Origin of the sequence: Limisphaera sp. VF-2, assembly GCF_049537125.1 — a bacterium.
Taxonomy (GTDB): domain Bacteria; phylum Verrucomicrobiota; class Verrucomicrobiia; order Limisphaerales; family Limisphaeraceae; genus Limisphaera.
This window is the reverse complement of record NZ_JBMVQY010000004.1, coordinates 288,358-346,028: the sequence shown is the minus strand read 5'-3', so window position 1 is coordinate 346,028 and position 57,671 is coordinate 288,358. Positions and strand designations below refer to the sequence as shown.

Genomic DNA, 57,671 nt, shown 5'->3' with positions numbered 1-57,671 from the left:
TATGAAGCAGGCTTTGACGCATTTTGGGAACTCGATCTGTGGGGCCGGGTGCGGCGATCTGTCGAAGCGGCCCGGGCTGAAGTGGCCGCCGTGGAGGCGGGCCGCCGCGAGGTGTTGTTGAGCCTGCTGGCCGAGGTGGCACGGAATTACTGCGAGCTCCGCGGCCTCCAGGTCCAGCTGAGCGTCGCCCAACAAAACGCACGACTGCAATCGGAGAGTCTGGAGATCGTCCGGGCCAAACTCGAGGCCGGACGCGCCACCGAATTGGATCTCTCCCGGGCCCGTGCCCAATACGAGGCCACCCTGGCGGCAATTCCGACGCTGGAAACCGCCGTGCACCGGACGCTGTACCGCTTGAGCGTTTTGACCGGCCAACCTCCGGAGGCATTGGAACCCGATCTCGCTTCCCCGGGCCCGCTACTCGAGGTGCCCCCGTTGGTCCACATCGGTAACCCGGCCGAGCTGTTGCGGCGTCGCCCCGATATTCAGGCCGCCGAGCGGTCCCTGGCCGCGGCCACCGCCCGCATCGGCGTTGCCACGGCAGACCTTTTTCCTCGGGTGACCTTTGTGGGCAGCCTCGGCTGGCAGGCCGGTGCGCTCTCCGGGCTCGGTGAGGCCGGCTCGGACACGTACGGCTTCGGTCCCCGCCTCACCTGGGCCGCTCTCGATCTGGGTCGGGTACGCGCCCGTCTGGAAGCCGCACGCGCACGTGCCGACGCTCAACTGGCCCTCTACGAACGCACGGTCCTGCAGGCCCTGGAAGAAACCGAAGGCGCCCTGCTCGAACTGGGACGGGCCCGGGTCCGCCGTGACCATCTTCGCGCAGCCGCGGCAGCCGCCCGCCAGGCCGCCGAACTGGCGGGGCAACGCTATCGGGCCGGCGTCGTGGAGTATCTTGCCGTGTTGGACGCACAGCGCACGCGGCTCGATTTCGAGGAACAACTGGCTCGGGCCGAAACCCGTCTCGCGACCGCCTGTGTGGCCTTGTACAAAGCGCTGGGCGGCGGCTGGGAGTGGGAAGGCCTGCCCATGCCCTCATCCGAGAATCTCTCCCACGCGGATTCCAATCGCTGACCGCTTCACGGGACCCGGGCCGGCCGCGCGCCGGGGCGCCCTCCCGGACGGCGCCACTGGACTCAGGCCCGGCTGAATCTGCCGCGGCAGGATCCCTTGTCATGGCCGCGGGCTGGCCGGGCGGCTCCTAGCCAGCCGTCCCGGGTCCTGCCCGGAGTCAAGCGGTTCCAGCCGGAACCGATATGTCTGCGCCCGGCATGGAATCAGGAACGGCGGATGCGGCCATGCGCCCCAGCTGTCATCGCCCCCCACGCCCTGCTGTTTCCAGTCCAGGTTCAGCACCACGAAGTCCCGCCGCGGGAGCTGGAACGGATGCGTAACCGACTGCAGGTCGTCCGTCGTGTGGTGCATGGCGTTGACGCTCAGCCACGGATCGCCGGTGACCAACAACCCGCGGCCGCGGCGGTCGGTTAACGCCACCCAGCGGACCTCCACCTTGTTCCCGCTTTCCCCCGGCTCGGTGTAATCATAACAAAACTGCGCCCGCACCGTGCCGCGATACCGGCCGACACGCGCGTCCTTGCGATCGCAATAGGTTTCGTGCGGACCGGGGCCTAGCCATTCGATGCGATCATAACCCATGGGCAGGACCATTTGCATCCCCAACCGTGGCAGCGGCGGCAGGTTGGTGCGCGAGGGCTGGAATGAGGCTTCAACCTCCACGGCTCCGTCGGCGTGAATGGTGTACCTCGTTGCCCACGTGGCCTCCACGGCGGGCAAAAACCAACGGGCCTGCAGCACCCCCGTTCGTCCATCCCCGGCCAGGTCCGCCGTGACGGCCAGGACCCGGGGATTCTCGTGAGCCCGTCGCCAGATGCCCTGGGACTCTTCCATGTTCCGACCCCGGTCATTGTCCGTGGGCGCCCGCCAGAAATCGGGCCGCAACGGTGACTCCACCAGCTCACGCCCCCGGTATTGCCAGGATGTCAGCGCGCCGTCGCTCCGCCGGAAGTTCAGGACAAAGTCCCGACCTGCAAATTGAATGTGGGCCTCGTTGGTGTGCCAGTCCAATACGCCCCGCCCCTGCGGCCGGCGCACCTCGGCCGGGGCGCTGTCCGGGAGGAGGAATTGGTCCCAGGCCACTTCATGTCCCGCGGGGGCCCAACTCGTCTTGCGCGCCAGAGTCCAGCGGATCTCCAGGAAATACTCCACGCCCGGCTCCGGGCCGAATGGGGCCACGGGAACCTCCCACTCCAGCCGTTCGCCCGGCGCTATCTCCAAGGGCGGAATGATCCCCGACTGCAGCACCGCACCGTCCCCGCTCAATCGCCACCGGCCCTGCAAAACTTCTCCCAACCGCAAGAAGTTATAACCGTTGGATATCTCGATCCGGCGCTTCTTGCCGTCCACCAAGCGCACCCGCACCGGTTGATACACGTGTTTGACCTCGTACAAGCCCGGATGGGGCACGCGGTCCGGACTCACCAGCCCGTTGCAACAAAAGTTCTGATCGGACGGGGTTCCGGGCGGGCCAAAGTCCCCGCCATAAGCCCAAAAGGTGGGATGCCCTTTCCGCACCGGTTGGAACACCGGCTTGGGCAGCGGGCCCTGTTCCTGCCGGAGCCCCTGATCCACCCAGTCCCAGATGAATCCCCCCTGCAAATGCGGCCGATGGTAAATCAGATCCCAATACAGCCACAGGTTCCCACTGCTGTTCCCCATCGCATGGGAATACTCGCACATGATCAAGGGCCGTTGCTGTGGCTCCGAAGAGTAGGCTGCAAGCTCCCGCGGCGGCGGGTACATCGGACACACGATGTCGGTGTGGGGACGACGTCCCGCCTGCTCATAGTGGACCGGCCGGGTGGGATCCCGCCGTTTGATCCAGGCCGAGGTCGCTTCGAAGTTCGGCCCGTCTCCCGCCTCGTTTCCCAGGGACCAAATGATCACCGAGGGATGGTTTTTGTCGCGTTCCACCATCCGACGGGTGCGATCCAGATGGGCTTCGCGCCATTCCGGAGGGCGGGCCAATGAACGCTCTCCATAACCCATCCCGTGGCTTTCGATGTTGGCCTCGTCGATTACATACAGGCCGTAACGGTCGCAAAGGTCGTACCAGGCCGGTTGATTGGGATAATGGCTGGTGCGCACGGCGTTGATGTTGAACTGCTTCATGAGCCGGATGTCCCGCTCCATGCTCTCCACCGTGATGGCCTGGCCCCGGTCCGGGTCGTGCTCGTGACGGTTGACCCCTTTGATCCAGACGCGTCGCCCGTTGACCAGCAGATTGCCGTCCCGAATCTCCACCCTGCGGAATCCCACGTTCGCGGGAATCACCTCCATCACCCGGCCACTTTCGTCTTTTAGCGTGAGAAGCAGTTTGTAGAGATGAGGCGTCTCCGCACTCCAAGGTTGGACATGCGGAACGGAGTGCGCCGCAAACGCCTGTTGACTGCGACCGTCCGGAGGGACCCGCAGCCGGGCCTGCACCCGGGCCACGGTGCGTCCCGAGGCGTCCAACAATTCCGCCTCCACCCACGGCTCGGCCGTCCGGCCCGTGAGATTCTCCACCTCCACCGAGATGCTCAGAATCCCACCTTGAAACGACGCGTCCAGATCCGCCCGCACTTCAAAGTCCCGCACATGGAGAGGCGGCGGCGACCAGAGATACACGTCCCGGAAGATGCCGCTCAGCCGCCAGAAATCCTGGTCTTCCAACCAGGAACCGTCGCACCACCGGTAATTCTCCACGGCCAGGAGGTTCCGGCCGGGCCGCACGTACGGGGTGATGTCAAATTCCACCGGCGTCCGACTGTCCTTCCCCAATCCCACCCAATGCCCGTTGACCCACACTTGGAATCCGCTGTTGACCCCGTCGAAGGTCAGGAGCACCCGCCGCCCCGACCACGAGGCGGGCAAGGTGAATGTGCGCCGGTACTGATTGACGGTGTTGTTGGGATCATCCCGCGGAACCTTGGGGGGCTGCCAGGGCCCGGGCCAGGGATACTGAATGTTCACATAGATGGGGATGCCGTAGCCATGCATCTCCACGTTGGACGGCACGGGGATGGTGGCCCAGGTCGAATCCTCGAAGTCGGTCCGCCAAAACCCGGGAATCCGCGCCAGGTAATTCGATGCGTAATGATACTTCCACCGGCCGTTCAACGAACGGTACCACGGGGATTTGATCCTTTCGGCATTGGAGACCGGGCCGATCCGCAGCGCCGTGGCCCGGTCCGGACAGATCACCATCGTCGCCCGCGGAGCTAAATGGTTGCGCCCCGTCACCCGGGGATTCTCAAAATCCGCCCAGCGGTCCTCCTCGGCGGGGATTCCGGGACTTGCGCCAAGCTGGACAACCGCCAGGCTCAGGCCCAGCCAACGCGTCATGGAATGCTTCCTCATACCCCGCCCTCCTGCACCCCGGATGCAGTGCGCGTTTCCAGATGCTGTCCCGGCACCACAGCGCTCGCGGCAGCCTTTCGGAGCTTGTAATGGATTTCCGGCACGGCCCGCAACCGGGCTGCGGCCTGTTCCGGTGTCAGGTCGCGTTGCGGCTCCGCCAACATTTCATACCCCACCATGAATTTCCTGATCGTTGCCGAGCGCAATAGTGGGGGATAAAAATGCGCATGCAATTGCCAGTGCGGCTGGGGTTGCCCCCACAACGTCCCCGTGGGCGCCCCGTGCCAGCCCATGGAGTAGGGAAAGGAAACCTCGAAAAGGTTGTCGTAGCGGGTGAGAATGAGGCGCAGCACCTCGGCCAACGAGGTCCGTTCCGCGGGATCCAGATCCGGCAACCGCTGCACCGGGCGCAACGGCAGCAACAGCAGTTCAAACGGCCAGACGGCCCACCACGGCACCACGGCCACCCAATGCGCGTTGGCCGCCACGACCCGCTGCCCCAGGGCAACCTCCCTCCGGGCGTAAGCCAGTAACAAGGGCTCGCCGTGCCGCTCCCACCAGAGGCGCTGCTGACGGTCCTCCCGGGCCGGCTCGTTCGGCAGGAAATCCCCCGCCCAAATCTGCCCGTGGGGATGAGGATTGGAACAACCCATCAGCGCGCCCTTGTTCTCGAAAACCTGCACCCAGGTATAACGCGGCCCCAGGTCGGAAACCTGTTCCGCCCACAAATCCACCACCGCCCGGATCCCTTCCAGGGACATCTCGGCCAGCGTCAAATCGTGTCGGGGTGAAAAGCAAAGCACTCGACATTCGCCACGGACGGGTTGACAGGCGAGCAGCGGATCGGGGGCATCCTCGGCGCCCGGCACCTGGGGCAAGAGCGCGGAAAAGTCGTTGGTGAACACAAACGTCCCGCGGTACTGCGGATTGACCTGGCCGCCGGCCCGGCGATTGCCGGGACATAGGTAGCAACCCGGGTCATAAGCGGGCCGCTGCTCCTCCGCCGGTCGCTCGGTTTGCCCCAGCCAAGGCCGCTTGGTCCGGTGCGGCGACACGAGAACCCAGCGGTCCAGCAATGGATCGTACCGTCGATGCGGGTGATCGTCCGCGCGAAACTGTCCTGCGTTCATCGCCTTGCGTGCTGTCCGGTCCACACCCCGGGGATTCCCTCAGCCCCGGATCACCCACGCACCTCGACCGGGCCGGGTCACGAACAGAGCCGGCCGAATCCCGGTCTGACGCTGGTATTCGGCTTCCAAGCGCGCCTGGACTGCGGGCACCGCCTCCGTGCGAACCAGCGCCACGGCACAGCCCCCGAATCCGCCGCCGGTCATGCGACAGCCGAAAACGCCCCCCTCCACCCCGATCGCACGGGCGGCTTCCACGACCACGTCCAGCTCCCGGCAACTGACCTCGTAATCGTCCCGCAGCGACGCGTGGCTGGCATACATCAACTGACCCGCCCGTTCCCAGTCGCCCTGGCGCATCGCCTCGGCCGCCTGCAACGTGCGCTCGATTTCTCCCACCACGTGCCGGGCCCGGCGATACACCACCGGGTCCAGCCGGTCCCGGGCCAGGGTCAGTTGCGCCGGAGTGACATCCCGCAGCGCGGGCACGCCCAGCGCCGCCGCCGCCGATTCGCATTGCCGGCGACGCGTCGGATACTCGCTTCCGGTAAGTGCATGCTTCACCTGCGTGTTGATGATGAGCACCGAAACCCCTGGATCCCGCATGGGAACCTGCTCGTAGGAACGGGATCGACAGTCGAGCAACAACGCATGGTCCCGCTGGGCCAACACGGCGATGAACTGGTCCATGATGCCGCACGGCATCCCCGCATACGCGTGCTCCGCCCGCTGACACAAAAGCGCCTTTTCGACAGGATCCAGCGGCACACCGCACGCCGCCTCTAGGAGCGTGGCGATGGCCACCTCCAGGGCCGCACTGCTGGAAAGGCCGCCGCCCAGGGGCACGCTGGAATGCACAAGGACATCCATTCCCGGCACCGGCAGGGCTCGCTCGCGAAAGCCCGCCACAACACCCAGTGGGTAGTTCCCCCAGGAACCCCGTGGCAGAGGCTGGAACCGCTGGTTCAGGCGGACCTCCACCGGCTCCTTCTGCTCCTCGCTTTCGCAATGAAAGACTTCATCGGATCGGGGCGCGGCAGCAGCCATCGTGTACCGCTCCAGCGCCATGGGGAACACGTAGCCGTCGTTGTAATCCGTATGTTCGCCGATGAGATTGACCCGACCCGGCGCCGCGGCCATCCACTTCGGCGCCCGACCGTATCGCCGGGCAAAGGCCGTTTGAGTCTGTTCGATCAATGCGTCCAATTCCATGCGCGACTCTCTCCGTGTGTTTCTCCTTTCTCCCGGGTGATCCGCCCCGACCGGATCACGCCGGCGGTTGCCGGGACGGTCCGGGAGTTACAATGCCAAAAAGCGATAGACCGTCGTCTGCCGGTACGTCTGACCCGGCCGCAGAATCGTGCTTGGGAAATGGGGAAGGTTCACGGAGTTCGGAAAATGCTGCGTCTCCAAACACAGTCCGGCGTGCCGTTCATAGCGCCAGCCCTGCTTGCCCACCAGAGTACCGTCGAGCCAGTTCCCCGTGTACAACTGCACCCCGGGCTCCGTCGTCCAGACCTCCAACACGCGCCCGCACCGCGGCTCCACCAGCCGCGCACAAAAGGCAGGTCGATCGGGGCGCCCGCCCCAAACCTCGCCATGGTTCCATCCCGCCGGATCCCCGCGCAGCACAAAGTTGTGATCGTAGCCGGGCGGGTTCTCCCCGATCTCGTCAAAACGGGCACCTACGGGTGTCAGCTTGCGAAAGTCAAAAGGCGTGCCCGCCACGGAGCGGATTTCGCCCGTGGGAACGTTGTCCGGTCCCTTCGGCGTGTAAAAATCGGCGGCAATCTGAAGGCGATGCCCGCGAATGTCCCCCGCTCCGGCCAAATTGAAGTACGTGTGATTGGTCAGGTTGATGGCCGTCGGCGCATTGGTCCGCGCCACATACTCGAGCCGGAGCTCGTTGTCCGCGGTCAGGCTCAGGGTCAGCGCCACGCGCAACCGCCCGGGGAACCCCTGGTCTCCGTCCTCGCTGACGTGGACGAACCGGACCGCCGCCGGTCCCACCACACGCGCACGCCACAGGGCCTTGTCAAAACCCTGCCGGCCCCCATGCAGACAATTCGATCCCTCGGTCCGGGGCAACTGATAAACCCGGCCGTCCAGAGCGAACCGGGCCCCGGCAATGCGATTCGTATAGCGGCCGACCGTACAGCCAAAATAAGGGTGCCTTTTCAGATAGGGCTCCAACCGATCGAACCCCAACACCACATCGGACAAACGCCCGCGGCGATCCGGGACATGGATTTCCGTGATGATGGTGCCGTAATCGATCACCCGCACCCGCATACCGTGGCGGTTCTCCAGCGTAAACCGGCGAACGCTCCGGCCATCCGACAGCCGTCCGAAGTGCTCCACCCTGACGAATTCACTCACCGGGCACAACCTCCTTGGTCGCAATGCGTCTCCCTCCCGGCGGCAACCCGGGAGGAGCCGCCCCTTGCATTTCCTTCCCGCAAGGTCGCACCTCCCTCACCGCGCCAAGCCCCAGGGGCTGAAGATCACATAGAGCGACAGCGTGAGCAGGATCACGATCGCCCCGGCCACTTTCGCACCCTGGGAGCTCTCGAGCGCGAGAGTCGATTGGCGCCGGAATTCCACCGGCTGGGCCAAGGGCCGCCGCAGTGTGATCACGCTCATCACCACCAAACACAGCGCAAAGCAAACCGCCATGCGGTTCAGGAACTGCAATTGGGGAACCAGCAACTTCAGCAACCCGTAGGCCGCGATGTTCGTCAACAGCCCGGCCACGCCGCAGACCGGAGGCGCCCGCCGAACCACCAACCCAAACGCGAACACGGCCAGGATCCCGGGCGAAATGAACCCCTGCCCCTCCTGAATGATCGTGAAAATGCTGTTGCTGATCTTCGGATTCCCCAGTTGCGGCGCCAGCAACACCGCAATCACGGTGAATACAACCACCGACACGCGGCCCACCCACACCACGCGCTCCTGGCTGGCCGCCGGTGCGAGAAACTTCTTGAACACGTCCATGGCAAAAATGGTCGACGCCGCATTCAACATCGCCGCCAGCGAGCTCACCACCGCGCCCAGCAGCGCCGCCATCACAAATCCCACCAGGCCCACCCCCTGGGGAAGCACGTGCCCCAGCAGCTGAGCCAGCGCCGTGTCGTACTTGAACGCGATGAGTTTCTCGACCGTCACCGCCCGACCCGCGCCCCGGGCCGCTTCCTGCACGCGCGCGTTGTACGCGTCCAGTTCCTGTGCCAGCCCCTCATGAACCGCACGCCACGAATGATCCTCCGTCGTGAACACCTGAAACGCGTCCGGCTGGATCCGATCGAAATCCTGACGGGCCACGGGCAGCACGTATGGATTCTGGACGCGCACGCGGCGCAGACTCTCCGCGTCCGGATAGATCGCCAGCAGGTACCGCCCGGCGGGCCAGGCCGCGATTTCAGCCTCCGAGGGCGCCTCGGCCGTCCGGACATACTGGGTCTGGGGATTGGCCTTGATGTACTTGGTGAGGCTGGTCGCCGTGTCCCGCGCCGCCTCCAGACGCATCTGGGTACTGTAGAGGTTGAACGCAATGATACCCGGTATCACGATTACAAACGGAATGAGCAACTTCATGAACGCAGCAAACACGATCCCTTTCTGCCCCTGCGCCAGGGAGGCCGAGCCCAGGGTGCGCTGCGTGATGTACTGGTTCAACCCCCAGTAGTAGAAATTGGGAATCCACAACCCCAACAGCAGCGCCGTCCAGGGCAACACGGTGTCCGTGGCCGGAAGGAACATGTTCAGGCGCGGCCGGTTCAACTCCAGGAACCGCTCCAAGGGCCCCGCATCCGGTGCCAGAGCCACCATGGTCACGGCACCCGTCTCCGGGCTGACCACCGTGGCGGCCTCTTGGGCCATCCCCAACTTCTGAAAGGCAAAGAACATGATCACGCCCCCTCCCAGGATCAGTGCGCTCCCCTGAATCAAATCGGCCCACGCGCATGCCTTGAGCCCCCCCGCCGTGACATACAGCATCGCGATCAACCCGATGATCAGCGATCCGGTGGCCAGCGTCAGAGACTGGCCCGCCTGGCCCGCCAACGTGCTGATCGTCAGGGCCCCCGAGTACGTCACAGCCCCCAGCAGGAGCATGTAGATGAAAATCGTGGCCACGGCCATGATCGTGCGCGCAGTCGCGTTATAGCGGTACTCGAGAAACTCCGGCATGGTGTAAATCCCGGCCCGGAGGAAATAGGGGAGGAACGCAAACGCCACCACCACGAGCGTGATGGCGGCCATCCACTCGTAACTGGCAATGGCCATGCCCACGTGGCTGGCGGCATTGCCACTCATCCCCACAAACTGCTCGGTCGAAATGTTGGCTGCGATCAGGGAGAAACCGATCAACCACCAGCGAAGACCGCGACCGGCCAAGAAGTAATCCTCGCTCCCCTTCTCGTGGCGGCTTTTCCACAGGCCGACGCCGACCACGGCCACCACAAACAGCAGAAAAATGGCGATATCCACCCAGGTCAGTTGGAAGGCCCCGTTCATAGGCGATTCCTCGCTGTCAATGTTTCTCCGGTCCCATGTCCTGCGTGGGCACGGGGCGAGGCAATCCGGCGCGTTTTCCGGGTCTCGCCCGCGCCCTCCTCTCCGCCTTGAAGAAAGCGGGGGCGCCCGAAGGGGTGGGCGCCCCCGCCGAACCAGTTAGTCCTCAACCATACCTCCTTGGCAAAGCCGCTGGAGCCTGCCCGGCTTGGTCCGGGCCACCCCGCTGCGCGCCCGGACTGCAGACCGGCACCCCAGCCCCGGCGGTCGGGCTTGACCGGCCGTACAGCCCGTTTGCTCCCCACAACCGGCCCACATTCTAGGGGGGCGACAGCGCGGGGCAAGGGAATGTTTATGTCTTTTTTTGAAGAAATCCGGTCATCCCCACTCGGCGGGGTGGCCTCGCCTACCCTGCACCCATTCGGCAACGCTCTGGCCGCCGTTCAAACTGTGACAAGCGCTCGGCAACGTGTCCGTCCGTCGTGGATCTGGCCCAAGATGCCGCTCCCCACCACGCGGTCTACGCGGACGCGGGACCTTCGCCGGGTTCCCTCCGGGCCGGGTTCTCGGGGGAAGCGGAAGCGAGCAGCCGCAGCCAACACCCATGCCATTGAAGCGGGCTCGCTGGACCCAAGTGTTCCCACGGCGCCGAGCCCACAAGCCGGCGCGACTCGCCGTGCGGCACGCTGGCCCAGTGCGCCCGGTGCCTGCCGTCCAACCGCAGCAAGCGGGTGACCTTCTCCGCGCCCAAGGTTGGAACGCGGCCTTCACGAGATGCTTAACAGCGCGAATGCAAGGAGCAGTTTCGCGAGACCACCACCGAGCCAATGACCCGCCGGCGTGCGTTGCCGGGCATCCGCTGCGACCGCCCGGAGCAACGCGGAACCCGTGTCTGGCCCCCGGGAGAGACCGACGAGAATCCGCGCGCCGACCCGGACGGCCCGGCCAGCGAGAAGCGGGCCTTGATCGGGAGCAGCCGATCAGGCTTTCCGCTGGCACACCGTGTACTGGACTTCTTCTCTGGGGTGCCCTCCTGGCCGGGATCCTCCAGAGTCCGTCTCGTCAAAAGCTTTTCGCAGCTCGGCCCCGGATTTTGATTTGCTGGTCGGTCGTCAAGCTCTTACCGTTGAAGCCCGATTGTCCGGCTCCATCTGGTAACTGGAGATCTTGAAACCGCTCACGATGCGCATGGAACCGAAGCAACCGTTGGGACCAGAAGCCGTGGCCGAGCTGGCCACCGGCTTGAACCGCCTGGCCTACAACCTCTGGTGGACCTGGGACCAGGCCGCCCAGGATGTCTTTGCCCAGTTGACCCCTCGCGGGTGGCAAAACCTCTTCCACAACGCCGTGGCGGTCTTGCGCGAGGTTTCCGACTACGAACTGCGCGTCCGGCTCCAAGATCCCGAATTCGCCGCTCAGGTCCGCGCGGTCTTGCAGGCCTTCGACGCGTACATGAACCAAAAGAACACCTGGGCCGCCAAGCATGCCCCGCAGTTCGCGCAGCGTCCCATCGCTTACTTTTGCGCCGAGTTCGGCTTACACGAGACCCTGCCCATCGCCGCAGGAGGACTCGGGGTCTTGGCCGGCGATCATCTGAAGTCCGCTAGCGATCTCGGCCTGGGCCTGGTGGGGGTCAGCCTCTTCTACCGCGAAGGCTATTTCCAGCAGGCCATCGACGCCAACAACTGGCAGACCGAGTACTACTCCCTGCTCAACCCCCGGCACCTGCCCATCGAACCCGTGTTGGATCCGAAGGGCGAACCGGTGATCGTCACCGTGCGGATTGCCATGTCCCTGGCCCGGGTCCGTGCCTGGCGGGTCAACGTGGGACGCGTCCGGCTTTACCTCCTCGACACCGATCTGCCGGAGAACGAGACGTTCATCCGCGATCTGACGCGCCGCGTTTATGGGGGCGACAGCTCGGTGCGCATCATGCAGGAGATCCTGCTGGGTGTCGGCGGCGTTCGGATGCTTCGGGCCCTGGGCATCCAACCCTCCGTCTTTCACATGAACGAGGGCCACGCCGCTTTCCTGACTCTCGAACTGGTGCGGGAAAAGCTGGCAGCCGGCCAGACCTTCGACGCCGCCCTCGAGGCCACCCGACAGGAATGCGTCTTCACCACTCACACCCCGGTCGAAGCCGGACACGACCGCTTTTCCAGGGATCTGCTGTGCTACGCGGGTCGCCTCTTCCTGGATGAGCTGCGCCTCGAGCCCGAGCGCCTCATGGCCCTCGGCCGGGTGCACCCCGATGACCCCAACGAGCCCTTCTGCATGACCGTCCTGGCCCTCCGGCTCTCCCGGGCCGCCAACGCCGTCAGCGAACTCCACGGCCGGGTCAGCCGACACATGTGGCATGCCCTCTACCCCGACCGGCCCGTGGATCAGGTCCCCATCGGCCACATCACCAACGGCATCCACCTCATGGGTTGGATGAAAGGGACCCTCCGCACCTATTGGCGCCGCAGACTGGCCGAACACCACCACCACTGGGAAGCCTACATCAACTCGGCTGAATTCTGGAATCGCCTCCTGGACCCCAACTTCATCTCCGACGAAGAGCTCTGGGCCCTCCGCTACAAACTCCGACGTGAACTCATCGAGTTCACCCGACGCCGCCTCCTGCTCCAACAGCATCACGTCACCCAAACCGACTTCATCACCTTCGACCACCTCCTGAACCCGGACGCCCTGACGATTGGCTTCGCCCGTCGCTTCGCCACCTACAAACGCGCACCCCTGGTTTTCCAACGCTTCCATGACATCGTTCAACTCGTCAAAGACCCGGCCCGACCCGTCCAATTCATCTTCGCCGGCAAGGCCCACCCCCGGGATGACGAGGGCAAACGCTTCATCCAGCACATCATCCACCTGAGCAAGTACAGTGAACTCAAGGGCCACCTCGTCTTCATCGAAAACTATGACATCCACGTGGCCCGCCAGATGGTTTCCGGTTGCGACGTCTGGCTCAACACCCCGCGACGGCCGCTCGAAGCCAGCGGCACCAGCGGGATGAAAGCCCTCTGTCACGGATGCCTCAACCTCAGCATCATGGACGGCTGGTGGCGCGAAGCCTACGACGGCACCAACGGATTCGCCATCGGCCCCGACGCCCACCCCTCCTCGGTCGAAGAGCAGGACCGCGTCGACGCCGAGAACCTGTACCGGGTGCTCTCCGAGGAAGTCATCCCGCTCTTCTATCAACGCGATGCCCAGGGCATCCCCCGGCAGTGGATCCAACGGATCCGACGTTCCATGGCCACGCTGGTGCCCCGCTTCACCACCGATCGCATGGTCAAGGAGTACGTGGAGAAGTATTACCTCCGGCCGTCCGACCGTCCCCACCCCCGAACTTCTCCTGCGCCCGCGACCGCATCCGGCCAGGCTTGAGTCCCCTGCTTTACGGCAGCCGCACCACCCGGTAAAACCGGCCGACATCGGTCATCTCCACCGGGGATTCCATCCACCCCGGGCCGGCTGCCCATAACTCCTCCCAAGAAGTCCACCGCTCCAGATCCGTGGAGACCTCCAGGCGATACCGCTGTCCCGCCCCGCTCCACCACCGCAACCAACTTTTCCCCCCGCGGACATCCCACGTCAGACGCGGCGGCAGGAACGGATTGGCAAAGACCGTCCATACCGGCAGATGATCCGACGCCAGCGCCGAGTCGCCCAGCTCGACCCCCACCGGCCGCGGCCACTCGCGATCCGACCGAAAAACGCCACTTGCCACCACGTTCGACACCAGCAACCCGCTCGGTAAGACATAATCAAATCGGTAGCTCAGTGACGCCTGCCGACTCGACCACGTCCGGTCATCCCCGGTCACCGGTTGCACCGGTGTCAGTAACCGAAGCCCCGTTCCCTCCCCCACCAGGATTCGCACCGCGCCCCGTTCCCCCGGCCTGGGTCGGTTCACGTCCTCATTGCAATCGCCCGCCAGCAGGTATGCCCGCCCCCGTCTTCGGGTTGGCCATTCCCCGGCAAAGAAATTCGAGATTGCCAGTGCCTCCGCCGCGCGCCGCGCCGCGCTTTCCCCATCGGTCCCCGCCTTTAAATGCACCGTAAAAACATGCACCGGCTCCCCATGGCCGGGTACCACCACTTCCGCTTCCAACAGCTCCCGCGTGAACACCCCCACATGGCCCCAGGCATCCAGGGGAGCACGGCGCAGCCACGAACGCACCGCTCGCACCGGCAAGCCGCTCGCCACGGCCAGCCGCAACGCACCATCTGTGCGCGCCCCGACCACCACGGTCGCTTCCGGCCACCAACTCTTCACCCAGTTGGTCATGGCGGTTTCCCATCCCTCCGGCACCTCCTGAAAACTCACCACGGTCGGCTTCAGATGACGCAACACGCGCACCACCGCTTCCAGCTGCGCATGCGTCGGCGTCCAGTTGGTCATGCCGAATCCCGACAGGTTCCAGGTCAGCACGCCCCATTGCGCCAACGTGGGGATTCCCCACACCCGCACCGAATCCATCGCCACCCAACCGTTCGGGTCATACGCGTGCTGCGAGCTGGCCCCCACGTACGCCGCCGCTCCCCGTCCCGTCGCGGTCGCTTCGAATTCACTCACCAACCGCAACGCCAACCAGGGATTGTCCGCCGTCCTTGGCATTCCCCGCAAATCCACCCGCACCCCCTGAAGCCAGGCCCCCGCAGCGGCGACCACCACGGGCCCGTCCACCCAGGATCGGCCATCGATGGAATACTGCACGCGCCAATACCGACTCGCCCCGGCCGAAACATGGAAATCCCACTCCAACCGCACCGGTTGCCACCCCGTGGCATTCAAGCGCAGTTCGATCCCATGCTGCTTGTTCCCCGCGCCTTGCGACGGCCAGTTCCCCAACCGCCAGGCACTGTCGTCGGCTGTCGCCGGGTCCGCGGAACCCTGCCCGGACCCGAACCAGCCCCACACCCCGCCCACCTGCGCCACCTGTCCCCAGCCCTTCGCAGGCGCCACCGTGCCCGTCGCTTCGTTCCCGTCCGGCAGCTCACTGTTGAAGTCCCAGGCGACCATTTCCATCTCCGGACCCTGCGCCGACAGCAGCCCCGGGCTGATCCCAGGGACGATCCACGCCCCGGCCAGCCACAGCCCGACTCGAAATCCGCTTCGAAATGCCCGCGATTCACGCATCGCTGTTCGGTCTCTCCGTTCTCGTCCGCCTGAAAGCAGACAACGACTAAATCCACTGGCTGCCCTCTGCAACTCCGCCGCAGCCCACATCTCCACTGGGGCTTGTCCCGCTCCACCTGCCCCGGCCCCGCGCCTGCGATCCCCCGCGGGCGTGACGCCTCGCCCGACGCTCACCTTTCGCGCCCCCCTTCTCTCGCTTCGCCCGCGCCCTTGTGGAAGCCCTTCGACCTTCCCCACGGGTCCGCTCTTCCTCCCACCAACACCGGCTCGTCCTCCCACTGCGGGCCCGATGACAACGCAAAACAGTCCACTGCTGCATTGACTCTTCCCCATCCTCTGATACGCTCCGGCACGTTTCTTGCGGAGGTGTCCTGACGCAAGCAAAACTTGATCAACGAACATTGAGGATTGGGAACGATTTATGGCTAAAGCACCGAAGTACGTGTACCTGTTCGGCAACGGCAAGGCAGACGGCGACGGCTCGATGAAGGCGCTGCTCGGCGGCAAGGGCGCCAACCTCGCCGAGATGGCCCGCATCGGATTGCCCGTGCCCCCCGGCTTCACCATCACCACCGAGGTCTGCACCTACTACTACGCCCACAAGAAAACCTATCCCAAAGACCTGGAACCCCAGGTCCGAGCCGGCATGGCCCACATTGAAAAGATCATGGGCACCAAGTTCGGCGACACCAAAGCGCTGCCGCTGCTGGTGAGCGTCCGCTCCGGGGCCCGCGACTCCATGCCCGGCATGATGGACACGATTCTGAACCTCGGCCTCAATGACCAGACCGTCCACGCGCTGGCCCGCGCCACGAACAATGAGCGGTTCGCCTGGGACTGCTACCGCCGTTTTGTTCAAATGTATGGCGACGTCGTCATGGGCGTGCAAAAGCGCTCCGGCGAAGACCACGAGCCCTTTGAAAGCGTCTTGCACCAGCTCAAGCACGAACGCTACGGCGCCGACATCGAAGATACCAAACTCACGGTCGACGACCTGAAGGAACTGGTCAACCGGTTCAAGGCCCTCATCAAAGAGCGCACCGGGGGCAAGGAGTTCCCACAGGATCCCTGGAAACAACTTTGGGGCGCCATTGGAGCCGTCTTCGGTTCCTGGATGAACGATCGCGCCATCGTCTACCGCCGCAAATACAACATCCCCCACGACTGGGGCACGGCGGTCAACGTGCAAGCCATGGTCTACGGCAACACCGGCGAACGCTCCGGCTCCGGCGTCGCCTTCACGCGGAACCCCGCCAACGGCGAAAAGGAATTCTACGGCGAGTTTCTCATCAACGCCCAGGGCGAAGACGTCGTCGCCGGCATCCGCACCCCGGAACCGGTCGTCGAACTCAAGAAACACCTGCCCGAAGCCTACAAGGAGCTGGAACGCATCCGCACCATCCTCGAAAAGCATTTCAAGGACGTGCAGGACTTCGAGTTCACCATCCAGGACGGCAAGGTCTTCATGCTTCAGACCCGCAATGGCAAGCGGACCGCCCTGGCCGCCCTCAAGTTCTCCATCGACATGGTCAAAGAGAAACTGATCGACTGGAAGACGGCCATCCGTCGCAACCCTGCCGATCAGTTCGATCAGCTCCTGGCCCCGATTTTCGATGCCAACGCCGAAAAGGCCGCGGAGGTCATCGCCACCGGCCTGCCCGCCGGCCCCGGGGCCGCTTCCGGCAAGATGTATCTCAGCTGGGAACGCGCCGTGGCCGCTGCCCAAAAAGGGGAAAAAGTGCTCTTGGTCCGCAACGAAACCACCCCGGAGGACCTGCGCGGGATGATCGCCGCCGAGGGCATCCTCACCGCCAAGGGCGGCGTCAGTTCGCATGCCGCCCTGGTGGCCCGACAAATGGGGAAGGTCTGTGTTTGCGGCGCCAGCGCGCTCCAACTGGACTATGAAGCCCGCACGCTTACCGTCAACGGCCGGGTCTTCAAGGAGGGCGACTGGCTCTCCATCAACGGAACCCTCGGCAACGTCTATGCCGGTCAAATCCCCACCGCGCCCTCGGAGATCGTCCAGGTCCTCATCAACAAAACCCTCGATCCCAAGGCCAGCAAGACCTATCAAATGTTCAAAACCCTCATGGATTGGTGCAGCAAGGTCACACGCCTGGAGGTGCGCACCAACGCCGATACGCCCGAGCAAACCGAAAATGCCCTGGCCTTCGGCGCCACCGGCATCGGCCTCTGCCGCACCGAACACATGTTCTTCGAGGGCAACCGCATCGACGCCATGCGCGAAATGATCCTCGCCGACAACGTCGAGGACCGCAAAAAGGCGCTGGCCAAGCTCCTGCCCTATCAAAAACAGGACTTCATCGGCATCTTCAAGGCCCTCAAGGGCTATCCGGCAACCATCCGGTTCCTGGACCCGCCGCTGCATGAGTTCCTGCCGCACGAGGAAGCCGCCCAGGAGGACCTCGCCAAAAAGATGGGCGTGCCGGTCGAAAAAATCCGCCAGCGCGTCAAGGAACTCCACGAGTTCAATCCCATGCTCGGCTTCCGCGGTTGTCGCCTCGGGATCGTCTATCCGGAGATCTCCGAAATGCAGGCCCGCGCCGTCTTCGAAGCCGCGGCCGAGGTGCAGAAACAGGGCATCAAGGTCCGACCCGAGATCATGATCCCCTTGGTCGGTTTCAAGAAGGAACTCGACCTGCAGGTGGACGTCGTCCACCGCGTGGCCCAGGAGGTCATGAAGGAGCAGAAGGTCAAGATCAACTACCTGGTGGGCACCATGATCGAAGTGCCCCGCGGCGCACTGACCGCGGACGAAATCGCGCAAACCGCGCAATTCTTCAGCTTCGGCACCAACGACCTCACCCAGACCTGCCTGGGCATGAGCCGCGACGATTCCGCCTCGTTCCTGCCCACCTACACCGAGCTGGAGATCTGCCGAAAGAATCCCTTCGCCACGATCGACCAGAACGGTGTGGGTCAGCTCATGAAGATCGCCGTCGAAAAAGGCCGTGCCACCCGGCCGGACATCAAACTGGGCATCTGTGGCGAGCACGGCGGCGACCCCGATTCGGTGAAGTTCTGTCACCGCATCGGCCTGACCTACGTCAGTTGCTCGCCCTTCCGCGTGCCCGTGGCGCGCCTGGCCGCCGCCCAGGCCGCCCTGGAAGAAGAAGCGGAGCAGGCCGCCACCAAGAAAGCCGCACGCAAGAAATAGCCACAGCCTCAGGGGGCCGTCTCCACACGGCCTCCTAACGATCTACGACGAGCCGCTCCGGCCTGCACCGGAGCGGCTCCTTCATTTCGAGCGCAGCCCCTGCACGGCCAGGTCGGAGCCCACACCACAATGAGTGGGGCCCGCTTGGGACGTCCCGAACTCCCCCGGGCACACCCCGGGCGGGGCCAATGCCCTGCGCCATGCAGAGCCCCTGCCCGCCACGGGCTTGACCGCTCAAGCGTTCGTGCCCCACCGCAGAATCCCCCTCACCTCCGCACACTCCACATCCTCAGCGGGGCGCTCCCGAAACCCAGGGCACCGATGGTCCCCAAGTACGTCCGTACAGACACACCCGACTCCAAGCCGGCCGGAGAACCGAAGCACGCTGCCATCCGCACGCACCATGAGCAAAGGTCCGCCCCCCGGAGAGGCAGACCCGTACCTCTCGACGTGCCGGGCCGGTTGCCTTCTGCGCACGCTCCCGGATTGCACCCGGCACGGCGACACCCTAAACCCGTGCGCGCTTGCGCAAAAACCTTGTCGGTTCCGATGCCCCGGGACAAATTCCACCCCGGCGGCGCGGGGGCACCGCCCTGGGCGGGTCGCCCGAGGTCCCGGTTGGAAACCCACGCGGCCAGGCCCACGGGAGGCCCGGCCGGCCCGCGCCATGCGCAAAAACGCTCATTGGGAAGACCAAACCATGAAACGAGTCGGTGTGTTTGTCGATGTTCAAAACGTGTATCTTACCACGCAGGCGCTCTACGGACAGGGCCGAATCAACTTCGCCACGCTGCGCGACTACCTGCTCCGGAGCACCGACGGCGTCGTTACTTTGACGGCCTTCACCTGCTTCGACCCCGAAAGCGACGGGCAACGCTCGTTTCGCAATGCCCTCGGCCTCATGGGCTATCGCGTGATTTCCAAGCCGCTGCGTCGCCTCCCCGACGGCACCATCAAGGCCAACATGGACCTGGACATGGCGGTCGAAATCCTCACGCAGGCTGACTACCTCGACGAAGTGGTGCTGATCACGGGAGATGGCGATTTCAAAGCCATCGTGGATGCCCTTTGCCTCAAGGGGAAAATCGTCAAGATCATCGGACCCGACCGCATGACCTCCCCGGAGCTGATCCAGGCATCCCATCAGTACCTGAACCTGCATCGCATCGAAGGCATCCTCCAGACCGACACCAACCACGCGAGCCGGTCCGCCCCGGCGGAGAGCGAAGCGTCAAAGTCAGAGTAACCTGGCCGACGCGCCCGGTCCGCCATGCGAGCCTCGACATTCACCGGGTTGAAGGCGGGAACCGAGGAGGTGTCTCTCCCCCTGCGCCGCCCACCCCGTCCTCGAGCCCGACGTCGCTCCATGAGGGCGCATTTCCGTTTTTCAGCCCGGATCCAGAATCCCGGAGAATGGCTCGGTTCCGGCGGCTTACCCTTGCCAAGGACACCCAGAATCCCGCCAGGCTTTCAGGAGTATGGAAAACCTGAAACTCGCGGAACAGCGGGCCCATGGCGCCGGGGCCTGCCTGGGCCAACGTTCCCAAAGACGATGGCTCAAATCAGTCCCTGCAGCTTCATTCCCTCCGAACGCATCAAGCTCGGGGAGGTTTCACAGCCCCGGCGCAGGGGGTGCTTGCCCCAACGGGCCCCGAATTGCATGAGCCCAAGGCAGCGCCCTGGGTAACCAGATTGCCTCGATCCCGGGGGAAGGATTGCGCCTCCAGCACGCTGTACAGCTGCCCCATGGGTACCAAGCCCAGGGCACACCCTGGGTACCCGGATTACCGCCATTTCCCCGCCCACGAAGGGCGGCCTTCGTCGTGGCCCGCCCGGGCCTCGCGGTGAGGTCAACGGTTGCGCCCTATCAAGCCGCAGTGGACTTACAAGAGAGAATTCCCTGGGCGTCACCCGGGCGGGTGAGTGGGAGCCGCCTTCAGCGCGGGACTGGGCCCGTGCGATCCGTGGGCCGCGGAGGCGTTCCAGTGTTCAAGCCCCGGGACCGCGGATCCCGGGGAAGTCCGCTTGTCTGCCGCCCTTCCCGTGCCGAGGTGTCGCGAACTTACGCCGGGCGTTCGGGAGTACCCAAAAACCGGAGAAGTGCGCCCGTTTCACCGGCCACAGCGGCTGCCGCTTCACCTCATCGGGGACCGGCGGGCAGGACCGCAGGCCGCCAACCGTCCGGCCCTGCCAACACTCGTTCCGGCGTCAACAACGTCGCTTCGTCCCCGCCCAATTCCCGCGCCCACGGCACCCGCCCGGAACGATCCGCTCCCGGCCCGCGATTCCCATACTCCGCGTAGCGCGCGGTCGCTTCCCGCGATGGATCCCCCCAATTGTGCCATCCTTCGGGCCGAACCACCGCACTCAGATCACAGTGCAGAAACACCGTCATGGCATGGGGACGCCAGGGCCGTCCCAGGTAGGTCTTCACGCCCGGTTCCCCCGTAACCCGACAGCGACGGAAAATCAGCCCGTGGGTTTGCCACGGCGGAGTGGAGGCGGCCGTGATGTACCCATCCCGCAGGCAATGAATGTGACAGTTTTCGAAATAAGCGGTCGCCCCGCCGAAAATGAAGTCCACATGCCCTTCAATGTAACAATCTTCGAAGTAATGCCGGCCGCGATTCAGCAGGATCGTATCCTGCCAACCGAGGAATCGACACCGCCGGAACCGGACCCGGTCACCATCCACCCGCAGTGCCAGCGCCTGCCCCACGGGCCCGGCCGTGTTCGCGATGGTCAGGTTCTCCACCTCGAACCCATCGCCATCCACGTGGAGCGTGGCTGTCCGAAATGTCCCCAGGCGCCGCCCGTCCACATCCGGCATGTTGGCGTGCAGTCCCGCACTGAGAACGGTTGTCGCGGCGTCCTCGCCAACCAATCGGAGGTAACCCCGTTCCCGTTGTACATAAACCCGTTCCCTGTAAGTCCCCGGCTTGACCAGAATCACCCACCGACGGTCCGGCCCGCGATAGGGCGCCGCATAAATGGCTTCCTCGATGCTGCGGTAATCCCCGCTGCCATCCAACGCCACCACGGCATCCGGACGCAAGTTGTCCCTCCCGGGTTCGCCCGCTTCACCCTCAGACGGCCGCGTCAAACCCACAATGGCCAGAACCGTCCAAACCACCTGCCTCATAAGGACCTCGGCGCACCAGCGCGCAAAAACTTTTCCGGACTCCGATATTCCGATTCGCTCACAACGCACCCGTGTCTGTGGCCCAAGCCCACCCCCTTGTGCTGTCCGCGCATCGGGCCCTTGCCGGCGAAGCATCCTTCGGAAACCGCGTGGCATTGGAAGAAGGGTGCCCCGCGAACCTGGGGGAGATACCGGACTCAACGAGCGGAAACCGATGCTCCCGACACAGTCGAACCCGTCAAGCGCGCGCCGGGAATCTTGAAGGTGTAGGCATACCGGCAGGGCGCCTCTTCCGGGCCCAGTGGGGGCGTCTCAATGATCAGATGGTTCCCCTCCCGCAGGCTCTTCAGGACCCCGGGGACTCCCAACATCGTGACCTCTGTCTGTGCCGGCACGTCAACGTCCCGTAACACCAGGCGGCGGCCCGGCCAGCCGGCCGTAATCGCATACAACGTGTCGCCTTTCCGGGTGAAAAACACCTGCTTGACCGCCTGTCCGTCCGGGCGCGGCTGTTGTCCCACCTGCTCCATCAGTTTGTACTCCACATTGTAGTCCCCGTACTTCTGCTCCGGAATCCGGCCCTCCGTCCACTGGGCCGCGCGGCCGGCAAACCGCGTCCCGTAGATGGCCTCCCCATTGACCCGAAGCCAATCGCCCACCTCCAACAGCCGCTGCTGCATGATCACCGGAATGCGTCCGTCCCCTGTCGGTCCCACATTGAGCAACAGATTCCCACCACGGCTCACGGTATCGCACAAGAGCAGGATCAATTCCCGGGCCGACCGGTAATCCTCGGCCGTCTCGATCCGGTTCCACCCATACGAGTATGCCATGCCACGATTTTCCTCCCAGGGATGATCCGCACCTGGCAGGCCCGCGGCGTATTCGGTCGTGTAGTATCCCCCGTGTTTGTGTCGTGTCTCTTTCCCCCAACGATCGTTCACCGCCACTTCGTCACGCACGGGTGAGTCGTTGAACAGCCAGGCGAGAAACTCCTCCGATTTCCATTCCTTCGAAGTCATTTCCCACTCGCCGTCGCTGAAGAGGATGGCCGGCCTGTACCGCAGCACCACGTCCCTGAGCTGGGGCATCATGTGCTCGTTCACGTACCGGGTCCGATCCGTCCGCCACAACGGGTTGAACCACTCGTACAGGGAATAGTAAAACCCGAAACGCAGTCCCCGGCGGCGCACTGCCTCCGCCAGGTCCCCGAGCAGATCACGACGCGGTCCCGTATCCACAGCGTTCCAGGGCCGGCCCCAGGTTCGGCTCGCCTCCGCACTGGGCCAGAGACAAAACCCATCATGATGTTTTGAGGTCGGCACGACATAACGTGCCCCGGACCTCGCAAACAGGTCCGCCCACTGATCCGGGTCGAAATGCTCACATCGAAAGAGCCGCGCAAAGTCTGCGTACTCGAAGTCCTCGCCCCAAACCCGTTTGTGATACTCCCACCACGGGTTGTTCTCCCCCTTCTTCGCCATTCGATGCCAATACCACTCCGCGTACTGACCTTTCACGCCCCATCCGGGCACGGAATACACGCCCCAGTGAATGAAAATCCCAAACTTTGCATCGCGGAACCATTCCGGCGTGGGGCGGCGATCCAGAGATTCCCACCGCGGTTCGTAGCGGACCGGGGTCGCGCTCTGGGCTCGAAGGCTCCAGGTAACCATCGCCAGCCCTGCGATCCCGTGGCAAAGCCAAAACGCCATCCGGTTCATGTCCCTCTTCTACCGGGGCCGGATGGCCGCCGTCGAGATCAAAGGCCTTCGCCCCACCTGACACCGCGGTTCCACGGGATCGGCTCCCTCCATGGTACGCTCGCCGAGCAACCCGTGCCTCTTGGCAAGGGCCGCCCGACACCAGCCACGCTGTCCAGAGCTTTATACGCTCCTGCCACCACCGCCGGTTCATCGCCCGGCTTGCGCAACAGAAACTCGCCAAGATGAGTCAGGTGGCCACCGTTGCAGAGAGCCGAAGAACGGGGAGGCCCGGACAAACACGGCGCCGTCTCCGCAGACCGGAAAAGCCGCTCGTGAAATGGCCGGCCCCTGCGCCGTACCCCCCCTTGCTGCCCGACCCTGACCTGTCCCGGCCCTCGAGCACCGCCAGGCCCGGGCCGGACTGAACCGCGGCAAAGCCCGGGGTTGCCAGCCCCCAAAGCGCCCCTATAGTGCCGTTCATGCAAAAGCTGGCGCCACAAACCTGGCTGAAGCTCGTGCTCCTGACATGGGCCGTCCTTACGACCCAAGCGCAGGCGCAAATCCTGAAAGTCCTCCCCCAGTACCTCGACGCCCAGGGGCGAGCGGCCCTGTCTCCCAGCCTGTTTGATCGCGACGCCTACCAGGCCGAGCTCCGTCGCAACCCATCACTCCGCAACACCATGCGGTTCCAAATCCTCTGGAAGCCCGTCGCCCCCGATCCAGGGCCCTTGCGCCTCCAACTTGAACTTCGAGGCTGGTCCACCGCCGGCAGTCCACGGGAACTGACGCTGCAACAGGCCGTGCCGGCCGGCTCGACCCGCCGACGCTGGACCTCGATTCGGCTCACGCCCGACCAGTACCGGCAGCTCGGCGACGTCACCGCCTGGCGCGTGAGCCTCTGGTCGGGTCCGGCCCTGTTGGCGGAGCAAAAATCCTTTTTGTGGACGGACCGTACCCCTCGTTAGGCCGCGCGGCACCCGCTTCCACCACGCAGCCGGGCCGGTCCCGGACATTCCCCCCTTCTTTCGCGTAAATTGCGCCCGACTGCGCAGAAGCTCGAACGTTTTCCGAGCTCCTCTACCCCGCCCTTGGCATCGAACCTTGAAATCCCCTCATTCGGCCACTTCAGCGTTTCGCCTCCGCAGCCGCTACCGGCCGCTCGTCCTTGCGCCGGGGGTCCGCCCCCGCCATGTTGGCCCCGATGAAGCCACTGCAAAGTTTGGTGTTTGCGCTGATCATCGTGGGGCTGTTCAGCCTCGGGCTCTGGCTCGGTTCCCGTCACCCGGAATGGTTCGGCGTACCCACGGGGCCGCGCATCCAGACCAGTGCTGCCATCCTCCAGCAGGTTCAATCCCTCGCCCAACTGGTCACCGTCCGCTACGTGATGGAGAAGGCCGTGGTGGCCGAAGATGTCAAATGGTACGGCCAGAACCGATTGCTTCTTCTGGCCCACGGCGTGGTCAAAGCGGGCTTCGATCTCGCTCGGATGGAACCCGGGGACATTGCGGTGGAGGGAGACCGCCTCACGCTGTGGCTGCCGCCCCCACGCGTGACGGATGCCTACCTCGACGAAGCCCGGACCCGCGTCATCGACCGTGACACCGGCCTGCTCCGGCGCTTCGACAAAGAGCTGGAACAAACTGCACGCCAAACGGCGCTGCGGGAAATTCGTTTGGCCGCGCACGAAGCCGGGATCCTCCGCGACGCCGAGGAACACGCCCGCCAACAACTACGCCGCTTCTTCGAACTGGCCGGCTTTCGCGAGGTCCAGATCCACATCCGACGGCCCGACCGGGACAACTGAAAGCCCCCCTCGAAGCGTTAACGGGGTCGCGTGCGCCGTGTAGCCACCGGCCCGGCCGGATCAGGGATTCGCTCTACCCCGGCAATGCGCCGAATGGGCACCGGCCACCCTGAAGCCTCATTCGGCTCGTGCTGCATCTCCACCACCAGGCGACGCCGACGGATTCCCACCGGCAGATCCGCCGGCCAGGTCAATCCGGGAAACCCGACGCCGCGCAACGAGGCCGCCTCGGGCCGGCGATCTGCAATCGCCTGGTAACATCGAATCTCTTGCAGAAACGTGGCCAGATGCAGCTTCGTCGCCATAAGTCCAACCACCCAGAGGCAGGACGCATGCCATGCACCGCTGCGGCGCAACGGCAGCGGCCCGCCCGCAGGTGCGGGCTCTCGCATTGCCTGCACTGCCGCCTCTCCCGAGCGGTTTCTGTCGGTGCGGGCAACTCCGTGCCCATGGTCTCGCGACGTCTGCTGTCCGGCTCGTGGACAGTCGCTGCCCAAATTCCACCCTCCCGTACAACGTAGCTGCCGACGACAGTCGGCAGATCGATGCCCTCCCCGGGCTATCCCACCAGAGTGGCTTCGATCGGGAACGGCAATCCGCATTCTCATCCCCGCAACAGCGCTCCATAGCACCGGCCACCAAAAACCCACGAACCCCTGACAGGTCCACGGCGGTCGGCAGCCCTCAATCCAGTCGCCGCCGGCGGAAGTCGGCGGAGTTCAAGCCCTGCTTGACCAGGTGATCGCAGTGTCGGCTTCCGTAGCCGCCGACGGGAGTTGGCGGACGAAAGTCGACGGAGAATCCTTCCCGAGACCGTTCGTCACTTTCCCGGCCCCCCTGCCCAACAGCCGCCGAAGGCCAAAAAACGCACTGCTGTGGTAGGCAAAGCTGCTGCTTTAGGGACGGACTCGACGTGAAAAGACCCCTGGCACGCGCTGGAACCGTCAAACCGGGCCGTCACCCACTGGGCCGGCAGGACACCAAACCTTTCCAGCCTCTCCGCGAAGATTGCCGCGCTGATTTCCGGCTCGACCGCTGCCGCCCGCTCTCGAACCTCGCGCGGTCACCCGCGCCCAGCCGGACAGAATCGCATCTCGAGCGAACCACTCTCGATGTCCGTTCTTCGACTGTCCGGCTCCGACTGGGACACGGCTGCTTTCCCGTAGCGGGGGCTTGACAGGAGAGAGAGAGACTCAGGTCCGTGACCAAGCGGCAAGCCATTGGTGCCATGAGCGGTCAGGCGCGGGCATGCGCCATGCCAATGCCCCTCGCACGCAAGGTCGGCCACATTTCCTGCGCCAACCCAGGGTTCTCAGCGATTCTGCAGTGCACTTCTGCTCCCGAATGCGCCCATTGGCCGCCCTGCAAACCGCGTCTCCTTTCGACAGGTTCGCCGCTGGCTTGCGACCTCTTCCACGGCGCCTTCCTTGTGCAATTGGAGCGACAGGTCCTCAGGACGGGTTTTTGTGCATTCCCTCCATGGCCACGCCCGCTGCGCCATTCGGCTTCGGTTCCGGGAGCATCCGGAGGTGCCCATGACGCGATCTTCTGTATTTCGAAATCTGCCTCACCTGCTGGCAGCAGCCATTCTGTTCTTCTTCGCAGCGTCCCATGCGGCAACGCTCTTTGTCCCCTCGGTCGAGGACGGCCTGCGGAATCTTGTCTTCCCGTTCCTCACAAACCGGCAGGTGTACCTCTTCGCAGCAGCCCTTCAACTGGCCTGTGCATGGATCTCTATCCGGTGGCGCGGGCAGAAGCTCCCCAGCGCGATTCTCCTGGCCTTGGTCGGCACCATGCTCTGGTATCGCTGGGCTCTGATCTGGAACGGCTATGTGGAATCCTGTGGATGCCTCGGCGTGTTGCCGCGGCTGTTCCCCGTGGGTCGCCAGCTGGATCGTCTGATTCCCTCCGTTGCCCTGGCGCTGATGGTCCTTTGCGCGCTCCCCGCCTTGTTCAGGCAGGGCGAAGAGCACTCCTCCCGCGCAAGCCACGCGCCTCTCAGCCCGTCAGGACATGGATAGGCCCGCAGAGCCGTGGCATCTTTCCAAGGCCCTCGTCAGGATTCCCTGACTCCAGCCACCGGGGGAAGATCAATGGCCGCACCAGGTTGCTCTCCGCTTGCCGCCCAGGGCCACATCGACATTCCGCCGCCCCATGTTCGATCGCCGTCCCGCAGACCCGGCCCGGGCCGAACACGCCATTCGCCAGGGCCCGCGTTACGACGCCTTCCTCCGCCCCGGCCCGGTCACGCTCAGGACCGGGCCCTGCTGTCCGTTACGGTCCAGCTCGATCCCCTGAGCCATGGGCGGCCACACTTCGCCCACCACCCGCAGTGGGGCACCTCAGTCCTGCTTTCAGAATCCTTCAGCCGCTCGAGCCTGCGTGCCGCAAACGCCCTCGGCCCGATTGTCGAGCGTCTCCGAGAGACCCTCTGTGCGCCCGGCCGACGGGTGCCAACCTTTGGCGGTCCGGGCTGCCCCGGGTACGGGTGTGCCCGGGAGAGCAGTGCGGACCGCCATGTTCCCAACCCCAGATCCCAACGAAGGAGGAACCCCTATGAAATCGAGACTGGCAAGCCTGATCCTGGCCCTGTCGCTGACCCTTCCCTGGGTCGCCCTGCAACTGCTGGCCCAGCCACCCCACGCGCAAAGCGACCAGCAGTGCGAGGTGAACGAGGACGAAGACGGATGCAAGGAGCAAGGTAAGGACTGCACGGTGAAAACTACAAACGACGGTACCTGTCAAACGGTGAGCAACACTCTAAAGCCGTGTAAATGCGACCGCCGCCAGACCCGGCTGCTGTGACACCCACGTCACGGCAATTGTGATCGCGGTTGCCGCAACCGAACCGCGACACACCTCCATCAGCGCCCGTCGGGTCTGCTCGGGTCCGGCGGGCCCTTCTTCGATTCGCACCGCTACAATGACAGGCTTGAGCTCCTCCGCAGCCCAATGTAGCGTTGAGCCATGCTTGCTCCCGGCCGCGTCGCTTCTGCCGCTCCCATCCAACTCCCGCCGCTTATGACCTCGGCCAGGGCTTGTTTCCGCCGCGTCTCTGCGTCTGCTGCCGCTGCGACGCGGCTTTGCGCCTGTTCTGCTGCAAAAGAAGAGGTTGCCAAGGGCACCTCCGGCCACCGTCGCCGTAAGGAAAAAAGGCATCTCCGCCTCTGCGTCTCGATATTGTGGACGTCGATCAGCCTTTCGTGCGCTCTCGGGGGGTTCGCCGAAACGATTCACGTCACCGGATTGATTGAGAGGCGCCAGTTCAATCTAGAGACCGGTGCCGAGTACAAGGAGTCGTATCGGCTGATTCATTTTAGCGTCCTGTTCGGTGACCCATACTGGCAGGTGCAGGGCACCAATCTGCACATGCCTGATCACTGGTTATCCGTGTGTCACGACGGAACCAATACGTATGCCTTCTACCCTCCAGTATTGGAGGACGACAAACTCCGCGGTGCGTCCCTCCCCTCCCGCGCGATGATTTACACGGGCTCGTGGTGGCTGTTACATTACATCCTGAATGAACGGATGCAGATCTACCCCGCATGGATATCGCTTACTGCCTCCGGCCCGATTCCCTCAGGCCCGACAAACAGGGGCGAATCGTAACACTGCCGATCCACGGGGGTCGCGATGGGCTGCCAGTAAACCGCAGCGAGGTCGTCCCGGCGAAGGATCGCCGATTCATCGATGTCTTGCGTGTCATTCGCGATCGATCCCTCGATCGACCCCCGAAAGAATGGATGTTGCTCCCCCACTATAACACTCCGCGGACCTTGCAGGAGTACAACTGGTTCCTGGAGGACATCGAGTTTGTCCACGGCCTGCCAGATGGATTGGTACGCAGCGAGTTCGTTTGCATGGAGCGGCAGCAGTATCGGGGCTGGTCGATTCCGGTTCGTTGCGTCATGGACCACTACTTGAGTTCCGTACCGGGCAAGCTCTGGAGACGGGTGACAGTCCTGGCGACCAACGTGCAATGGTCGGCCGAGGGGTTCGACCCCGTGCCCCGGCCGTCGGAGCCGGTGGAGGTGGCCGACTACCGCTACCGCCGCTTCGAACGCAAACGCCTCTTCCTCCACGCCACTTACACCCTCCAGCCGGGTCAACCCTGGCCCACCGATCGCGATCCCGAACTGCTGGCGCAGGCCGAGCATTACATTCGCCACGGCCCCCGTTATGACGCCTTCCTCCGCCCCGGCCCGCGTCACTACCTGGCCTGGACTCTCTTCCTCGCCCTGGTCGTCCTGCCCACCCTCCTCTGGACCCTGAAGCTTCGAAAAACAGGGCTCCCCCGATCCGCCGGCCACCGGAGTCAATCCTCATGAACCACGGCCTGGAACTGCGATTCGAGCACTCTTATGGTCATCTCAACGCGAATCCGCCGGTGCCCCCAAAAGGCCACCGCTTCTGCCGCAGCCGGGCCGGCTGCCTGCCGTCCGACGATTCATCTCGAGGGCACAGGCAGGGTCATCCAGCGTGCACGCCCTACGAGACCCGCTACCCCTGGCATACCGCTGCCGAGAAGCCTGCTGAGAGCCATCACAGGCGGGGAGGCGTTCTCGCGGTCGCCATGTCCAACGCGCGGTTTCCGGGGGTGTGCTGAGCCCTGTCCGGCCGTGGACCGATACACGCGCACCGACACACGGGGCCCGGTGAGACGACGCAACAGCAACCGCGCCGACCGCATGGGCCAGCACGGGCGGGCGGGGATGTCCGCGCCCGCAGCCGCCTACGTTGACAATTCCTCTGCTCTGATCCGATGAGCCCGGTCGACCCAGCGCCCGGCGCCGGGTCCCGGCAGGGTTCGTTTCGAGCCGTGAGCGGGTTAATCGCTCTTGGCCTCGTGGCCGCGCTGCCGCTGCTCTTCCTGGGTTTCCCGCCGCGGGGACATGACAGCATCCATCACGCCCGCTGGTGCTCGAATTTCGCAAGCCAGGTTTGGTCCGGGGAGCCGTATCCCCGCTGGTTGTCCCAGGTCAACTTTGGGTTCGGCAGCCCTGCCTTTTTCTATTACCCGCCCCTCGGGCACTGGGTCGCAGCCGCTTTGTGCCCCCTGTTCGCCGGCCCCCGGCAGGTCTGGATGAGCCTGGGATGGGCTGCGGCCTTGGCGCTCCTGCTCTCCGGGGTTACTGCCTGGGTCTGCTTCTCGAAAATGGCAAGGCCCGGCCGGGCATGGTTGGCTTCGGCATTGTACATGCTGGGTCCCTACCATTTGGCTCTCGGTTTGTACGAGCGTGCCGCCTACGCCGAGTTTTGGACGTACGTATGGATGCCGCTCATTGTGCGCGGGATATGGGGGTTTCGGGCGAAGGAGCCCTCCGCATGGGGCTGGGCAATCACCGGTTTTACCGGCCTGTTCCTGTCGCACCTTCCCACGACGGTTACCTTCACGCCATTGGCCCTCTTGCTGGCCCTGGGGCACGGCTGGGCCGCATTGGGACGCACGCTGCTGGCGCTCACCGGTGCAGTGATGTTGGCGGCCGTTTACCTTTTGCCGTGCTTTGCGTACTTGGGCTTTGTGAACACCGGCTCGATGCGGTGCGGTCTGCACGAGACCTTCCTTTTTCCGAATCTATCCCTGACCCAACCCTTGGCAGGGCCGGACGCCTTCAGTATCCGCGTCTTCATGGTATTTCTCGGATTCCTTTTGACCCTTGTTTGCCACCATCTCCGGTGGCTGAGCTCGTGGGCATCCCGGGACCGCCCGGCCGCCGCACCGCACTGGCTGTGGCTCGGTTGGCTGGTCACGTTCCTGATGCTGCCCTTGAGTCGTCCGATCTACAGCGCTCTGTGGCCCTTGCAGATGATTCAGTTCACATGGCGCTTCCTCGCCCCCGCCAGTCTGATATGGGCCGCATTGATTGCGAACGGCAGAGGGGACCCCAGGGAACCCAGGCTCGGCCGTGTATGTGATGGCGTGGGACTGCTGAGCGCCCTGGTGACGCTGGTCCTCGTGAGCGGAGGAGTAATCCCGGACACTGCGTCCCAATATGCCCGGGGTCCGTCTCATCCACCGGAACCCCTTCGCACGTTGTTGGATGCCCGGGAATACCTTCCGGGCCTGGCCAGCCCGTGGGTGGCCCGCGATGCCATGGGTGACCGCTTGGTGGTTCCACAGTCCTCCGAAGCTGCGGTGTCCATCCAGGGATGGAAAGCGCGCCATCTCCAGTTCACCGTAAACACTCCCGGGGCCACAACCCTATGGGTCCGACAGCTTTATTACCCGGGCTGGCGCGCGTGGCGTGACAACACTTTGGAACTCAAGGCGGACGGTTCCGGCCCGGGCGGCGCGATCGCCGTGGAACTGCCGCCCGGAAACTACCGCGTGGATCTCAGGCTCACCGCCCTGTTGCCGGAACGCCTCGGAGGATGGATCTCGGTTTTCACCCTTGCGGGACTGGCATTTCTGGCCATTGGGCGCGTACGCCTGAAGTCGCCGGAGTTTCAGACACATTCCGGTGCGCAGCCGACCGGTGGCCCTTCATCTCCTTGCCAACCCGTATGATCAGGTCCGCAGTTGCAGATACCCCGGGAAATCACTCGTGCGACGCTCCCCATGCCGCACCGCAAGGCAACTCCACTATCCGGAGGTTATGGATGCCATGCGACAACGAGGCGCCAAGCCTGAACACGGTTCCCCAACGCATCACTGCCCCGCCCGTGGCGGCGGACGTCGTTGCCGTGGACGATGGATTCTCGGACGCCGCCTGGGAGATTCTCCTGCACCGGGCTGAGCAGGATGCCCGTGTTCAGACCTTGCGGCAGGACAAAAACCGCGCCAATGGGGCAGCGACCCGTACTGCCCTGGCTGCCCTCTCGGCGCCCGTCGTTGTGATTCAGGACGCCGATCTCGAGTATGACCCCACTGATTGGCCCTTGTTGCTTCAGCCCGTCCTGGCAGTCGCGCCGCCATGGTCCATGGGAGCCGCTTTGCGGCAGCTACCCGGCCCAGTACGCCGCTGTGGCATCGCTGGCAGAAATCGGGTCGTACCACGCGCCGCCAATCACATTACGGGCCTCCGACTCACTGACGTGGCAACCTGCTAAGAGGCTTCCCGTCGCGACCTATTGCTGAGTTTCCCCCTGGGAGAGGAACGTTTTGGTTTCTGTCCGGAGGAGACCGCCAAACTGGCGCGATCCGGAATCCCGATGCTGGAACTTCCCATTCAGTATGGCCACCGCGGCTGCGCCGGAGGCAAGAAGCTCAGGTGACAAGAGGGCCGGGCGGCTCTCCGATGCCTGTGGGTAATACTCCCGCATCCCTTGACGCCAAAACTTCGGCCCCCTCGTTCAAAAGCACCCCAGCAAGAGCTCAGCCGGGCCACTTCGTCTCCCGAAACCGCTTCGTCCAGGGCCTAGCAACCGGCTCGGCGACAAGAAGCGCCGGTCTTCGATTCAGGGGGCATTCTGACCACGGCGAGCCTGACCAAAACGAAGCTCGGAACCAACCCTGCGCCAGCGTCCAGGCTCTCCGGGCTGCAGAAGTCGACTCGCCTTCCTGACCATCGGCCTTATCCTGTGTGCCGCGAGGTCTCTGCCGGGAAATCGCGTCAAAGCATGGCACCTGTCGAACCAACGACCGAAAAAACGGCCATGCCTGCAGCGCCCGGCCGTCGGACACTCGGATGGATCCTCTTGCTGCAGGCGATGGTTTACTCCGCCGGCGTTTTGGTGTTCACGGGACTGGTACAGAGCGGAGGCCGTTGGTATTCCTATCAGCCGGAGTACCGGGCTCAGGTGGCGGCGTTGCTTGCCGGCCGATTGGCCCTGAGTCATGATCCCTCCGCCCTGCGGTTCGATCACTGTTGGCCCCAGGGAGGCGTTCATCAGGTCTGGGGCCTCGGGGTTCCTCTATGGTTGCTACCCTTCGAAGTCCTGGCTCGCGCGATGGGCTTCGCGCCGTTTCCCGACCTGGCGGCGTTCGGAATCGCGCTCGGCCTGGCCGCCTGGTGTTTACTCTTCTCCCTCCTCCACGAAATCCTTGTCCGCCCACCCGTTGTCCCGGCCCACGAGGCGCCCACACCGGTTCTGCAGCCGAGAGCCCTCTGGCTCTGCTGGACAGGGTTGGCCGCCGCATTGGCCCTGTTTTTCCCTCCGTTTTTGCGGTTGCTGCGCACGCGCTTCCAGGTTTACGAGCAAGCCATTGCGTACGAGTACATCGCCGGGCTCGTATTGCTGGCTCTATTGATCCGCCTGGCCGGCCGGCCGACTCCTTCGCGATGGTGGGCCCTGTGTGGATGGGCCGGGGTGGGAGGATGGATCCGCCCCACCCTTGTCCTTCACGGGATCGCCGCAGTGCTTACCGGTTTGTGGCTCCTGGCAAACCATCGCGGACCGGAATGCGCCGGGGCTGAAGGGCGCACCGCTCGCACGCGGGCTCTCTCGCCGGTGCGACATCCCATCATCACGGGCTTGTTGCTCTTTGTGCTGGGAGGAGCAGGTCTCTACGTGACCAACGCGTTGCGCTTCGGAGACGGATTCGAGTTCGGTCACAGGCTCAATATCCAGAGCTTGTACGGGTCCCTGTATGCAACGCGATTCGACCATCCGTTTGCCACCGAACCCCTTCCGTCCGCGGCTCGAGAGCTTTTCGGGCTCTTGTTCCTCGAAAAGCGGCTGACGTGGGATTGGTACGCCACGAACCTGTTTCCGGGTCAGTCCAGCACGGTCCGATGGCGGGAGATCGGCCTTCCCACGTATGATCCGACCTATCTCGTGCTCTTGCTGTCGGGTTGGGGCGCAGCACTGGCCCTTGCGACGCGTCGGGATCGGCACCGCAACGGGCACGGTCCCTTTCATGCCGCAGATCCTCCCCCGGCAGTCCGGCAGGCGATCGCCGGGCTGGGAGTGTATTCGGGAATTGCAACGTTTCTCCTGACCGCGTTCTATCTGCGCAACTGCGTCATCGCCACGCGTTACATGCTGGACTTCATGCCCGCGTTCGCCGCCGGGATGATGGCCGGTTGGCTGGTCGTTGGACTCGCCTGCGACCGGGTTCCTTCGGCCTCCATGCGCGTGACGCTGCTGGGCACAGCCGGCATCGCCCTGGTAGCCTGGCTCGCATGGCAATCTCGTGCCATGCACCAGATTTACGGCGAGCCACGGCCCCAAACGCGGGCCGAAGCCATCGCATCGCTACAAAAGCACCTGGCCACTCAACCGGTCGCGCTACCGCCGAATGGTCGTTACACGAATCCCGAGGAACCCAGGGCCACCGGGATCCCGTTCAATGGCGCAGGTTGGGAGCGCAATCCCGAGGGCATGCTCATGCCCTGCGTGATCCTCTTCGTGGACTCACCTCACCTGCTGGAATTGGAATTGGAGGAGATCAGCGAGGCACCGATCCCGGCAGATCCGCATGCGATCCGCGCCAGGGTCGGGTTGGAGATGCTGAAGCGGGAATCGGTCGAGCGCACCGAGCGCGGTTGGCGGATTCGATTTGCGGCCCCTCGCCGGCGTTGTTACCAGGAGGGCATCCAGCCGGTTTTCCTGGCCACGGTGCCGCGAAGCTTTCTGGCCGCCCAAGAAGGACTCCCCTGGCGCCTACACCAGGTCCGCTGGCGTTAACCGGCCCTGAAACGGCCTGCTTCTCAGAAAAGCAGGTCCTCCAAATCGGCTCGAGAAAGGCGTGCGTCACCCAAAACCTGCGTGGCCCCTACGCGCGGCTTCCGCCACGGCTGCTGCCCATGGCTTTACTCGGGGCGGAGTTGACGAGAGAGCCCGGTCCAATTCGGACAACGGAACAAGGTAGCCCACCGACGGAAGTCGGCGAATTTGAAGCAAGCCGGCTGGCAATCGGGATCGCCGGATCGATCCATGGTCCTGCGCTTACTGCAGCGACTGCCCCCGAAGCCAGGGTCTGTATTCGAATTCCCGGTCTTCCGGCCGATGGCGGCGACGACCGAGCCGCCATCCACCCAGCCGCCCGACGGAACTCGGCGGAAGCTCGCCCCACAACTATTCACTGCGTGTCCCTGGTGGCTGCCGTCATACTCCCCACGGAAGTCGGCGAAGCCCCCGGGCCCGGTCGCGTCACAGCGTTTCGACGACAGCCACCGAATTGGCGGCTCAGGGCGCACAGGAACCGCCGAAGATCCACAGAAAACCCCGCGGGAGGCGAAGGTACCGCCAACAAGCGCCGCCAACCTGAAAAATCTGCCCGCTGGCGTTGATCCCTGTAAGACCGGTCCACATAACCAGAGCCGCCGGAAGCGCAGCATTCTTCACAACCTATCGAGCCGTTCGCGAAGCTGACCTTCAAAGCAAGCTCAGGCACGCCACGCCGCGCCTCCGCACGGACAGGCCACTGCCCCCAAGATCGGCTGGGATGTCTGCACTCAGGCTCAGGCCGACCGTGCGGGCTTTGGTCGCCTTTGCAGTGAGTGAGAGCGCCGGCTCGGATGCACGCAGTATTGAATCGGCGCTCTGAGTTCATGACCCAGCACCCCCTTGAGGCCGGGATCATGAAAAACGGCCTTGTGGAACGATGGCGGTTTCGCGGCTCCGCTCAAGCCCGCGCAATGCGATGCAGTTTTGCAAGCCCCGCTTTCAAGAGGCAGGGGAAGGCTTTTGCCGGATGCGGCGGGCAAATCTTTGGGCTGCCCCCTCGGGGTGCTTGGTCTTCCCCTCAGGCCGGGTCGGCGCCGGCGAGGGCGTTTCGGCGATAAATCGGCCGGTCCACAATCTGTGCCGGGAATCCCTGGCCACGAATTTCAATCTCGATCGGGGTGCCTGGTTGTGCCCGGGCGGTGGGCACGTAACCCAGTCCAATCCCCACCCCCAGGCAGGGACTCTGCGTTCCGCTCGTCACGCGGCCGCAGGGTTCGCCTTCCACGCGAATCGGATAACCCGGACGCGGCGGCGGGGTGCGTCCGATCATGCGGAACGCCACACTCTGCCGCGACCAACCGCGCTGCTGCTGTTCCTCCAGGGCCGCGCGGCCCACAAAGTCACCCTTGGTCATGACCACAAACCGGGCCAGGCCCGCTTCCCATGGGGTCGTGGTTTCATCCAGTTCCTGCCCGTACAGTGGGTAGCCCATTTCCATGCGCAACGAGTCGCGCGCACCCAGTCCACAGGGTCGGATCCCGTGGGGAGCGCCGGCCTCGAGGATCCGACGCCACAACGCCACAATGGCGCTGTCCGTGCCAATGATTTCGAATCCGTCCTCGCCCGTGTACCCCGTGCGCGACACGAGCACGCCGCTCTTGTCAAAGGCGAACCCGCCAATTTGGTTCTTTCGAAGCTCGGTCACGCGCGCGACCCGCATCCCGGAGATCGAAGGGCCGCTCACGCATGCGTCCAGAAACTTCGTCACTGCCGGGCCCTGGACGGCCAGCGCGGCGTAGTTGTGAGAGGCGTCCGTGACCCGCAGTTCGTCCGGGGACGCGAAGGACTCCGCCAGCTGCTGCAACCAGGCCACGTCCACCGCGGTTCGCGCGGCGTTGACCACCAACAAAAAGACCTCTTCGGACAGCCGGAAGACATACAGATCGTCCACGATGCCGCCACGAGAATTGCACAGCAGACTGTACTGTCCCTGCCCCGGCACCAGGCGGGCGACATCGTTGGTGAGCCCGTAGTTCAAGAAGCGCTGTGCGGCCGGCCCGCTCACGGTGATTTCGCCCATGTGCGAGATGTCGAAAAGGCCGGCCGCCCGGCGCACGGCCCAATGCTCTTCGACGATCCCGGAATACTGCAGGGGCAGTTCCCATCCGGCGAACGACACAAAGCGCGCGCCCAGGCGCTGCTGCTCTTCGAACAGAGGAGTGCGCTTCAGCATGAGGAAAGGGAAGAAGGCCGCGCCAAAGACTCGGGAGCCGCTTCGAGCGGCCGGAGTCGTTCGAGCCTGGCCAGGACTTCCTGGGCCAGCACTTCGTAGGCCGCGGAGGCACTGCTGTACGGATCGTACTCGATAATCGGTTTGCCGAAGCTGGGAGCCTCCGCAAGCCGCGTGGTGCGCGGAATCACCGTTTCAAAGACCAAGTCCCCAAAATACTGACGCACCTCCTCGACCACCTGGTTCGAAAGCCGGGTCCGCGCATCATACATGGTCATCAAGATGCCCAGGAGTTGCAGTCGCGGATTGAGCCCGGCCCTGCGCACCTGATCCAACACCCGCTGCAGCATCGACAGCCCCTCCATGGCGTAATACTCGCACTGCAGAGGCACCAGGACGGCATCCGCGGCCACGAACGCGTTCATGGTCAACAGGCCGAGGGAGGGCGGACAATCGATCAGAATCAGCCCGTAGCGGTCGGCCTGTCGGAGCGACACCAGCGCCTCGCGCAGTCGGTGGACATTCCTCTCGGCCCGCGCCAGTTCCACCTCCGCGCCGCAAAGATCCACTTCACTCGGAACCACATGCAACCCGGCGCAGGCGGTGGGCTGAATCTTTTCTTCCACGGCCCCGCTTCCCAGAAGAACGCCGTACACGCTGCCTCCGGGCCTTTTTTCCAGCCCGAGGCCACTGGTGGCATTGGCCTGCGGATCCAAATCAATCAACACCACCGGCGGTTTCAGTCGCCCCAGACACGCCGCCAGGTTCACGGCCGTAGTGGTCTTGCCCACGCCACCTTTTTGATTGGCCACCGCGATCACGATGCTCGACACAAGGCGGGTGTACCCGATGCACCGCGGGCTTTCAAGCGAGCAGACGGCCCGCCGCAGTCGCAGTCCCAATGCCACTTGCCGGCGCTTCGCCAGTCACCGCAGGGTCCGAGTGGGGACCCGCGGCCATGAGGCGCAACCCATCATGGGCCGAACCATCGGGGCTGGCTGTGGGTGCGACGGCCCGGCGTGTTCGCCCGCGTTTTCCAGGACCCCGAGACGGCCAAACGAACCATGCGCTCCCATGACCGCATTCTCGGGAAACGCGAGCGGTGGCAATCACATCTGGACCCGAAGAGGGGCCAAGCTCACCACCTGAATCCTGTCGAACGCCCTGAAATCTCGCGGCCGCTGGATCCAAACGGTCCAAGGAAAAACAGGGCCCATCACATCGGGCGGCGTTCCGACATCGGCCCTCGCCCCATGGCCGTTGCCACCCCTCAGCCGCATGAATGGGACCTCCGGACCCTGATCGCGAACGCGTTGAGCCGGCAGAACGGCACCCGGCGGGGCGTCCATGGCAGGAATTGGCCGCGCCCTGAGTCAGGTTCGTCGCGGAATAACGAGCGCTCCGGCCGGGTCGCCCGAAGTGCGGAATTCCGCCTGGGAGGCTCTGCCCGCTCCGCTCGCCTCCGAGACCCGCGAGAACCTCGTAGCGCTGTCGCAGCGATGCAGAAGGCCGCCGCTATTCCAGCTCTGGGATCGATACCCAGCGATCCGCATCCCCGCCGTTGACCGCGGAGGTCGACTCCGGTTCTTTCTCGCCCTCCGGCTGACCGCTTGCAGTCAGCATCTCCCGACGTGGCTTCAACAAGGCGTCCAGCGTCCAGGTGGAAACCTGGTAAATCCAGCCCTCCAGTTTTTTTTCCTGGGCGAGCTTGTCGCTCAACCGCTGCTGTTTCTCCTTGAATTCCTTGTCGAGCCGCTCCTTGTCCTCCGGCTTCTCGTCCGCTCCGGGCGTCCGCTCCTGCGGGAGATCGGCGTGGACGCTCACCGTCACATAGTAACTCTGATTGGTTTGGGGGCTGACGTGCAGGGTGTAGGTGAATTGGTCGAAAGTCTCCACGGTCACCGTCACCGGATGTTCCAGTCCGACCTGCCCTGGCGGCGTATCTTTGGGCAGGACATCAAGGAACGAGGGCCAGCTCAGGCCGCTGGTCGCGCTGGTGGCCTTGGCGGAGTCCAGTTGTTCCCCCGGTTTCGCGTCCACCAACTGCCAGGGGGCGCTCTCGGTTTCGCGCCGGATGGCCCACGAGTTCGTAGCCTCGGCAAAGCGGACCTCGACTCGCCGCGGCCGTTCCACCTTGAAAAAGTCCTTGGCAATCCATTGTTCCGGCCTCGGCTCGAACCCGGACAAGGTGTCGGAGATCAGTGCCACCCGCCCGGTCGCTTGCATGGACATCACGAACCGGCCCACGGGGAAGCCCCCGTCACCTTCCATCCCGGCTCCGGCTGCCACCGGACGGGCCTGGGTCTTGCCGAGCAGCAAGCCGGCCAGTGGTTTGCCCTGCGCATCCAGGAACTCGACCAGCGTCGCTGTGTTCGTTCCCGGTCCGGGGGGTAGGAGGGACAGTCGGCCCATCTGGGAGGGGCCCACTTCCTCCACCTGCACCGCCTTCAACTCCGACGCTTTCAGGATCCACTCACTGATCTGATTGAAATTGGCCGGGTAATCCCCTCGCTCCCGCACCCGCCAGAGACCGTCCTTTTTCACCAGGTTCAGTTCATTGGTCTCGCGGCGGATGCGCACGTGCGCAATGTCGTTGATGGCCAGATCGGGCAGGACCTTTGACCCCGCCCCCAGGGCCGCCTGCTGCCAGCTCCGGCTCTCCTGGCGGTAAAGCCAATAACCCGCCCCCCCCAGGACGACCACAAGGCCCAACAGCAACGCCAGTTGTTTGCGGTTCATTTGGCCGATGTCCGTTTGCGCCGATAGAGTGCGATGGCGATGCCCGACAGGGAAACGAACAACGGCATCGCCAGGATGTTCATCCATTGGACGCGCGTCTGCAGCGCGTCAATGTCCCGACGAAACTCGCGGCGCACCCGCTTCAGCTCCTCGCGGGTGCGGGCTTCCTGTTGACGAAACCGCGCAATCTCCGCCTGTTGCTCGGGCGAGAGAATGAATCGCTGGCCCGGTTCCTTTTGCTGCTGGAGTTCGTTCAGGCGCCTCTGGGTTTCTGCCAGGCTGTCCTCGAGTTTCTTGATTTCGGCCTGGTATCGCTCCTGCGCCGCCGCCTGCATCTTTTGAATGCGCGTGAAGGGCCGGCTTGGCATGGCGCGACTGCGAACGCTGATCAGGTTCACGTCGCCGGCCAGCTGCTCCACCACGTTTTGAACAAAGTTCAGGTTGGCGTTGGCCGGTATGCGCAGGATGCCAAAGGGACTGTTCAACTCCCGAATGGCAAACCGGTCGAACAAGAGATCCGCATCTCCCACCAGCACCACCACGGTCTCCTCTTTGCTTTCCTGCAGCGGCGGAGGCCCGTTGGTCGATCCGGGGGCTCCGTTGGGAAAAGCCGTTTTAAACCGGCCGGTTAACCGGATGGCCAGCGGGTGTTCCTTCCCCGAGGAGCGGAACTCCTTCAGGATGTTCTCCCCGCTGATGTGGGCCATGAACCCTTCCACCAACTGGGACTCCGGCGTGCTCTTCAGCAACACCGTCTGTTTCAACCCCTCGACCGGTGTGCCCGAGAAAGCCCCGACCAGCGGCATCCATAACGTCCCAAGTTCACTGGTCACCGGATCATCGGGATTCATCCCCTGCCGGGTCACCGCCAGAAAGGCCGGGGCCTCCACCGGCTGATTGCGTTGACCCAACAGCTGCATCTTGAAGTTCAAATCGGCCACGACCTTCGTGGTGTCGAACCGCAGCCCCCACGCCGTCAAAAGTTTCTCCAGATTCGAGGGCGCCCCCGGCATGCTGAACGGCAGATTGCCCTGCTGCCGGCTGTCCGCCAGCGACACCGGATCCAGGAAGGCCACCAGCTTGCCGCCGCGCATCAGGAACTGGTCAATGGCGTACTGGGTCTTCTCGGAAATGTCCCGCGGATGGATGATCACGAGCACCTGAATGTCGTCATCGATTTTTTCCGCGGTCAGTTCCACGCGGCGCACGGTGAAGTCGGCTTGCAACTCGCTGACCACCGCCCACGGTTCCTGATTCCGCTGGCCCATCTGCATCATGAACGGATTGGCCGGGCCGCCGAACACCGGCAGGGCACTCATGATCCCCACCACCGGCTTTTCCGGTTTGATCACCCGCGTGATGGCCCGCAGGATGTCGTACTCGAGCAACCGTTCCCGGGTCGGAGCCAGAAAAGGAATGGCAGCCCGGGAATCAAGCATGCTGACCGCCAGCCCGAGATAGAAACGATCGCCGGTGGGCAGCAACTGCGGCTCCATGTTGTCCATCCGCGCCGAGTCCTCCGCGTCCGAGTCGGGTTGGGGATCCAGCTTCTCGATCCGCAGCTTGCCGCCGGCCGCCTCCCGAAACTCCTCCAAAAGATCCTCCACCCGCCGGGCATAGTTGCGCAAAAACACCGTCTCCGGCGTGGCCGTGTCGAGGCGAGACCAGTAAAACCGGATGGTGACGGGGGTATCCAGCCGACTCAGAATGGCGCGCGTGCCGGGAGACAGGGTGTAGGCCTTCTCGGCAGTCAGGTCCACCCGGTGCTTGAACCGGGCCGTGACCAGGTTCAGCCCCAGCAAAATGATGAACATGGCCGCCACGCCGACGGCCGAGAATACGATCGTTTCCCAGGCTCGCTTGTTCATGGCATCAGGACGCGCACGCTCAACCGGCGCGCAGACCGCGCAAAATCACACTCGTGGTGAACAGCGCAAACACGGTCACCGAGAGGAAATACACGATGTCGCGTGTGTCGAGCACGCCTTTGTGAAAGGCGTCGAAGTGCGTAATGAAGCTGAAGGAGGCGACCAGTTCCACCAGTGGGGCCGACCACTGGGCCAACAGGTTGGTCACCGGCGGAAACCCGGCCAGAATGAGGAAGAGACAGATGACCACCGACAAGATGAAGCTGATGACCTGATTGCGGGTAAGGGCCGAGGTCATGCAGGTAATCGCCAGATAGGCTCCCGCCATGAGCAGGCTCCCGCAATAGGCTGCAAAGATCACGCCGTTATCCGGGTCGCCCAGATAGTTCACGGTGATCACCAGCGGGAAGGTCAGCGCCAGCGCGAGCGCCAGGAACAACCAGGAAGCCAGGAACTTGCCCAGGATGGCCTGCCAGGCCGTGATGGGCATGGTCAGCAGCAGCTCCAGCGTGCCCACGCGCCGTTCCTCGGCCCACAAACGCATGCCCACCGCCGGCACGAGGAACAGGTAAAACCACGGATGCCAGATGAAGAACGCCGCGAGCGAGGCTTCTCCCCGCTCGAAAAACCCGCCCACCATGAAGGTGAAAAACCCGCTCAGCAACAGGAAGATGACAATGTACACATAGGCCACCGGGGAAGCGAAGTAGCCCGACAGCTCGCGCTTGGTGATGGTCCAGATGTTGGCCAGGGATTCCTTCATACGCCTGAAGCAAATGCGCCGGATGCGCCCCACGGCGTCACGGGCCGGATCGTTACGTCCTCGGGGCGGCGCGGTCGCCCACCTCCCGGACCGTGTCCGGCATGGTGATGCTGCGGAAGACCTCGTCCAATCGGCCCTCCTCCACCCGCAACTCCTCCAAGGTCCAACCCTGCACGGCCTCCGCCACCGCCCGGGTGAATGCTCCGTTCACGCCGGGTTCCTTCGGGAAGACCCGGGCACGCACCAGATTCTCCTTTTCCTCCAGGATGCTGACGCGCTTGACCCCGGGCACCTGGTAAAGACGCGAAGAAACCGCGGCAGCGGACTGATTGCGCACCTGCAACGTCACGGCACCCGCCATTTCGGAACGCGCGCGCAATTCGGCCGGGGTGCCGTTGGCCACGATTCGCCCGCGGTCAATGATGATGGCCCGGGTACAAGCGGCGTCCACTTCCTCGAGGATGTGCGTGGAAAAGATGATCGCTTTGGTTTGGCCCATGCGCCGGATGAGGGTGCGCACTTCGTGTTTCTGGTTTGGATCCAGGCCGTCCGTGGGCTCGTCCAAGACCAAGACGGGAGGGTCATGGAGGATGGCCTGCGCAAAGCAGGTGCGGTGTCGGTAGCCCTTCGAGAGGGTCTCAACGCTTTGGTGCAACACGCTCTCCAGGAAACACATTTCCACCACCCGGTGCACCGCCTGCTTTCGCGCCTGTCCTCGCAAGCCCCGCAATTCCGCCACGAAGTTCAAGAAGCCGTACACCGTCATGTCGGTGTAGGCCGGCGCGTTCTCCGGCAGATACCCGATCAGCCGCTTGGCCGGTATCGGGGTCTCCCACATGTCGTGCCCGCCAATCCACACGCGGCCCGCTGTCGGTGGGATGAACCCCGTGATCATGCGCATGGTGGTGGACTTGCCCGCGCCGTTGGGCCCCAGGAAGCCCAGCACCTCCCCGGGAGCCACCGTGAACGACACGTCGTCCACCGCCCGTTTCGGACCAAACTGTTTTGTCAAATGCTCGACCCGAATCATCGTCTTCCTTGCGCCAGCACGGACAGAATCCCATGTATAGCGCGAGAGCGTCGGTCTGTCCATTCTTTTCTCGCCGCGAAACCCGGGCGACCGCCGCTCGCCTAATTAAACCGTCCAGACCGAAAAACGTTCAAAGCTCCGCCGTCATCGCGACCCCGCCGGCGCCACCCCGGGTTCCGAGCCGGCCCAACGGAGCCCCAGGATCACCGCGGTGCCCAGCAACAGCCCGCTGCAGACCAGGTAGGGCAGCGGCGGCAGAATGTGAAGCGTCGTGGTGGCAAAGATCGGGCCCAGGATCCGCGCCAGACTGCCCATGCCCTGGGCCACGCCAAAGGTGGCCCCCTGCTCATGCTCGTGGGTCAGATTGGAGAGCAGCCCAAACAACGGAGGTCGCGTCAGGCTCGAACCGACGGAAAGCAATCCCAGCGCCCCCAACAACGCCCACCAACCCAGCCCCTGCGAACTCCCCAACACCGACCACTCCAGCAACCCCTGTCCCCGAATGAACGGTAACATCGACAGGCTGCAGGCCGTACAAACCAGACTCACCAGGATGAGGCGTACCTCGCCCCACCGGGACACCAGCCGCCCCACCGCCATCCCCTGCATCAGGGCGCCCAGGATCCCGCAATACGCGAACAAAAACACCACGGTCGCCGCCGCTTCGCCGTTGTGCGTCAAATCCAGGCCGAAATTGTCGCTGACCACCAGCGGCAACGTGCTCTCGAAACAGCTAAAGGCAAACGTGGCCAGAAAAAACACCATGACCAACAACCCGACCCGGGGGGTGCGCAACGTGTGCCAATACTGCGCCCAATGCGGCCGTTGAACGCTCGGGATGGGCCCGCTCCGACGGCTCTCGGCCAGAATGAACCAGGCCAGGAGAAAGTTGACCGTGCACAACGCCGCCGCCATCCAGCCCGGCCCGCTGAGTCCCCACTGCTTGAGGCTGATGCCCCCGAGAATCGGGCCAAAAATGAATCCCAGTCCGAAGGCCATTCCGATCAACCCCATCCGCCGGGCACGCTCGGCCGGGGGCGTGATGTCGGCAATATAAGCCTGGGCCACGGTGATGTTGCCGCCGCAGGCACCCGCAAAAGCCCGGGACACCCCCAACAACAGCAGCGCCAGCGCGGAATCCCGCAATCCGCTGCTCAGCGCAAACAATACGTACGACACGGCCGCACCCGCCGTGCTCAACAACAACACCGGCCGACGGCCCACGCGATCGGACCAACGCCCCCACCACGGCGCGCAGATGAACTGAAAGGCCGAAAAGGAAGCGATGATCAGACCCAGCACCCAGCTCTTGGCCCCAAACTCCCGACCATACAGCGGGACCAGGGGCACCACGATCCCAAACCCCACCAGGTCAAGAAACACGGTCAGCCAAATGATGGCCAGCGAGGGGCGTTTCATGCGGTTCCGGACCGGCGCGGCCACCGGCCGTCTGCGTCAATGGTTCGCGACACGGCGCGGAATCTACGTGCGCCCAGGACCGCGTCAAGGGATGCGCACCTCGCTACGCTCGGACCGCACGCAGACCCAGAACATCTTGCATGTCGTACAGGCCCGGAGGCCTTCCCACGACCCATCGGGCCGCGCGGAGGGCGCCGTGCGCGAACGTGTCGCGACTGGAGGCCCGGTGTGTCAACTCCAGACGCTCCCCCTGCGTCGCAAAGATGACCGTGTGCTCGCCCACGACATCCCCGCCGCGGACCGCATGCACGCCAATCTCCTCTGCGCTCCGCGGGCCCACCCAACCGTGTCGCCCATGGCGGACCACCGACTCAAGCTGCTGTCGGCGCACGCGCGCCAGAATCTCGGCCAGACTTCGCGCCGTGCCGCTGGGTGCATCCTGCTTCTGGCGGTGGTGCATTTCTACGATCTCCAGATCGTAGCCCGGCCCGAGGACCTCCGCCGCCCGTTCCACCAGCCAGAACAGGGTGTTCACGCCAGTGGAGAAGTTCGACGTCCAAACAATCGGGATCCTTCGCGCGCATTCGCCAATCCACGCTCGAGCTTTTTCCTCGTGACCGGTGGTGCCCAAAACCACGGCCATGCCCCGCTCCACGCACAATGTCAACATGCGCTCCGTGGCGGCAGGCACGCTGAAATCCACCACCACCTCCCCACGGTCCAGCACCGCGGCCAAATCGTCGCCCTGATCCACCTGGGCGGTGATTTCCATGTCCGGATGCTGGCCGACACACTGGAGAATGGCGCGGCCCATGCGACCCCGCGCGCCATGAAGAATGATCCGGGTCATGAGATGCTCCTGTTTCCCGGCCGGAATTCAGACCGTCCGCGTTGCCGACCGACGGCGCGTTTGGGGAGCTGGCGCGGCGCCGGACCTGATCAGCCCACAGGCCTGCAAAGTCTGCGCCAGCCGTTCCCGATTGGCCGGGGCCATGGGCACCAGCGGCAGACGGTATTCCTCTGCAATCAGTCCCATCATCGCCAGGGCGGCCTTCACGGGAATCGGATTGGTCTCGAGGAACAGGTCCTTGAACAACGGGTAGTACCGCGCGTGAATGCGCCTGGCCGTGCCGGGGTCGCCCTCCGCGAATGCGTTCACCATCCGCACCATTTCCCGCGGGATCACGTTGGAGGCCACACTGACCACCCCGTTGGCGCCCACCGCCATGAACGGCAGCGTCAGAGCGTCGTCACCGCTGAGGATCCAGAACCGCGGACCCAGGGCGGCGCGCAACTGGCTCACCCGATCGGGGTTGCCGCCGGCCTCCTTGATGCCCACCACGTTCGGGCACGCCTCGGCCAGCCTCCGCACTGTGTCCACCGCGATCTCCACGCCGCATCGGCTGGGGATGTTGTACAAGATGACCGGCAGCCGCGTCGCCCGCGCCACCTCTCGAAAATGCTGAAACAATCCCTCCTGCGTCGGCCGGTTGTAATACGGGGCGACTTGCAAGGTGGCGTCCGCCCCGGCCGCCTCGGCACGCTGGGTCAAATAAATGGCCTCCTTCGTGGAATTCGCGCCGCTCCCGGCCATCACCTTGGTCCTTCCCGCGGCCACCTTCACCGTCAGCTCGATCACGCGCACATGCTCTTCATAATCGAGCGTCGAAGATTCGCCCGTGGTGCCCACCGGCACAACTCCGTCCACGCCCGCGCGCACCTGCCGCTCGATCAATCGTTCCAACGCCGCCTCGTCAATATGGCCATCCCGAAACGGCGTCACCAACGCAGTGTAAGTCCCTTTCCACTCAGCCATAACCTTCGCCCCGCAGCATGGACCCGAAATCCCTCGGGCGCCAGTCCAAAGCCGCTAGGATCCGTTGCAGGGCACCTTTCAACCGGTCAGCGCCGGCCAACATCCCGCCCTTGAAGCCCCTTGAGGAAGTCCAATGAACCGTTACCGGCTCGCTCCCACCATCCCGCCGAAGAGGCACCCGTCCGGGCAGAATCCTTCTTCCGTCTCTCCCCCGCAGAAGTCGCATTGCCGTCGGTTCCCTGGGGGCAATCCCCATCCGCCGCGAGGCAGCGTGTGGGCATGCGACTCACAAGGACGGCCTCTTGGTGGATTCTCTGCGGACTTCTTCGTTATGCCGGCATCGCTGGATCCCGACGTGCTGGGGCCATCACCGACCGCCTCCGCCGGCCTGCCCAAGGCGATGTCCTGATTCTGAATCAGGATGCGCGCTCGGGGGAGACGCCCAGCCCGAGCTACCGAAACAGCGCCGCGCCCCACCTTCAACCGTGAAACAATCGGCCATCGGGCCTCTGAACAGGGGCGTTATCCGGGAGGAAGGGAACGGGGAAGCTCGACTTCCAAATGGCCCGGGGAATTCCTTTCTGTCCCACGGGACAGCCGGGCTTTTGCCCGCGACCGACTCCTGCTGCACAATCCTCATCCTGCGATCCGGGCCGGAAGATGTTGGAACAAGCAAGAGACGCGTGTAGCAAGGGGCTGCTCGAAACCAAAAGTCGCATCACCCGGAGCGAAGGCGAGAATCGGCCGAGCTCGGTAAGATTCGGTCTCTCAGGCGCCGTGGAGAGTCCGCGCCCATGTAACCGCACAGCTGATCCCCGGGATGCAACCACGCCCGGCAGGCTCGGGGCGTGGCCCACAGGGCATTTCAGGGTTTGGACACGCCCGAAAGCTCGACGGGATTTCAGACGTCCCCGGCACCGGAGATTCGAGCGAAAACGTGATTTCAACGGGATTCATGAGGCCGATGTGCCAAAACCGGCATGCGCCTTTGGCCCTCCATGAATGGCGTCGGCTCATTCCTCAGCCCGGAGGAATCCATCCGCGACTCCTCCCCCAATCCGCCACGCCCGAAAAGGGCGCTGTCCAACGACGAACACCAGGTTCGCGGGGCAGGCCACTCCGAACTGAACCCTTTGAGACGAAAGGAATCCCGATTGGCCAGCGTGGCCGGGGCCGTGCCCCGGGGCCGATCCATCCGCGCCCTGCAGGGGCAAATCCGCGGCAGGCCGTGGGGGCGAAATCTTCCCGACCCTTGGATGGGTTTTGGCTGCCAGTGAATTATCGAGGACTGCTCGGGATTGGGGCCGGTTGCGGCCTTCGCGCGGCAGGGCTCCCGGTGCTGGAGATTTGCGGCGCGGTGCATTTCATTTCCCGGACACCCCGTCAACGGGGCGGACTTTCGGGCGTCTGCGGCACGGGACAGCTGTGGCAAATCGACATTTCCCTTGGATTGGGAATCTGGTGCTTAGAAGCTCAAACTTGCCCGGTTGGGAAACCGTACAGGGCAGATGCATGGTGCGGTTGGCCGCGACCGTCCCGGGGGCGGGCGCCACCTTGGTCCGGCGCTCCCGGCGCCCCCGGCCGACAGTGGAAGCGGACTGGCAGGTCCGCGCCCGGCTTGCAGGAGGATCTGCCCCGTTGGAGGACGTCTGGTTGCTTACCAGTATTCCACCGGCCCGGCAGGAACCGGGACCGCTTGGAGTTCCTCGCCAGGCCCCGACGTTTCTTGGAAGTTCATGGTCAACGGCGCAGGCTGGTAGCGGGGCAGCAAGTTGCCCTGTTCATCCAGGAACTGACGCCGCCAGCGGAGGTACTCGGCCAGGATCTCCTCGAACTCTTCACGCCGGCTCAAGTGGACGATGCGGCGGTTGAATTCATGGTTGGGCCCGAACCGCCGGGCATACCAGGGAGCCACCTTGCGAAACATCTTGCATCCGGTCTCTTCTCCGAAAACTTCCACCATCAGATCGAGGTGCCGGCGCATCACACGAATCCGTTCCTCGAAACTCGGTTCGGGAGGCGGCACTGCGCCCGGTGGTTCCCCCCGGCTCGACGGAGATGTCCCCAGGGCCTCGGGATGGCCCCGCAACCGCAGGTAGGCCCATGTTCGCTGGAAAATCCAGGGGTCGTAAAAGGCCCCGCGACCGATGCTGACCCCGGCGCAGCCGGTGACCTCCAACATGGTCCAGGCTGCTTCCGGGGTCGTCACGTCCCCGTTGCCGATGACCGGGATGCGGTGCACCGCTTGGACCACCCTCCGGATGCCTTCCAGGCTCACTTGACCACTGAATCCCTGTTCTCTTGTTCGTCCGTGAACCGTGATGGCGGCCACGCCCACATCTTCTAGGGCGCGGGCCAAGTCCGGCGCCGTCAGGTTTCGAGCATCCCAACCGAGCCGCATTTTCGCGGTCACGGGGATGCGAACCGCCTCCACCACGGCTCTGGCCACCGCCACGGCCTGGTCGATGCTGCGCATCAACGCACTTCCGGCACCCACCTGACAAACCTTCCGGACCGGACAACCCATGTTGATGTCCACCACGGCCGCGCCCAGGGCCTCGACCATCTGGGCGGCATCCCGCATCTCCTCGGGTTTGCTGCCGAACAACTGGACCGCCAGGGGTTGATCCGCCGGATGCATTTGCACCAGCTTCAGGGCCTTCGGACGCCGTTCCAACAAAGACCTGGCGTTGACCAGGTCCGTGGTGGCCAGCCCGACGCCGCCGATTTCCCGGATTACGAGCCGGAAAGGCAGGTTGGTGTAACCCGCCAGCGGGGCCAGAAAAAGGTTGGTGGCCAATTTGAGTGACCCAATCTGCATAAAAACAAGATGCGACGCCCCGGCTTCGGTCTCAAGCCGCACCAAGGAGCCAGCCGGCCGTCCGAGTGGCGACTTTTCGCAATGCCGCAGAGAAAACGGGAGACGTGCCTGCGGCGCATTCGAGCTCCATGCCGTCAGCAGGCAGGGTCGGGTCATGCATCGGCTCGAAGCGAATCCCGGGGAGCGCCCCAACCGCCGCACGGACCGTTCAAAATCCCCGCGCTCTCATGGCGGGAAAGTCGGGCCAAAAAGCGCATTTGGCGGGGCGTCGGTTGCCCGACGGGGTTGGCGCGGTCTGGCGTTTCGCGGCCAACGGCGCCTCCATGACCCCGGTAGGGATTCGGGACGTCCCTCAAAGAGTCGCCCGGACGCGGGCTTCGGAGGTTCCTCCGCTGTCCAATTACTTCTTGTGCAGGGCGGGAGCATCCCGCTTCGTCGCTCGGCCGCATTCCAGCCAAGTCGTCCACTCGGGTCATGAAGCGGCCTGTTTCGAGTTGGGGCTCGTCCGCTTGTCATCAGAGTTGGCGGCTTCGGCGCCCGTTGGCCGTGCCGAGCCGGCCCGGGCCCAAGCGCGCATTCCCTTCGAGCCTTCTTCGAGAGAAGCGCCACCAGGCGGTTTTTTGCCCGGAGCAGATCCTTCTGGAGCGGCTCCGGCCTGGAGGGGGTGAGGGGCGGCGTTGGGGGGCCGGAGTGAGGGGTTCGGGGCGCGCGGGCTGCACAGGTCCCTGGCCCACGAGCCCGGTCATGACCAAAAAGAAGCGGCAGTTGAAGCTTGAGGCTCCAACTGCCGCATAATGAGTTCTGGCAGCAACCTACTCTCGCGGAAGCTAGACAACCACTACCATCGGCAATGCAGCGTTTCACGGCCGTGTTCGGAATGGGAACGGGTGGGTCCGCTGCTTCATGGCCACCAGAAAATCCTTCCGGGTCACCTATGCCTGCTCCGGCCCGGTGGGCCGAGCGGGCAGGACCCAAAGCCTTTGAAAGAGCGCGGGGTTCTCTGAAAACTGCGCACAGCGCCACAAGGGAGCTGCAGTCGCGGGTCGAAAATCGCCTTCCGTCTTGCGACGGAGAAGACGATCAAGCCGCACGACCGATTAGGACCAGTCGGCTGAACGGATTGCTCCGCTTACACGTCTGGCCTATCAACCCGGTAGTCTTCCGGGGGTCTTCAGGGACCTTGCGGTCCGGGAGGCCTGATCTTGGGAGGGGCTTGGCGCTTAGATGCTTTCAGCGCTTATCCCTTCCGCACATGGCTACGCAGCGCTGCCCCTGACGGGACAACTGCCACACCAGAGGTGCGTCCTTCCCGGTCCTCTCGTACTAGGGAAGGAATCCCTCAAGCCTCCTGCGCCCACAGTGGATAAGGACCGAACTGTCTCACGACGTTCTGAACCCAGCTCGCGTACCGCTTTAACCGGCGAACAGCCGGACCCTTGGGACCTTCTCCAGCCCCAGGATGCGATGAGCCGACATCGAGGTGCCAAACCGGGCCGTCGATGTGAACTCTTGGGCCCGATCAGCCTGTTATCCCTAGCGTACCTTTTGTCCGATGAGCGACGGCGATTCCACATTCCACCGCCGGATCATTTGGGCCTGCTTTCGCACCTGCTCGACTTGTAGGTCTCGCAGTTAACCCGGCTTCTGGCCATACCCTCACCGCACGGTTGCCAACCGTGCTGAGCCGAGCTTCGCGCTCCTCCGTTACCTTTTAGGAGGAAACCGCCCCAGTCAAACTGACCCGCACGCACTGTCCCCCGCCTGGCTTCACAGGATCGGGGTTAGAATCCTAATTGGCGCAGAGTGGTGTTTCACATTGCGACTCCACGGGAACCGAAGCCCCCGCTTCCAAGTCTCCCACCTACGCTACGCAGCGCCAACCAGAACCCAATACGTGCTTACAGTAAAGGTGCATAGGGTCTTTCCGTCCTACTGCGGGCAGGCGGCATCTTCACCGCCATTACAGTTTCGCCGAGAACCTCTCCGAGACAGTCGCTCAGTCGTTACACGATTCGTGCAGGTCGGAACTTACCCGACAAGGAATTTCGCTACCTTAGGACCGTTATAGTTACGGCCGACATTCGCGGGGACTTAGGCGCGCGGCTTCGCCTTGCGGCTAACCGAGCGCTTTCATCTTTCCGCATTGGTCACGTGTCACTCCCTATACGTCGTCTTCACGACTTGGCAGAGAGCTGTGTTTTTGTTAAACAGTCGCTAAGCGCCGTTCACTGCGGCCCGCAACGCCCGTCTTGCGACCGGCGTCGGGGCACCCCTTCTCCCGAAGTTACGGGGCCAATTTGCCGAGTTCCTTAGAGAGGTTTCTCTCGCGCGCCTGAGTGCATTGACACCCACCCACCTGTGTCGGTTTCCGGTACGGGCGGACAAGGCGGCCCGCCTGAAGGCTTTTCTCGGCACAGTCAACACCGGTGCGCTTCGGCCGAAGCCTAAGCTCAGCATTCGATTGCCTAGCCGGCGTCTTTCCATGCGTCCCCTTCAGGCCAACTCCTTGCCCGGCGCAGGAATATTTAACCTGCTGTGCATCCACTACGCCTTACGGCCTCGTGTTAGCTCCCGGCTAACCCTGGGCGGACGAACCTGGCCCAGGAAACCTTGGGTTTACGGCGACCGGGATTCTCACCCGGTTTCTCGCTACTCGTGTCCGCATTCTCACTGGCCGGCGCTCCACGGTCGGTCTCCCTCCCGCTTCACCGCACCGGTCACGCTCCCCTACCACCCGGACCCGGCGCACCGGATCCGGATCCACAGCTTCGGTAGGCGGTTTGATCGCCAATCATTTTCGGCGCGACATCGCTCGATGAGTCAGCTGTTACGCACTGTTTAAATGATGGCTGCCTCTAAGCCAACATCCTCACTGTCTAAGCGACGTCACATCCTTTCCACTGAACCGCCTTGAGGCACCTTAGCTGGTGGTCTGGGCTGTTGCCCTCTCGGCCACGGACCTTATCGCTCGTAGCCTGACGGCCGGGGTAATGGGATCGGAGGCATTCGGAGTTTGATTGGTTTTGGTAGGCTGGTGGGCCCCCTAAGCCATTCAGTGCTCTACCTCCTCCGAGTACTGGCCCGACGCTCGCCCTCAAGCGATTTCGGGGAGAACCAGCTATCACGGGGTTTGATTAGTCTTTCGCTCCTACCCTCAGGTCATCTCAGGATTTTTCAACATCCACGAGTTCGGCCCTCCACCTGGTGTTACCCAGGCTTCAGCCTGCCCAAGGGTAGATCACCTCCGCTTCGGGTCTATGGCCCGCGACTGAACGCGCTGTTCGCACTCGCTTTCGCTTCGCCTCCGGTCCTGAGGACCTTAGGCTCGCCACGGACCATAACTCGCGGACTCATTATGCAAAAGGCACGCCGTCACCGCTTGCGCGGCTCCGACACCTTGTAGGCATGGGGTTGCAGGCTCTGTTTCACTCCCCTCATCGGGGTTCTTTTCACCTTTCCCTCACGGTACTGGTGCACTATCGGTTGCCAGGGAGTATTTAGGCTTATCCGGTGGTCCGGACGGATTCGCACGAAGTTTCACGTGCATCGTGCTACTTGGGATCCCTCCGGGGGGCCTCGGGTTTTCGCCTACGCGGCTGTCACGCTCTCTGGCCGCCCTTTCCAGAGCGTTCGGCTAACCTTTGGCACATCCCCTTGTGGAGGTCCCGCAACCCCGGGAGGACAAGTCCTCCCGGTTTGGCCTCTTCCGCTTTCGCTCGCCACTACTCACGGAATCCCATTCGGTTTCTTTTCCTCCGCTTACTGAGATGTTTCACTTCAGCGGGTGTCGCCTCGCCGGACTATGCATTCATCCGGCGATGACCGGCGATTAAGCCGGCCGGGTTGCCCCATTCGGAGATCCCCGGATCAACGCCTGCTTGCGGCTCCCCGGGGCTTATCGCAGCTTGCCACGTCCTTCATCGCCTCCTGGCACCAAGGCATTCACCCCAAGCCCTTAGTAGCTTGATCGCAAAGTCTGGCCCGTTGGGAGGTCCGGCAAACCCGGACATCCGCTCGGGAGACCCAGCGAACTGTATCTGCCCTGATGGACACTATGCGCAGTTTTCAAAGAACCCACCGGTCCGACCGCGGCCCGCGGCGGCAGCCGGTCGGCTGCCCCGGGCGCGGTCCCGGCTCGAAATTCGCATTCGGCGTGGTGGGCGTGACTGGACTTGAACCAGTGACCCTGCGCTTATCAAGCGCATGCTCTAACCAACTGAGCTACACGCCCGTCGGCGCGGGCCGGGCTGGCAAAGCCGGTTGGTGGAGCTGAGGAGACTCGAACTCCCGACCTACAGCTTGCAAAGCTGCCGCTCTACCAACTGAGCTACAGCCCCACGCGGATGGCCCTCCGGGCCGGCCGCCACGCGAGACGATCGCCAAAGAACCTGGCGTTCACTGAGAGCTGAATGGTGCGACAAGCGATCGCCCGGTCCTCCGCCGCAGCGGAGGTTCGACCTCGGAAGTCCCGTTGAAAATCCGGGACCCGTGATCTCCTTAGAAAGGAGGTGATCCAGCCGCAGGTTCCCCTACGGCTACCTTGTTACGACTTCACCCCAATCACCAGCCATACCTTCGGCACCCGGTCAAGGGCGACTTCGGGTACAGCCGGCTTTCGTGGTGTGACGGGCGGTGTGTACAAGGCCTGGGAACGTATTCACGGCGCCGTAGCTGATGCGCCATTACTAGCGATTCCAGCTTCATGCCGGCGAGTTGCAGCCGACAATCTGAACTGGGCCCGGTTTTTGGGGATTTGCTCCACCTTGCGGTTTCGCGTCCCATTGTACCGGGCATTGTAGTACGTGTGCAGCCCTGGCCATAAGGGCCATACTGACTTGACGTCATCCCCACCTTCCTCCTCGTTGAAGCGAGGCAGTCCGTCCAGAGTGCTCCGGTCTTGCGACCGGGTGGCAACAGGACGCAGGGGTTGCGCTCGTTGCGGGACTTAACCCAACATCTCACGACACGAGCTGACGACAGCCATGCAGCACCTGTGCACGCTCCCCTTGCGGGGTCGTCACCCTTTCGGGCTCCTACCACGTGCATGTCAAGGCCAGGTAAGGTTCTTCGCGTTGCATCGAATTAAGCCACATACTCCACCGCTTGTGCAGGCCCCCGTCAATTTCTTTGAGTTTCAACCTTGCGGCCGTACTCCCCAGGCGGCACGTTTAACGCGTTAGCTACGCCACGGACGGGGTCGAATCCGCCCACGGCAAACGTGCACCGTTTAGGGCTGGGACTACCAGGGTATCTAATCCTGTTTGCTCCCCCAGCTTTCGTGCCTCAGCGTCAGGAGTTGTCCAGGGACTCGCCTTCGCCACCGGTGTTCCTCTCGATATCTACGCATTTCACTGCTACACCGAGAATTCCAGTCCCCCCTCCAACCCTCGAGCCGGGCAGTTTCCGACGCCATTCCGAGGTTGAGCCTCGGGATTTCACGTCAGACTTACCCGACCGCCTACGCACCCTTTACGCCCAGTGAATCCGAACAACGCTCGGGACCTCTGTATTACCGCGGCTGCTGGCACAGAGTTAGCCGTCCCTTCCTCTGCCGCTACTATCAGCCACCGACGTGTTAGGTCGGCGGGTTTGTTCGCGGCTGACAGGGGTTTACGAGCCGAAGCCCTTCATCCCCCACGCGGCGTCGCTCCATCAGGCTTTCGCCCATTGTGAAAGATTCTCGACTGCTGCCACCCGTAGGTGTCTGGGCCGTGTCTCAGTCCCAGTGTGGCTGGTCGTCCTCTCAGACCAGCTACCCGTCTTAGCCTTGGTAGGCCGTTACCCTACCAACTAGCTGATAGGCCGCGGGCTCCTCGCGAAGCGGCAGGCCTTGCGGTCCCCACCCTTTAATCCCGCAGGGATGCCCCCACGGGACCACATCCGGAATTAGCCCACCTTTCGGCGGGTTATACCGGTCTTCGCGGCAGATTACCCACGTGTTACTCACCCGTTCGCGACTCCGGCCGCCGGATATTGCTACCCGACGACCAGCGTTCCACTTGCATGTCTTATCCACGCCGCCAGCGTTCGTTCTGAGCCAGAATCAAACTCTCCGTGGCAAAGCACGCAGGTCTGATTCCGCAACCGGTCCCGCAGGACCGGCCGCCGTATCGGTTGAAACTCCGGATCCGACCCACCTGCCGGTCGGCTCCAGAGGGGCTCTCACTTGTCGCACGATTCAACTCTCAAAGAACGCCGGGTCGTCTCCACGACCCTCAAAATCTGCACCCGCCGTCCGCGGGATTCAACTTTTTCTTTCACCGCAGACGACACAGCAACGCGCCGCGTTGCTCTCTCACAACCGGCTTTCGCGCAGCCGTTGTTTTGTGCCGTGAAATTTATTTCCAGCCGACGCTGCTGTCAACAGGGTTTTTTCGATTTTTTTTCCCGGCGCAGCGTCCTCTCGTAAAGAACGACTTCACTCTATGCAGGCGACCGCGCGGGTGCAAGAGGTTTTTTTTCAAAATCCTGCAGAGCCTCCCGAACGCCCACCTGGCTCCGGATTCTGCTGCGCCGCCGCCAAGGCCGCCTGCCACACAAGCTGGACACTGACGTTGTGTTCCCGGGCCCGAAGTCGGCAGCTCTCCCACTCCGGCTTGCAGTGCACGATGCGGCCCTGCCACTCGGCCACTTTTACCTCCACAGGACCGTAGGGCGTGGAGACCGACTGGATGCGACGCCGGAGCTTGCGTCGCTCGATCCACGAGCGGCGCACCCCCAGAGCCGGTGTCTCGCACAGGATCAGGGCCGTGAAGGCGTCGGCCTTTTCCGGTGTGCACAACACCGTCAGCAGCACACCCGGCCTGCCCTTTTTCATTTGCGCGGGGAGGCAAAAGACCTCGAGGGCTCCGAGCTCCCGGGCCCGCTCCATGAAATGGCCCAGGGCCTCCCCGGTCACGTCGTCCAGGTTGGTCTCCAACACGGCCACGGTGTCCGCTTCCCAATCATACGGGCCCCGCGCCGGTTCTGCCTGATGGCCAAGGACCGCGCGCAGCACGTTCGGGCGCGTCCGCAAGGTCCGCGATCCCAGACCATGGCCGATGCGTTCGGCCACCAGCGAAACCATCGGGCCAAAAGACTCCGCGAACTCGGCCAGAAAGGCCGCGCCCGTGGGCGTCACCAACTCATGAGGTTCCTCGCACTGGGTGATGGGAATGCCGCGCGCCCCGAGAATGGCCAGCGTCGCAGGGGCGGGCAACGGCAACCGGCCGTGCGCACACTCGACAAAGCCCGTCCCGTCCACCACCGCAGAAGCCATCACGCGCGGCCGTCCCAGCATCTCCAGGGCCACGCATCCGCCCACAATGTCCACGATGGAATCGATCGCGCCCACTTCGTGGAAATGCACCTCTTCGACCCGACAGCCGTGGATGCGCGCCTCGGCCGTGGCGATGCGCTGAAACACGGCCAGGGCCTTTTGTCGGACCCAGTCCGACAGGGCACTTTGAGAGATTAGCAGCTCGATTTCCTTGAATGTGTGGTGCTCATGAACGTGGTGGCCCGGGGCGGAGGATCCGGAGCTCGGCCCTTCGTGAGAGGGATGCGGGTGACCGTGCTCGGGGTGGCTTTCCCGGGGCAGGGACGCCCGGGCGCCGGGCCCGGAGTCGGACGAGACGGTCGCCGGCGCGGGAGCTCGGGGAGAATGCACTTCGACGCGAAAACCGGCCAGGCCGCTGCGTGTCTCCCGCCACACCTGCCAATCCCATTCGCTCAGGGGCAGCTTGCGCAGTTCCTGGCGGACGCGTTCCGGGGAAACGCCCAAATCGAACAGCGCGCCCAGCAGCATGTCGCCGCTGATCCCGCTGCCAAGGTCGAGGTAAAGAACGTGGCTCATGAAGCTGGGGGGGTTGGATGCGCGGAGGCCGGTGGAACCCTCGGGGCCTGAGCAGCCTTCTCGGCCACCAGCGCGTTGATCTGGCTGGCAGCGAAGCCCGCACCGAAACCGTTGTCGATGTTCACAACCGTGATGCCGCTGGCGCAGCTGTTGAGCATGGCCAGCAACGCCGCCAACCCGCCGAAATGACTTCCGTACCCGACGCTGGTGGGCACGGCGATGACGGGTCGATTCACCAGCCCGCCGACGACACTGGGGAGGGCCCCTTCCATGCCGGCGACGACGACCAGGACGTTGGCCCGGTGAAGCTCGGGCAGCTTGTGAAAAAGCCGGTGGATGCCCGCCACCCCGACGTCAGCAATGCGGAGCACGTGATTGCCCATGATCTCGGCCGTGACCGCCGCCTCCTCGGCCACGGGCAGGTCGCTGGTCCCGGCACTGACCACGGCGATGGTGCCCGGGCGTTTTGGCAGCGGATTGGGATCGATGGTGACGCATCGGGCGACCTCGTGCCAGACGGCCGCCGGCCATCGGGCACACAACTGACTGGCGTGTTCGG

33 protein-coding genes, 2 tRNA genes, 3 rRNA genes and 1 pseudogene (2 of these 39 only partly in view) are annotated in these 57,671 nt (G+C 64.0%); 13 read left to right on the top strand and 26 right to left on the bottom strand.

Annotated features, from left to right (window positions below):
• Positions 1-1,074, top strand: partial view of an efflux transporter outer membrane subunit gene (locus tag ACPDIT_RS13140; RefSeq protein ID WP_423444423.1) — the 3' portion only. Its footprint begins 447 nt before the window's first position; the window shows 1,074 of its 1,521 coding nt (coding positions 448-1,521); its start codon lies beyond the left edge, outside the window; the stop codon is at positions 1,072-1,074.
• A gap of 99 nt (positions 1,075-1,173) precedes the next feature.
• Here the strand turns inward: ACPDIT_RS13140 and ACPDIT_RS13135 are convergent, their stop codons facing one another.
• The 5 genes and pseudogenes from ACPDIT_RS13135 to ACPDIT_RS13115 all read right to left on the bottom strand — a co-directional run bounded on the left by ACPDIT_RS13135 (position 1,174) and on the right by ACPDIT_RS13115 (position 10,064).
• A complete protein-coding gene (locus tag ACPDIT_RS13135) occupies positions 1,174-4,404 on the bottom strand; it encodes a glycoside hydrolase family 2 TIM barrel-domain containing protein (RefSeq protein WP_423444190.1) in 3,231 nt (1,076 codons plus the stop codon).
• 98 nt (positions 4,405-4,502) lie between these two features.
• Positions 4,503-5,549 (bottom strand): annotated as a pseudogene (locus ACPDIT_RS13130) (UDP-glucose--hexose-1-phosphate uridylyltransferase); the annotation flags it as partial.
• Positions 5,550-5,588: 39 nt separating this feature from the next.
• The gene (galK, locus tag ACPDIT_RS13125) at positions 5,589-6,758 is read right to left on the bottom strand and encodes a galactokinase (RefSeq protein WP_423444188.1); all 1,170 of its coding nucleotides are present in this window, start codon (positions 6,756-6,758) and stop codon (positions 5,589-5,591) included.
• 87 nt (positions 6,759-6,845) lie between these two features.
• Entirely contained in the window at positions 6,846-7,925 is a 1,080-nt protein-coding gene (locus ACPDIT_RS13120; RefSeq protein WP_423444186.1) for an aldose epimerase family protein, read from the bottom strand.
• Positions 7,926-8,021: 96 nt separating this feature from the next.
• Positions 8,022-10,064, bottom strand: a complete 2,043-nt coding sequence (locus tag ACPDIT_RS13115; protein WP_423444185.1) for a sodium:solute symporter family transporter — start codon at positions 10,062-10,064, stop codon at positions 8,022-8,024.
• A 1,185-nt stretch (positions 10,065-11,249) separates the two neighbouring features.
• Here ACPDIT_RS13115 and glgP point away from each other — a divergent pair.
• Entirely contained in the window at positions 11,250-13,451 is a 2,202-nt protein-coding gene (gene glgP / locus ACPDIT_RS13110; protein ID WP_423444183.1) for an alpha-glucan family phosphorylase, read from the top strand.
• 10 nt (positions 13,452-13,461) lie between these two features.
• Here the strand turns inward: glgP and ACPDIT_RS13105 are convergent, their stop codons facing one another.
• Positions 13,462-15,207: an endonuclease/exonuclease/phosphatase family protein gene (locus tag ACPDIT_RS13105; RefSeq protein WP_423444182.1), complete on the bottom strand. Its 1,746-nt coding sequence runs from the start codon at positions 15,205-15,207 to the stop codon at positions 13,462-13,464.
• A gap of 421 nt (positions 15,208-15,628) precedes the next feature.
• On the opposite strand from ACPDIT_RS13105, the gene ppdK reads away from it, so the two are divergent.
• Together ppdK and ACPDIT_RS13095 are read left to right on the top strand one after the other, a co-directional pair.
• Positions 15,629-18,385: a pyruvate, phosphate dikinase gene (gene ppdK / locus ACPDIT_RS13100; RefSeq protein WP_423444181.1), complete on the top strand. Its 2,757-nt coding sequence runs from the start codon at positions 15,629-15,631 to the stop codon at positions 18,383-18,385.
• Positions 18,386-19,085: 700 nt separating this feature from the next.
• Complete coding sequence (locus ACPDIT_RS13095; protein ID WP_423444179.1) at positions 19,086-19,631, top strand: NYN domain-containing protein; 546 nt, start codon at positions 19,086-19,088, stop codon at positions 19,629-19,631.
• Positions 19,632-20,525: 894 nt separating this feature from the next.
• Here the strand turns inward: ACPDIT_RS13095 and ACPDIT_RS13090 are convergent.
• On the bottom strand, positions 20,526-21,527 hold the full coding sequence (locus ACPDIT_RS13090; protein ID WP_423444177.1) for a pectinesterase family protein: 1,002 nt from the start codon (positions 21,525-21,527) through the stop codon (positions 20,526-20,528).
• Positions 21,528-21,724: 197 nt separating this feature from the next.
• Positions 21,725-23,251, bottom strand: a complete 1,527-nt coding sequence (locus ACPDIT_RS13085; protein WP_423444175.1) for an alpha-L-fucosidase — start codon at positions 23,249-23,251, stop codon at positions 21,725-21,727.
• Between the two features lie 461 nt (positions 23,252-23,712).
• Here ACPDIT_RS13085 and ACPDIT_RS13080 point away from each other — a divergent pair, with 461 nt between their 5' ends.
• Both ACPDIT_RS13080 and ACPDIT_RS13075 read left to right on the top strand, forming a co-directional pair.
• Entirely contained in the window at positions 23,713-24,198 is a 486-nt protein-coding gene (locus tag ACPDIT_RS13080; protein WP_423444173.1) for a hypothetical protein, read from the top strand.
• A 236-nt stretch (positions 24,199-24,434) separates the two neighbouring features.
• Entirely contained in the window at positions 24,435-25,037 is a 603-nt protein-coding gene (locus ACPDIT_RS13075; protein WP_423444172.1) for a DUF4230 domain-containing protein, read from the top strand.
• 17 nt (positions 25,038-25,054) lie between these two features.
• On the opposite strand, the gene ACPDIT_RS13070 is transcribed toward ACPDIT_RS13075, so the two are convergent.
• Positions 25,055-25,342, bottom strand: a complete 288-nt coding sequence (locus ACPDIT_RS13070) for a hypothetical protein (RefSeq protein ID WP_423444170.1) — start codon at positions 25,340-25,342, stop codon at positions 25,055-25,057.
• Between the two features lie 1,230 nt (positions 25,343-26,572).
• Between ACPDIT_RS13070 and ACPDIT_RS13065 the strand changes: the two genes are divergently transcribed.
• The 7 genes from ACPDIT_RS13065 (at position 26,573) to ACPDIT_RS13035 (ending at position 34,610) form a co-directional block, all read left to right on the top strand.
• Positions 26,573-27,058 carry a hypothetical protein gene (locus ACPDIT_RS13065; RefSeq protein WP_423444169.1) on the top strand — a complete coding sequence of 162 codons (486 nt, stop codon included), beginning with the start codon at positions 26,573-26,575 and terminating at the stop codon, positions 27,056-27,058.
• A gap of 535 nt (positions 27,059-27,593) precedes the next feature.
• Positions 27,594-27,842: a hypothetical protein gene (locus tag ACPDIT_RS13060; RefSeq protein ID WP_423444167.1), complete on the top strand. Its 249-nt coding sequence runs from the start codon at positions 27,594-27,596 to the stop codon at positions 27,840-27,842.
• A gap of 564 nt (positions 27,843-28,406) precedes the next feature.
• The gene (locus tag ACPDIT_RS13055) at positions 28,407-28,649 is read left to right on the top strand and encodes a hypothetical protein (RefSeq protein WP_423444166.1); all 243 of its coding nucleotides are present in this window, start codon (positions 28,407-28,409) and stop codon (positions 28,647-28,649) included.
• A gap of 134 nt (positions 28,650-28,783) precedes the next feature.
• Positions 28,784-29,368, top strand: a complete 585-nt coding sequence (locus tag ACPDIT_RS13050) for a hypothetical protein (RefSeq protein ID WP_423444164.1) — start codon at positions 28,784-28,786, stop codon at positions 29,366-29,368.
• A 491-nt stretch (positions 29,369-29,859) separates the two neighbouring features.
• Entirely contained in the window at positions 29,860-31,548 is a 1,689-nt protein-coding gene (locus ACPDIT_RS13045; RefSeq protein ID WP_423444162.1) for a hypothetical protein, read from the top strand.
• Positions 31,549-31,640: 92 nt separating this feature from the next.
• Positions 31,641-32,090 carry a glycosyltransferase gene (locus tag ACPDIT_RS13040; RefSeq protein ID WP_423444160.1) on the top strand — a complete coding sequence of 150 codons (450 nt, stop codon included), beginning with the start codon at positions 31,641-31,643 and terminating at the stop codon, positions 32,088-32,090.
• A gap of 546 nt (positions 32,091-32,636) precedes the next feature.
• Positions 32,637-34,610: a hypothetical protein gene (locus ACPDIT_RS13035; RefSeq protein WP_423444159.1), complete on the top strand. Its 1,974-nt coding sequence runs from the start codon at positions 32,637-32,639 to the stop codon at positions 34,608-34,610.
• 1,060 nt (positions 34,611-35,670) lie between these two features.
• On the opposite strand, the gene gcvT is transcribed toward ACPDIT_RS13035, so the two are convergent.
• From gcvT to larB, 17 genes are all read right to left on the bottom strand, one after another.
• Entirely contained in the window at positions 35,671-36,825 is a 1,155-nt protein-coding gene (gene gcvT, locus ACPDIT_RS13030) for a glycine cleavage system aminomethyltransferase GcvT (protein WP_423444157.1), read from the bottom strand.
• Complete coding sequence (locus ACPDIT_RS13025) at positions 36,819-37,655, bottom strand: ParA family protein (RefSeq protein ID WP_423444156.1); 837 nt, start codon at positions 37,653-37,655, stop codon at positions 36,819-36,821. The genes gcvT and ACPDIT_RS13025 overlap by 7 nt, the downstream gene beginning before the upstream one ends.
• Before the next feature lie 682 nt (positions 37,656-38,337).
• A complete protein-coding gene (locus ACPDIT_RS13020; protein ID WP_423444154.1) occupies positions 38,338-39,561 on the bottom strand; it encodes a DUF4340 domain-containing protein in 1,224 nt (407 codons plus the stop codon).
• Complete coding sequence (locus ACPDIT_RS13015) at positions 39,558-41,429, bottom strand: Gldg family protein (protein ID WP_423444152.1); 1,872 nt, start codon at positions 41,427-41,429, stop codon at positions 39,558-39,560. The genes ACPDIT_RS13020 and ACPDIT_RS13015 overlap by 4 nt, the downstream gene beginning before the upstream one ends.
• 19 nt (positions 41,430-41,448) lie before the next feature.
• On the bottom strand, positions 41,449-42,192 hold the full coding sequence (locus ACPDIT_RS13010) for an ABC transporter permease (RefSeq protein WP_423444150.1): 744 nt from the start codon (positions 42,190-42,192) through the stop codon (positions 41,449-41,451).
• 52 nt (positions 42,193-42,244) lie between these two features.
• The gene (locus ACPDIT_RS13005) at positions 42,245-43,222 is read right to left on the bottom strand and encodes an ABC transporter ATP-binding protein (protein WP_423444148.1); all 978 of its coding nucleotides are present in this window, start codon (positions 43,220-43,222) and stop codon (positions 42,245-42,247) included.
• 144 nt (positions 43,223-43,366) lie between these two features.
• On the bottom strand, positions 43,367-44,641 hold the full coding sequence (locus ACPDIT_RS13000; protein ID WP_423444147.1) for an MFS transporter: 1,275 nt from the start codon (positions 44,639-44,641) through the stop codon (positions 43,367-43,369).
• 103 nt (positions 44,642-44,744) lie between these two features.
• A complete protein-coding gene (gene dapB / locus ACPDIT_RS12995) occupies positions 44,745-45,491 on the bottom strand; it encodes a 4-hydroxy-tetrahydrodipicolinate reductase (protein WP_423444145.1) in 747 nt (248 codons plus the stop codon).
• A gap of 27 nt (positions 45,492-45,518) precedes the next feature.
• Positions 45,519-46,457, bottom strand: a complete 939-nt coding sequence (gene dapA / locus ACPDIT_RS12990) for a 4-hydroxy-tetrahydrodipicolinate synthase (RefSeq protein ID WP_423444143.1) — start codon at positions 46,455-46,457, stop codon at positions 45,519-45,521.
• Between the two features lie 1,657 nt (positions 46,458-48,114).
• Positions 48,115-49,278, bottom strand: a complete 1,164-nt coding sequence (locus ACPDIT_RS12985; protein ID WP_423444142.1) for a tRNA dihydrouridine synthase — start codon at positions 49,276-49,278, stop codon at positions 48,115-48,117.
• Between the two features lie 799 nt (positions 49,279-50,077).
• Positions 50,078-50,193, bottom strand: a 5S ribosomal RNA gene (gene rrf / locus ACPDIT_RS12980).
• 161 nt (positions 50,194-50,354) lie between these two features.
• Positions 50,355-53,247, bottom strand: a 23S ribosomal RNA gene (locus tag ACPDIT_RS12975).
• Between the two features lie 185 nt (positions 53,248-53,432).
• Positions 53,433-53,509 (bottom strand) — tRNA-Ile (locus tag ACPDIT_RS12970).
• A 30-nt stretch (positions 53,510-53,539) separates the two neighbouring features.
• Positions 53,540-53,615: transfer RNA gene (locus tag ACPDIT_RS12965), tRNA-Ala, on the bottom strand.
• 164 nt (positions 53,616-53,779) lie between these two features.
• Positions 53,780-55,337 (bottom strand): 16S ribosomal RNA (locus ACPDIT_RS12960).
• Together the 16S, 23S and 5S rRNA genes with 2 tRNA genes alongside form the textbook arrangement of a ribosomal RNA operon.
• Positions 55,338-55,738: 401 nt before the next feature.
• Positions 55,739-57,112, bottom strand: a complete 1,374-nt coding sequence (gene larC, locus ACPDIT_RS12955; protein WP_423444140.1) for a nickel pincer cofactor biosynthesis protein LarC — start codon at positions 57,110-57,112, stop codon at positions 55,739-55,741.
• Positions 57,109-57,671, bottom strand: the 3' portion of a protein-coding gene (gene larB / locus ACPDIT_RS12950) for a nickel pincer cofactor biosynthesis protein LarB (protein WP_423444139.1). It continues 253 nt past the right edge of the window; 563 of the gene's 816 nt are visible here — the last part of the coding sequence; its start codon lies beyond the right edge, outside the window — the gene reads right to left on this strand; it ends in the stop codon at positions 57,109-57,111. The genes larC and larB overlap by 4 nt, the downstream gene beginning before the upstream one ends.

Bases quoted from the DNA above. Each gene is read 5' to 3' on its own strand.
- ACPDIT_RS13135 (WP_423444190.1), bottom strand. From the start codon at position 4,404: ATGACGCGTTGGCTGGGCCTGAGCCTGGCGGTTGTCCAGCTTGGCGCA.
- galK (WP_423444188.1), bottom strand. From the start codon at position 6,758: ATGGAATTGGACGCATTGATCGAACAGACTCAAACGGCCTTTGCCCGG.
- ACPDIT_RS13115 (WP_423444185.1), bottom strand. From the start codon at position 10,064: ATGAACGGGGCCTTCCAACTGACCTGGGTGGATATCGCCATTTTTCTG.
- glgP (WP_423444183.1), top strand. From the start codon at position 11,250: ATGGAACCGAAGCAACCGTTGGGACCAGAAGCCGTGGCCGAGCTGGCC.
- ACPDIT_RS13105 (WP_423444182.1), bottom strand. From the start codon at position 15,207: ATGCGTGAATCGCGGGCATTTCGAAGCGGATTTCGAGTCGGGCTGTGG.
- ppdK (WP_423444181.1), top strand. From the start codon at position 15,629: ATGGCTAAAGCACCGAAGTACGTGTACCTGTTCGGCAACGGCAAGGCA.
- ACPDIT_RS13095 (WP_423444179.1), top strand. From the start codon at position 19,086: ATGAAACGAGTCGGTGTGTTTGTCGATGTTCAAAACGTGTATCTTACC.
- ACPDIT_RS13090 (WP_423444177.1), bottom strand. From the start codon at position 21,527: ATGAGGCAGGTGGTTTGGACGGTTCTGGCCATTGTGGGTTTGACGCGG.
- ACPDIT_RS13085 (WP_423444175.1), bottom strand. From the start codon at position 23,251: ATGAACCGGATGGCGTTTTGGCTTTGCCACGGGATCGCAGGGCTGGCG.
- ACPDIT_RS13080 (WP_423444173.1), top strand. From the start codon at position 23,713: ATGCAAAAGCTGGCGCCACAAACCTGGCTGAAGCTCGTGCTCCTGACA.
- ACPDIT_RS13075 (WP_423444172.1), top strand. From the start codon at position 24,435: ATGAAGCCACTGCAAAGTTTGGTGTTTGCGCTGATCATCGTGGGGCTG.
- ACPDIT_RS13070 (WP_423444170.1), bottom strand. From the start codon at position 25,342: ATGGCGACGAAGCTGCATCTGGCCACGTTTCTGCAAGAGATTCGATGT.
- ACPDIT_RS13065 (WP_423444169.1), top strand. From the start codon at position 26,573: ATGACGCGATCTTCTGTATTTCGAAATCTGCCTCACCTGCTGGCAGCA.
- ACPDIT_RS13060 (WP_423444167.1), top strand. From the start codon at position 27,594: ATGAAATCGAGACTGGCAAGCCTGATCCTGGCCCTGTCGCTGACCCTT.
- ACPDIT_RS13055 (WP_423444166.1), top strand. From the start codon at position 28,407: ATGCCTGATCACTGGTTATCCGTGTGTCACGACGGAACCAATACGTAT.
- ACPDIT_RS13050 (WP_423444164.1), top strand. From the start codon at position 28,784: ATGTTGCTCCCCCACTATAACACTCCGCGGACCTTGCAGGAGTACAAC.
- ACPDIT_RS13040 (WP_423444160.1), top strand. From the start codon at position 31,641: ATGCCATGCGACAACGAGGCGCCAAGCCTGAACACGGTTCCCCAACGC.
- ACPDIT_RS13035 (WP_423444159.1), top strand. From the start codon at position 32,637: ATGCCTGCAGCGCCCGGCCGTCGGACACTCGGATGGATCCTCTTGCTG.
- gcvT (WP_423444157.1), bottom strand. From the start codon at position 36,825: ATGCTGAAGCGCACTCCTCTGTTCGAAGAGCAGCAGCGCCTGGGCGCG.
- ACPDIT_RS13020 (WP_423444154.1), bottom strand. From the start codon at position 39,561: ATGAACCGCAAACAACTGGCGTTGCTGTTGGGCCTTGTGGTCGTCCTG.
- ACPDIT_RS13015 (WP_423444152.1), bottom strand. From the start codon at position 41,429: ATGAACAAGCGAGCCTGGGAAACGATCGTATTCTCGGCCGTCGGCGTG.
- ACPDIT_RS13010 (WP_423444150.1), bottom strand. From the start codon at position 42,192: ATGAAGGAATCCCTGGCCAACATCTGGACCATCACCAAGCGCGAGCTG.
- ACPDIT_RS13005 (WP_423444148.1), bottom strand. From the start codon at position 43,222: ATGATTCGGGTCGAGCATTTGACAAAACAGTTTGGTCCGAAACGGGCG.
- ACPDIT_RS13000 (WP_423444147.1), bottom strand. From the start codon at position 44,641: ATGAAACGCCCCTCGCTGGCCATCATTTGGCTGACCGTGTTTCTTGAC.
- dapB (WP_423444145.1), bottom strand. From the start codon at position 45,491: ATGACCCGGATCATTCTTCATGGCGCGCGGGGTCGCATGGGCCGCGCC.
- dapA (WP_423444143.1), bottom strand. From the start codon at position 46,457: ATGGCTGAGTGGAAAGGGACTTACACTGCGTTGGTGACGCCGTTTCGG.
- ACPDIT_RS12985 (WP_423444142.1), bottom strand. From the start codon at position 49,278: ATGCAGATTGGGTCACTCAAATTGGCCACCAACCTTTTTCTGGCCCCG.
- larC (WP_423444140.1), bottom strand. From the start codon at position 57,112: ATGAGCCACGTTCTTTACCTCGACCTTGGCAGCGGGATCAGCGGCGAC.